This is a genomic window from Labrys sp. 22185 (genome assembly GCF_052045555.1).
GTDB lineage: Bacteria > Pseudomonadota > Alphaproteobacteria > Rhizobiales > Labraceae > Labrys > Labrys neptuniae.
Genome location: NZ_JBQEPH010000002.1, coordinates 562,968 through 620,175, shown reverse-complemented (window position 1 = coordinate 620,175; position 57,208 = coordinate 562,968). Strand labels below are relative to the sequence as shown.

The window sequence follows — 57,208 nt, the reverse complement described above, 5'->3', positions numbered from 1 at the left end:
GGCGCTTTGCCGCCGGCATGTCGCGCCTGACCCTCGATATCGTCGACTATCCCGGCGAATGGCTGCTCGACCTGCCGCTGCTCAACATGAGCTATGCCGAGTGGTCGGCGCAGACGATCGCCGCCAGCCGCGAGGGATCGCGCCTGGCCATTGCCGGCCCCTGGCACGAAATGCTGGCCAGGCTCGATCCGGCGGCTCCCGAAAACGAGGCCCTGGCGCGCGAGGCTGCCGCGCTGTTCACCGCCTATCTCAAGGCCGGACGCGACGAGCGTTTCGCCCTCTCGACCCTGCCGCCGGGACGCTTCCTGCTGCCGGGCGATCTGGAAGGGTCGCCGGCCCTGACCTTCGCGCCGCTCGATCTCTCCAAGGCAGGAGATATCAGGTCCGGCTCCTTGCATGCCATGATGGAGCGGCGCTTCGAGGCTTATAAGCACAAGATCGTGCGTCCCTTCTTCACGCATCACTTTGCCCGGCTCGACCGCCAGATCGTGCTGGTCGACGCACTGTCCGCCCTCAATGCCGGCCCCCAGGCTGTGCATGATCTAGAAACCGCGCTGACTTCGGTGCTGTCGGCCTTTCGCGTGGGCGCGAACAGCTGGTGGTCGGCGATCTTCCGGCCGCGTATCCAGAAGATCCTGTTCGCCGCGACCAAGGCCGATCATCTGCATCACGCCAGCCATGACCGTCTCGAGGCGATCCTGCGCAAGATGGCGGATGGGGCCATCGGGCGCGCGGCCTTTTCGGGCGCCAGCGTGGATGTGGTGGCGCTCGCCTCCATCCGCGCCACCAGGGAGGCCAGCGTCAAGCAGGGGCGCGAGAACCTGCCTTGCATCATCGGTACGCCCATGGCCGGCGAGCGCTCGGGGGACGAGGTCTTCGATGGTGAGGCCGAGATCGCCGTGTTCCCGGGCGAACTGCCCGAAGATCCCAATGCCGTGTTCTCGGGTTCCGGCTTCAACGGCCTCGAAAACCTCCGGGAAGGCGGTGTCGACTACCGTTTCATCCGCTTCCGTCCGCCCAGACTGGAAGACGGGCAGATCTTTCCCCATATTCGCCTGGACCGGGCGCTCGAATTCCTGATCGGCGACAAACTGGCGTGAGCGAATGAATACGGAACCCCGCAAGCCGCGTGCCTTCCGCCTCGACGATCCCAATGTGGTGATGGCCGATACGCCGGTGGCGGCGGCGATGCGGCGCGGCCATGTGGTGGTGACGCCTGAACCGGAGGCCTTCGAGCAAGAGGCTGCCGAAGTCGCGCCGCAGCGGCCGCGCCGTTCGCGCTGGGGCACCTTGTTCTGGTCGGCCGTGGGCGGACTGGTCTCTCTCGCCGTCGGCCTGTCGCTGACCAAGCTGATCGACGACCTCTTTTCCTATGCCGGCTGGCTCGGCTGGCTCGGCGCCGCCCTGACGGGGTTGGCGGTGCTGGCTTTCGCTGTCATTGCCATCCGGGAAGTCATCGGCCTGATGCGGCTGTCGCGCATCGAGCATCTGCACGACAGGGCATTGCTGGCCATTGCCAAGGATGACCGCGATGCAGCGCGCGGTCTGTCGCGCGATCTCGTCAAGCTCTATGCCGCCAACCCGCGCATGGCCAGGGCCCGCGCGGCGGTGGAGGCGGCCGTCGGCGATATCGTCGACGGCGCCGATCTGATCAGGGTCACCGAGCGCGAACTGATGGGACCGCTCGATGCCGAAGCCCAGCGGATCATCGCCGATGCGGCCAAGCGGGTGTCGCTGGTCACCGCCGTCAGCCCTCGTGCTTTGGTCGACATGTTTTTCGTGGGTGCTGAGACGTTGCGGGTGATCCGACGGCTCGCGACCCTTTATGGCGGCCGGCCGGGCGGCCTCGGCATGATGCGCCTGCTGCGCCATGCCCTCGGCAATCTCGCCATCACCGGTGGCATGGCCGCCGGTGATTCCCTGATCAGCCAGGCGCTTGGCCATGGCCTGGCTTCGCGTATATCGGCCAAATTGGGGGAAGGCGTCCTGAACGGCATCCTGACGGCCCGCCTTGGACTTGCGGCCATGATGGCGAGCAGGCCGATGCCCTTCGATGCCTTGCCCAGGCCGGGCGTGACGGACGTCGCCGGAGGCCTCATTCTAAAGAGCAAGGAGGACACGGCCGGCTAAGCCATGTGCACAACTTTATCGTTTTCAACGAATCGGTGACAACGAAGAGCATTGTCGTGACGCGTCACTGCGACTATAGACCTCTCGCCCAGTAGCGGAGTGTTGGGATTCTTACATGACTTCATTGAGTGTAGATACCAATTATCGGCCGACTGACGACGAGCCTTTCATGAACGAGCGTCAGCGGGACTATTTCCGGCGCAAGCTCAATGCCTGGAAGCTCGACATCCTGCGCGAAGCGCAGGATACCATCGCCAATCTGCAGGCCGAGAACGAGAACCACCCCGATCTAGCCGATCGTGCCTCTTCGGAAACGGATCGTGCCATCGAACTGCGAGCCCGGGATCGCCAGCGTAAGCTGATCTCGAAGATCGACGCGGCCCTTGCCCGCATCGATGACGGCTCCTACGGTTATTGCGAAGAAACGGGCGAACCGATCTCTCTCAAGCGTCTCGACGCCAGGCCGATCGCGACCTTGTCGCTGGAAGCCCAGGAGCGGCACGAGCGCCGTGAGCGCGTCTATCGCGACGACTAGAGCATTTGCGGCTTGGTGAAGCCCACCGGGATACGCAGAGGCTTGTCGGAGCGAGGAGGTGGAGCAGGGAAGCGTTTTTAAAGAATGCGCCAGGCTCTGGAGATTTTTGACGACTGCCGGCCTTCTCAGCCCCATCAGGAGATGGAGTTGAGAAGGCCGGCATTTTTGTTTTCGGCGGGTGCCGCGGATCGGCGCTCCCCAGAGCGTTTTGCGATTTGGCGGAATCATCGGGTCTCGCGGAGACGCAGCGAAACAGGGCGTCAGTGCAGGACGCGCTCATGTTCGAACGTATGGCCCTGGGCGTTTTCATGCGCCATGGCGCCGCCTTGACTTTCGGCAGCGGCTCGGCTGCATATGCGGCCATGATCCTATCCCGCCACCTCCCATTGCTGCGGCAATGTCTGGCTGCCTTGCTGGCCCTTGGGCTGCTGCTCAACGGCATGGGCGGTTCGCTCGCCAGCGAGGAGGGCCGGGGAGGCGCGGCAACCGTCGTCATCGCCGGGACGGTGGTCACCATCTGCCAGTTCGGCGATGCGGATGCCGGCGGCAAGGCCCATGGTGGCCATTCCTGTGACCAGTGTGCACTTCGCCTGGCGCCGGCTCTGCCGCAGGTCCAGGCGGTCGCCAGCGTCATCCGCTTTCCGCAGGTCGTCAGGTTCCGCCCCTCGCAGGGCTTTTTCGCGGCGACCAGGCAGGATCGCAGGCCCGTCTGGCCGCGCGGACCGCCGATAGGCTGAACGGTTCACCGCCTTCACCCTTCCTCCTCTGCAGCCTGTGCAAGGCTGCTCGATTCCGTTCAGGTTTTCCCATGAAACTCGTTCCGTTCTTCGGCACCCGGATTTTCGGTGTTCTGGCGCTCGCCTCCACGCTCGCCTCCGGGGCCCTGGCCCATGACTACAAGGCCGGCACGCTCCAGATCGCCCATCCCTGGACCCGTGCCACCCCGCAGGGAGCGCCGGTCGCCGGCGGCTACACCATCTTCGAGAACACCGGTGACCAACCCGACAAGCTGGTCGGCGGCAGCTTCTCGGCCGCAGCCGGCTTCTCGATCCATCAGATGTCGAACAAGGATGGCGTCATGAAGATGTCGCCCGTCGAAGGCGGGCTGGAAATTCCGGCCCATAGCAAGGTTGAACTCAGCCCGTCAGCCTTCCATCTGATGTTCACCGGGCTCAAGCAGCAGCTCAAGCCCAACCAGTCCATCGACGGCACGTTGGTGTTCGAGAAGGCCGGCACGGTGCCGGTGAAGTTCAAGGTCGAAGCCATTGGCGCCAAGCAGCCGGCCGAAGCCGACCACAGCAACCATTGAGGCGGGAGGTGTTCATGACCCTCAAATCCAGTCGTCTCCAACTGGTGGTTCTCGTGGCGCTGCTCGCCGTGCTGGCGGCCGCGGGCGTGCTGGCCCTGCAAAGCATGGGCGGCAAACCGACGGCCCAGTCCAGCTTCATCGGTGGTGATTTCAGCCTGACCAATCAGGACGGCAAGCCGGTGACACAGGCCACTTTCCTGGGCAAGCCCACCGCTTATTTCTTCGGCTACACCAATTGTCCCGATGCCTGCCCGACGACCTTGACCGACATGACGGACAGATTGAAGGCGCTGGGTCCGGATGGGGACAAGTTCAACGTCGTCTTCGTTTCCGTGGACCCGGCCCGCGATACGCCGCAACTGCTCAAGACCTATCTGGAGAGCTTCGATCCGCGCATCACCGCCGCCACCGGCACGCCCGAGCAGGTGGCCGACATCATCAAGAAGTTCCGCGTCTACGCCAAGAAGGTCGGGGAAGGGGACGGTTATACCTTCGATCATTCGACGGCCGTCTACATGATGAACGCCAAGGGCGAACTGGTGACGCTGATCGACTATCAAGCGCCCCGTGAGGAGGCGCTGGACAAGATGCGCCGCGCGCTCGCCTCGTGAGCAGGATTGTCTGGTTCGGCCTGGCCGCGGCACTCGGTGGTGTCGCGGTCGGGACTTTCATTGCCTTGTGCTCGGTCGGCGAGGTTGCTCCGCCCCCGTCGCCTGCCCAGGCGATTGCCGATATCCGCCCGCCGGAAGCGACCTTCGCCCCGGTGTTCGAACCCTGCGCCCACTGCCACCAGATCGGCCGCGGGGCCCGTTCGGTTACCGGACCGATCCTGCAGGGGCTCGCGGGCCGCAAGGCCGGCACGCTGCCGGGCTATCCCTTCTCGCCGGCCATGCAGGCGAGCGGGTTGACCTGGGACGCCGCCACCCTCGATGGCTTCATCGCGGCACCGCAGGCGGTGGTGCCGGGCACCCGGATGATCTATGCCGGAATGGACGATGCCGATCGGCGCAGGGCTCTGGTCGAGTTCATTCTGAAAGCCGGCTCGGGCTCCTGAGGGTCCAATCCGTAAATCGATTCACCAAATGGTTGCATTTGAACCAGCCCCTTGCGCGATGGGCGTGCAGACGCCATCATCATAGGCGGGGCTGGTCGTCCCTTGTCGGGATTCTCCCCCAAGATCAAGACGCTGCAGGCGTACGTTCAGTCTGAGGAGAGTACCCATGACCGTTGCACAGATCCTGAAGGGCAAGGGCCGCGACATCGTCACTCTGTCGCCGGACGCAACCATTGCCGACGCTTCCCGGACGCTCGCCGAAAAGCGCATCGGCGCGGTGTTGATCACCAACAAGAACGGCAGCATCGCCGGCATCCTGTCTGAGCGCGATATCGTGCGCGCGCTCGCCAAGGCCTCGGCCGAGGGGTTCGACCATCCCGTATCCAAGCATATGACGGCCAAGGTCGAGACCGTTCATGAGCAGGATACCATTCCCCACATCATGGAAAGGATGACGGCCGGCAAGTTCCGTCACATGCCGGTGGTCGAAAATGGCCTGCCGGTCGGCATCGTCTCGATCGGTGACGTGGTGAAGTTCCGCCTGGCCGAAATGGAGGCGGAAGCCAAGGCGATGCGTGAATATATTACGGCCTGATCTTAAAGTAGTTTATGAGCGGACGCCGTGGCGGATTGCGCGGCACGATGGAACGAAAAGTCCGGTCAAAGAGCGTTCGGTGTGGACGCGCTTTGCTCCGAAAGCGTCAGGCGATCTTTTTGGGCAGGAGAGGCTGGGTCAGGCTCTCCCGCATGATCTCGCTCAGCCGGTCCGTGGCCGCATTGTGCTGAGCCTGCGTGCGATGCAGCAGCAGCGGCAGTGTCGGCAATCGCGCCGGCAGGCCGCTTTCCTCGCCAAGCACGGCAAGATGGCTCGGCAGGCCGATCTCGGTGCGCAGGGTCACGCCCAGTCCGCTTGAGATCGCCGCCCAGAGACCGGCGAGACTGGTGCTGGTCACCGCGATGCGCCAGGCAATGCCGGCGCGGTCGAGCACCTCGGTTGCGACGCTGCGGAACAGGCAAGGGGCCTCGAACATCACCAGCGGCAAAGGTTCATCCCGCTTCGTCAGCCGGTCGCCGAAGCGCTGCCCGGACAGGCCATCACGAAGGCCGATCCAACGCATGGCGATATCGGCGAGATGCTCGCCGGCCATGGCGGCTGGAGCCTGCCTCGTCTGGTCTCCCCAGGCGATGGCGAGGTCGAGCTCGGCACTGGCGATGCGTTTCAGCAGATCGGCATTGCGGGCAAGGCGGGTTTCGATGCGCGTCCTCGGATGGGCCCGCGCGAAACGGCCGAGGATTTGCGGCAGCAGCGTCTCTCCCAGATCTTCCTGCACGCCGAAGCGCACATAGCCGGCAAGATCTGCTCCGCTCAGGGCCGAGACCGCCTCGTCATTGAGGGCGAGCAGGCGGCGCGCATAGGTCAGCAGCGTTTCACCCGCCTCGGTGAGCGCCAGGCCGCGGCCGGCCCGGCGGAACAAGGCGGTGCCCGCTTGTTCTTCCAGCTTCTTGAGCTGGGCGCTGACCGCGGAAGTGGACCGGCTGAGATGGTCCGCGGCGCGGGCATAGCTGCCCAGTTCGATGCCTGTAACGAAGCTGCGCAGGACATCGATGTCGAAATTGACCAGCCGCATGAAAATTGTCCCGATTTTCAGGATGTATCATCAAATATTTCCTGATTTTCAGGATTAATATGCAATGACATGATGGAGGGGTCAAGGCAGCAGGCCTTGGCGTTGAGGACATCCGTCATGCCTTTCGCCCGCATTTCACTCCGCAAGGGAAAATCCCCTGATTATCTCCGCACGCTGTCGGACAATCTGCACCGCGCCCTGGTCGAAGCCTTCGAGGTTCCGCAGGCCGACCGTTTCCAGATCATCGAACAGCTCGATCCGCAGGCACTGGTCTACGACCGCGGCTATTTCAGCGGTGAGCGTTCCGGCGATTTCGTGCTGATCGCCATCACGGCGGGGCGTCCGCGTAGCACGACGGTGAAGCAGCAATTCTACCGGCGTGTGGTGGAGTTGCTGGCACAGGCGCCGGGCCTTAGGCCCGACGATGTCATGATCGTCGTCACCACCACCGAGCGCGACGGCTGGTCCTTCAGCAACGGCCTCACCCAGATGGTGGAAGAGGTGCCGGCATGAGCGGGCCGGGGCTTCCAGACGAGATGACCGTGATCCGGGCCGGCGAGGCGATAGAGACTGCACCGGCGGGTATCGCGTCCGCGCCCTTCCGGGTGCAGCATCTGATCGCGGGTGTGCGGGATGGCGAGCCCACGGCCATGCGCGCCCTGCTGGATCCGGGCGTACGCACGCATTGGCACTGTCATCCCCGCGGACAGTTGCTGCTGGCGGTGAGCGGCAGTGGCCTTGCGCAGCGGCGCAATGGCCCGATCATCGAACTCGACCCCGGCGATGCGGTCTGGTTCGCGCCCGGCGAGTTGCATTGGCATGGCGCGGGCGAAGCCGATGCCTTCGTCTATGTCAGCGTCCAGGCCGTGCAGGATGGCCGCGCCGTGCAGTGGCACGAACCGGTGTGAGGAGTTTCAAATGGAAGCGATGCATTATGCCATCACCTTGCCGGCCGATTATGACATGGCGATCATCCGCGCCCGGGTGGCCAGCAAGGGCCCGCTGCTCGACAATTTTCCGGGGCTGGGACTCAAGGCCTATCTGATCCGGGAAAAAGGTGTTCACGGCGCGGCCGTCAACCAATATGCCCCCTTCTATCTGTGGGCCGCGCCTGAAGGCATGGGCCACTTCCTGTGGGAAGGCGGGGGCTTTGCCGGCCTCGTCTCCGCCTTCGGCCGTCCGTCGGTACGGCGCTGGGCCGGGGTCTCGTGTCTGTCCGGCCCGGAATCCCTGTCAGAGGCACGTTTTGCGACGCTTCGAGAGCAGGGGATGGAGGCCGAGATCGATCCGGCCGGCGACATTGCGCAAGCGCGCGAGCGCTTGGCGCTCGAAGCGGCCAGGGATGGGAGCTGCCTGGCGACCCTCGCGGTCGACCCCACGGATTGGACGCTGGTGGTCTTTCAACTGTGGGTGTACGAGCCGCCTGAAGAGGCAGGAACCGTCTATCAACTGCTGCATCTGTCCCGTCCCGGCGTCGACGGGTTGATCGCACCCTGATGACGACGACCGTCCTCCAGGCGCGTTGAGATCCAGAGGCTTGTGCGGGATGGAAGCGCTATGCCAGCGCTTCCATGGTCTCCTTGATGTCGTCTAGGGACTTCAAGGCGGCTTCGGCACCCATGTCGATCGCCTCGGCGGCGCGATGGAAGTCGAAGGGCGAGATGCGGCCGAGGCGCGGCCCGATCGAGACATCGGGCGGGTCGCCGGCCAGCCGCGAGCGGGAGATGCGGTCCTGGGTGATGTTGAAGGCCTCCATCATCACCGTGTGGATGCCGGGCGAGTTGCGGCGTTGGCGCGTTTCGCGCGATCTGGCGAAACCGAAGCGACGCCGGACCATCGAGGTGGCGGCACCGAAACCATTGCGCTTGGGCACGGGTGGGTCGTCCATTTCCATCGAGGTGGCCCCGAATGTATGGATGACGCCGCCGCGGCCTGTCAGTTCGCCATTGAGATTGACGGCGATTACCGCCCGGGCGCCGAGGGCGCGCGCGGCGGAGACAGGCACGGGATTGACCAGTGCACCATCCATCAGCCAGCGCCCGCCGATGCGGACGGGCTCGAAAATGCCGGGCAGGGCATAGGAGGCGCGCATGGCGGTGACCAGATTGCCGCGCGTCAGCCAGATTTCGTGGCCCGGCCCGATTTCGGTGGCGATCGCGACGAAGGGAATGCGCAGACTTTCGATCTGCACGCCGTCCAGGCCGTTCTGCAGGAGAAGGGCCAGCTTGGTGCCGGACATCAAGCCGCTGCCGCCGAAATTCAGATCGAGAAAATTGAGGACCCGGCGCTTGGTGAGACTTCGAGCCCAGTCCTCGATGTCGTCGAGCCTGCCGGCAATGTAGCAGCCGCCGACCACCGCTCCGATCGACGTGCCCGCGATCACGTCGACGTCGTAGCCTGCTTCCACCAGCACGCGGATCACGCCGATATGGGCGAATCCCCGTGCAGCACCGCCACCGAGGGCAAGCCCCAGAACAGGGCGCGGCGGCTTGACGATTTCACTCTGTGGGGGCGGAGACAATTCCGCCACGTTACCCTGACCTCGCCACGGCAAACTCTGAAACATGATGCATTCCTGACCGAAGAAATACGCCACTGGAACCAATAAGGATATGGGGACTCCAGCGAGACCGAACAGGATGGAGTCCTGAATGGCGCTACAATAGCACGTGATCGGGGGATTGGCCCTGTATCATAAGGTCTACGACTTGCTCCGAATCAGGCATTTTCGGTAAGTCAACCGCATGGATGAGATGGACGATCCGCCGGAAGGCGATGGAGTCAGGACGGTCAATCTGCGCGCCGAGCTCGAGCAGCGCTACCTTGCCTATGCACTCTCGACAATCACGCAACGAGCCTTGCCGGATGCGCGCGACGGCTTGAAGCCGGTGCATCGGCGCATCCTGCATGCCATGCGCCTGCTGCGTCTGGATCCCGACCAGGCCTTCAAGAAATGCGCCCGCGTGGTGGGCGATGTCATCGGTAAGTTCCACCCGCATGGCGACCAGGCCGTCTACGATGCGCTGGTGCGCCTGGCGCAGGATTTCGCCCAGCGTTATCCGCTGGTGGATGGGCAGGGCAATTTCGGCAATATCGACGGGGACAATGCCGCCGCCTACCGATATACCGAAGCGCGCCTGACCGAAGTCGCCACCCTGATCCTGGAAGGGATCAACGAGGACGCGGTGGACTTCCGCGCCACCTATAATGGTGAGGACGAGGAGCCGGTGGTGATGCCCGGCGCCTTCCCCAACCTGCTCGCTAACGGCGTGCAGGGCATCGCGGTGGGCATGGCGACCTCGATTCCTCCACACAATGCCTATGAGCTCTGCCAGGCGGCCCTGCATCTGATCGACAATCCCCAGGCCTCGACTGCCGATCTGCTGCAATTCGTCAAGGGGCCGGATTTTCCCACCGGCGGCATCTGCGTGGAAAGTGCCGGCTCGATGCAGGAAAGCTACCGCACGGGCCGCGGCGGCTTTCGCGTGCGGGCACGTTGGCACAAGGAGGATCTGGGGCGCGGAACCTGGGTGATCGTGATCACCGAGATTCCCTGGCTGGTGCAGAAGGGCCGCCTGATCGAAAAGCTTGCCGAGCTCCTCGAGGAGCGCAAGCTGCCGCTAGTCGGCGACGTACGCGATGAATCGGCCGAGGATGTGCGCATCGTCATCGAGCCGAAGTCGCGCAATGTCGACGAAGCCGTGCTGATGGAATCGCTGTTCAAGCTCTCCGAGCTCGAAAGCCGGATTTCCCTCAACATGAACGTGCTGGTCGATGGCCAGGTGCCGCGCGTGCTCTCGCTGGGCGAAGCGCTGCAGCAATGGCTGAGCCATCGCCGTGACGTGCTGATCCGGCGCTCCAAGTTCCGCCTCGCCGCCGTGGAAAGGCGCATGGAGGTCCTGGCCGGCTATATCATCGCCTACCTCAATCTCGACGAGGTGATCCGCATCATCCGCTACGAGGATGAGCCGAAGGACGAATTGATCAAGGCCTTCGACCTGACCGACGTGCAGGCCGAGGCGATCCTCAACATGCGCCTGCGCAATCTGCGCAAGCTCGAGGAGATGGAACTCAAGCGCGAACACGACGATCTCGCCAAGGAGAAGGCCGGCATCGAGAAGCTGCTCGCCTCCGAGGCGCTGCAATGGAAGACGGTGGGCTGGCAGGTCAGCGAAGTCGCCAAGAAGTTCGGCCCGGACACGCCGCTTGGCAAGCGCCGTACCGACATCGATGCCTCGAAGGCAGGCACCATCGATCTGTCGGCGGTGGCCGAGGCGATGGTCGAGCGCGAGCCGATCACCGTGATCGTTTCCGAAAAAGGCTGGATCCGGGCCCAGAAGGGCCATCTCAGTGATCTCTCGGGCCTCAGCTTCAAGGCCGACGACCGGCTCAAGCTCGGCTTCCAGTCCGAGACGACGGCCCGGCTCCTCATCCTCGCCACCAATGGCAAGGTCTACACGCTGGAGGCTTCCAAGCTCCCGGGGGGCCGCAGCATGGGTGAGCCGATCCGCCTGATGGTCGATATCGACGAGGGGGCCGACGTGGTCGACGTGTTCGCCTATCAGGGCGGGCGACGGTTGCTGATTGCGGCGACCGACGGACGCGGCTTCCTGGTGCCCGAGGACGATATCCTGGCCAATACCCGCAAGGGCAAGTCGGTGCTGAATGTCGATGCGCCGGCGGAAGCCAAGCTGATCGTGCCCGCCATCGGCGACACGGTCGCCGTGATCGGCGAGAATCGCAAGATGCTGGTCTTCCCATTGCACCAGATCACCGAGATGTCGCGGGGCAGGGGCGTCCGGTTGCAGAAATACAAGGACGGCGGACTTTCCGACGTGCGTGTGTTCGACAAGGCGCAGGGACTGACCTGGAGTGATTCCTCGGACCGGACCTGGACCGTCACCGACCTCGTCGAATGGACTGGCAATCGCGCCGATGCCGGGCGCCTGCCACCCAAGGGCTTCCCCAAGAACAATCGGTTCACGGGCAAGTAGCAGTGGGGCGGCTGCTTCTGGAGCGCTTCGCGATTTGACGGGATCACGTCACGTCGCCAGGACGGACATTCGAGCGCCGGACACTCAGTCCAGCAGCGATGTCACGCGATCGAGAAAGCTCTCGATGTCGTCCGGGCTCGTGTCGATGGACATCGGCCTGTCGGCGCTGGGCCAAAGGCATCCGCGAGTCAGGTAGACCCCTTGTTGCTCCAGCACGTCGCTCAAGCGCATCTGGACGGCGTTCCAATGCCCGATACAGCCGACGACGGTGCCCGGCCCGGCAAAGACCGAGCCATGCAGGGCCGAACCATATTCGCCGATGAGGGCGCTGGCCTGCGACAACGTTGCAATCTGGTCGGACAGGTTCAGTTCCTCGGGACGGATGACCTCGAAACCACGTCGCCTGGCCTGCTGCTCAAAGAAGTCCCGCTGCCTGAAAGGCCGATTGGCCGAGGGGCCGGGACCGCCTCGTGAAAGGCAGAGGCGCCGGTGGGCCGGCGCCGAAGCCGGTACCAGCGACCGGTAGAATTCACGCAGATAGGGGTGGAAAGTATATTCGCCGGAGAAGCAGAATGTCGGTACCACCGCGCGTGCGAAGAGCAGGCGCTCCCGTCCCGGTGTGTAACGCAGGATTGCTTCCCGAGGCACGTTGCAGGCCGACAGCAGCAAATCCTCGACCCAGGAAGGCGTGTCATGGGGCAGGGGGATGACCCACTCGTCGCGGAGCGATGCCAGGGACTGGCTGGCAATGGATACCCGCGGCAGGAATTCGACCAGCCAATGGCCCCAGATGGCGCATCCCGGACCAGCCACGACGAGAGCGGGGCGGTCTATGAGTCTTGCCGCTGTCCCACTGAAACGCGAGGCAAAATTCGCGTCGGCGCGGGCCATGGACAAGGCGACGTTGGTCGACAGATTGGCATCGTCGATGACCTGGCCGCCATGGACGAGGATGCCGGGACGCCAGACCTCGACGTCGCGCAGCAGGAAGCAACCGATCGGGTCGACCGTAGCCCGCGGCTTTTTCCAATGCAGAGCGTGGACCCAATCGTTCTTGCCGCCTTCGCCCAGCATATGCGCGGGACGGGCCGCCGCCGCTTCCTGGGAAGAGCGAAATTCGAGAAAGCCGTTCCATGCCTGCGCGGCTGCCTCGTCGGGAAGCGAAACGGTCAGGACGGATATCGGAACCGTGGCAAGGCTCATGATGCGCTGCCCTCACGGCAAGGAAGTGGCTTTGAATGAGGAACTCACGGCGGAGGACATGGGATCCCTTTCCGCAAGGACAATCAACCCGATCTGAATGCATGCTGAACAAAGGGTTAAAAAATAGCGACTTTCTGCCGCTGTCATTGCCACAATTACGCCCGCGGTTTCCGGGATTGTCGTAGCCATCTTGCCTTGCATTGCCCTGCAGGGCGCAACCCCGGGCGTTCTTCCGGGATGTGTGGTTCTCGACATGACGATTGCAAGAAAAGCACTTTTACCCGTCCTTGCCCTCCTGGTGATCGGGGGGACGGCCCAGGCCCAGGAGTGGAGCTATCCTCCGGACGACGGCTATTATCAGGACGATGGCGTCTCCCGTCCGCGCCAGTGGCGGGATCCCCAGCCGACCTACCGGGCGGATCGGAACTTCGAGGAGCCTTACGACTATCAAGAGGATCCCTATGGCTATTATGGCGACCAGGATGGCGATGTGACGCCAGGCCGGCGCCCGCAGCGCCAGGCCTCGATCGATCCGAACAGCATCTCGCCCAATCTCGATTCCGGTACCAAGGACGATGGGCAGGCCATGCTGGCGCAGTCTCCGATCCCGCGCACGGTGGTGCCGTTCTCGGGCTACAGCCCCGGCACCATCGTGATCTCGACCAAGGAGAAGCGGCTCTATCTCGTGCAGGACGACGGCACGGCGCTCCGGTATGGCATTGGCGTCGGCAAACAGGGCTTCACTTGGAAAGGTACTGAAACCATCAGCCGCAAGGCCGAGTGGCCGAGCTGGACGCCGCCCAAGGAAATGATCGCCCGCCGTCCCGAACTGCCCGATCATATGGAGGGCGGGCTCAACAATCCACTGGGCGCGCGTGCGCTCTATCTGGGATCCACGCTCTACCGCATCCACGGCACGAATGAGCCGAATACCATCGGCCGGGCGGTGTCCTCCGGTTGCATTCGCATGGCCAATCCGGATGTGATGGATCTCTACCAGCGGGTGGGGGTCGGCACCACGGTGGTGGTGCTCTGACGCCTTGTTTGGACGTGTCACGGCGATGCCCGAGGTCACCGTCGGGTCGCCCGACCTGCCAGACAACCGCAGAGGATGCCGGCGAATCCGCCCCGACGTGCCTGCCCTCTCGTGGTTTGCTACGATCCGATCATGACGATACCGAATCTGATCACCATCCTGCGTTTTTGCCTGGTGCCGCTGGCGGTGCTGTGCATCACCTCGGGGGCATGGGGCTGGGCGTTCGTCACCTTCCTGGTTGCCGGCGTTTCCGATGGCGTCGATGGCTTCATCGCCAAGCGCTTCGACATGCGCAGTGAATTGGGGGCCGTGCTCGACCCGCTGGCGGACAAGGCCCTGCTGGTTTCGATCTTCGTCACGCTGGGGATCGTCGGTGTGGTGCCCGCCTGGCTGGTTATCCTCGCCGTCTTCCGCGATTTCATGATCATCGGCGCCGTGCTGGTGTCCTGGGTCATGAGCCAGCCGGTACAGATCGCGCCGCTGATGCTTTCCAAGCTCAACACCGCGGTACAGATCGCTTTTGTGGCGCTCGTGCTGTTCGCCAAGGGCACTGGATGGCCTTTTCCTTTCCTGATCGAAGTGGGTTCCATCCTGGTCACGCTCTTGACCATTGCCTCGGCTGCCGCCTATCTGCGCCAGTGGCTCAACCATATGGCCGGATGAATATTCCGGCCGCGGAAGGCCATCCGCCATCTCAGCCGTCCCGGACGAGGCTTGCTTGGCCGGGGAGAACGGTGTGGATCGAGCTTCAGGAGCGAATGGATGAGCCTCCAACGGCAGGTATTCTTCTGGCTCGGTGCGCTGGCCCTGTTCATCGCGCTGATCTGGCTGCTCCAGGGCATGGTATGGCCCTTTGTCGCCGGCCTGGCGATCGCCTATTTCCTCGATCCCGTCGCCGACAGGCTTGAGAGGCTGGGACTGCCCCGTTGGGCAGCCGCCTCCCTGATTCTGCTCGGCTTCATCTTCCTCATCGTGCTGGCGATCCTCCTACTGGTGCCGATGCTGGGCGAGCAGTTCAACGGCTTGCGCGAGAGGCTGCCGAGCATCGTGGCCTCCATGCAGCGGATTCTGGGCGAACTCAACCAGACTTGGCTCGGCGGCTTGCTTACCGAACGGCTGCAGGACATCCAGAAGTCGCTCGGCGACTATGTCGGGCAGGGGGCCCAGGTCCTTGCCACCTTCGTCTCCTCGCTCTGGTCGGGCAGCCAGGCTGTCATCGGGGTGGTCAGCATCCTGATCGTTACGCCGGTGGTGGCTTTCTACATCCTGCTCGACTGGGATCATATGGTGGCGCGTGTCGACAGCTGGCTGCCGCGTGACCATGCCGACGCCATCCGCGGCATCTTCCGCGACATCGATGCCGCCATCGCCGGCTTCGTGCGCGGCCAGGCGACGGTCTGCTTCCTGCTCGGTCTGTTCTACGGCTCCTGCCTGACCTTTCTCGGTGTCAGCTTCGGCTTCCTCATCGGGCTGTGCACCGGTCTGGCCTCCTTTATCCCTTATGTCGGTTCCATCCTTGGTTTCGTGGTCAGCGTCAGCGTGGCACTGGTCCAGGTCTGGCCAGATTGGCATTTGCCGGTCTATGCCGCTCTGGTCTTCGTGGCAGGGCAGATTCTCGAAGGCTATGTGCTCTCGCCACGCTTGGTCGGCGGTTCGGTCGGGCTGCATCCGGTCTGGCTGATGTTCGCCCTGCTGGCCGCCGGCAGCCTGTTCGGCTTCATCGGCCTGCTGGTTGCCGTGCCTGTGGCGGCGGCGATCGGCGTCCTGGTGCGCTTTGCCCTGTCGCGCTACCTCGCCAGCCAGTATTATACCGGCCATGTCGGCCAGGCTCAGGCTGCGGTGCTGCCATCGGACCCTTCGTCGTGACCCTTCCCCGCCAATTGGCGCTCGATCTGCCGCTGCGGGCCTCGTTCGCCCGCGAGGATTTCCTGGTCTCGCCGTCCAATGAGGCCGCCTATGCCTTCATCGAACGTTGGCCGGACTGGCCGTCGCGTCGTGCCCTGCTGATCGGCCCGAGGGGCTCGGGCAAGAGCCATCTGGCGGCGATCTGGTCCGAAGCCGCAGGCGCGGTCACGCTGACGGGCGAGACGCTGCGGGACGACAATGTCCCCGTGCTGGTCTCACATAAGGCGGTGGTGATCGAAGATGCCGGGCGTGGCATCGACGAGACGGCGCTTTTCCATCTGCTCAACCTCGCCGGCGAGGCGGGCGCCTCCCTGCTGATCACCGCTCACGACCCCCCGGAGCGCTGGGGTCTTGTGCTTCCCGACCTCATCTCGCGCCTGCGGGCCATGACGGCCCTGACCATCGCCACGCCGGACGACGATCTCTTCCGCATGCTGCTGGTGAAGCTCTTCCTCGACCGGCAGCTCATCGTCGATTCCAGCCTGGTCGACTTCCTCGTCCGACGCATCGAGCGCTCCTTCGCCGCAGCACGCCAGGTGGTTGCCGTGCTCGATCGCGAAGGCCTGTCACGCGGCCGCCGGATCACGCGGGCACTCGCGGCCGAACTTCTGAAGGAAGTGCTGGCGTCGCCATTCGACGAGGAATGATCGCGATCAGGTCCCGCTACGCTCCTCCGACCGGGCCCAATTCATTGAGCAGCCAGCGACGGTTCCACAGGCGACGGGGCGAAGTTTTGCGAATTTTCCCCAGCGCGGCCATTTTATGTGACAGCATTGTCATATAGGCGGCCTAAGCAGGCTTCCCCATGGCGGACGGCGATTCCGACCGGCGGGATTGGGAACGGCAGCCCGGGACATAGCGAGCGGCATTGACGACCATGACCAGCACGGCACAGACGGTGGAGAGCGCGATGCAAGGCGATGAGATACGGGAGGTCGCACGTGACGTGGCTCCCTCTCAAGACTCGATCGCGCTGCGCGTCAGCCCGGATCGCTTCATCAATCGCGAGATTTCCTGGCTGCAATTCAATCGCCGCGTGTTGGAAGAAGCGTCCAACAAGAGCCATCCCCTGCTCGAGCAGTTGCGATTCCTGTCGATCTCGGCCAGCAATCTCGACGAGTTCTTCATGGTGCGCGTCGCCGGCCTGATCGGCCAGGTGCGCGAGGACGTCACGGCGCGCAGTCCCGACGGCCTGTCGCCGGCCGAACAGCTCGTCAAGATCGGCGAGGCCGTGTCCAAGCTCGCCACCGACCAGCAGAAACGCTGGACCGAATTGCGCGACGACCTGCTGCTCGAGGGCATCGTGATCACCGAGCCGCGCGACCTTTCCAAGGCCGAGCGCGCGTGGCTGGACGATTATTTCCTCAGCTACATCTTCCCGATCCTCACCCCGCTCGCCGTCGATCCGGCCCACCCGTTCCCGTTCATTCCCAATCTCGGCTTCACCATCGCCCTGCAGCTCAAGCGCATGAGCGACGGGCGCATGCTGAACGCCCTGATCCGTGCGCCCCACAAGGTCGAGCGCTTCATCCGCCTGCCGGACTTCGCCGAAACCGGGGCGGCCCGCTACATCACGCTGGAAAATCTGGCGGTGCTGTTCATCGCCAAACTGTTCCCCGGCTATACCGTGAAGGGGCAGGGCTCCTTCCGGGTCATCCGCGATTCCGATCTCGAAGTCGAGGAAGAGGCGGAAGACCTGGTGCTGCTGTTCGAGACGGCGCTCAAGCAGCGCCGGCGCGGCGTGGTGATCCGCCTCGAGATCGAGGCCGGCATGCCCGACAGCATCCGCCAATTCGTGACAGAGGAACTCGACGTCGCCGACGACGCGGTATTTCGCGTCGAGGGCATGCTCGCCCTCAACGAATTGTCGCAACTCGTCGGGCTCGATCGTCCGGACCTCAAATTCAAGCCCTATTCGCCACGCTCGCCTGAGCGTATCCGCGATCATGGGGCCGATGCCTTCGCCGCCATCCGGCAGAAGGACATCCTGGTGCACCACCCCTACGAATCTTTCGATGTCGTGGTGCAGTTCCTCAACCAGGCAGCGCGCGACCCGAACGTGGTCGCCATCAAGCAGACGCTGTACAGAACCTCCTCCAACAGTCCGATCGTCAAGGCGTTGGCCGAGGCCGCCGAGGCCGGCAAATCGGTGACGGCTCTGGTGGAACTGAAGGCACGCTTCGACGAGGAAGCCAACATACGCTGGGCCCGCGATCTCGAACGCGCCGGCGTGCAGGTGGTATTCGGCTTCATCGAGCTGAAGACCCACGCCAAGCTCTCGCTGGTGGTGCGGCGCGAGATGGGCCAGCTCGTTTCCTATTGCCATGTCGGCACCGGCAACTACCATCCCATCACCGCGCGGATCTACACGGATCTGTCCTTCTTCACCGCCGATCCTGTGATCGCGCGAGACGTCTCGCGCATCTTCAACTTCATCACAGGCTATGCCGAGCCGGCGGCGCTGGAGCGCATGGCGGTTTCGCCCGTCTCGCTCAAGCAGCGCATCCTCGACCACATCAATGCCGAGATTGAGCACGCCAAGGCTGGCCGGCCGGGCGCCATCTGGTGCAAATGCAACTCGCTGGTCGACACCATGATCATCGATGCGCTCTATGCAGCCAGCCAGGCGGGTGTGCAGGTCGATCTGGTGGTGCGCGGCATCTGCTGCCTCAGGCCGGGCGTTCCCGGCCTGTCGGAGAACATCCGCGTCAAGTCGATCGTCGGCCGCTTCCTCGAGCATGGCCGCATCTATGCGTTTGGCAATGGCCATGGCCTGCCGCACCAGAAGGCAGCCGTCTACATCTCCTCGGCCGATCTGATGGAACGCAATCTCGACCGCCGCGTCGAAGCGCTCTGCCCCATCCTCAACCCGACGGTGCACGAGCAGGTGCTCGATCAGATCATGATCGCCAATCTTATCGACAATCAACAGAGCTGGAGCATCTTGCCCGACGGAACTGCGGAACGCATAGTCCCGCAGCCCGACGAAGAGCCCTTCAACGCCCACAAATATTTCATGACCAATCCCAGCCTATCGGGACGAGGCAAATCTCTTGAACACAACTCTCCCCGAACGCTCCTCAGCCGCAGACGCTGACACGCTGCCCCATGTCCAGGCCGCCGACCTGGCGGGGCCGAGCCCGGGACAGCCCGGTTTCGCGCAGGGGCGCATCTGCCAGGGGCCGCCGATCGCGACGATCGATATCGGCTCGAACTCGGTTCGTCTGGTGGTCTATGAGGGGCTGACGCGCGCGCCGACGGCCGTCTTCAACGAGAAGGTGCTGTGCGGCCTCGGCCGTGGCGTGATGACCACCAAGCGCCTCGATCCCGCGGCCGTCGCCAAGGCCTATGCGGCGCTCATCCGCTTCCGCGCCCTATGCGACACCATGGGCGTGAAGGACCTCTACGTCCTGGCGACGGCGGCGGCGCGCGATGCCGAGGACGGCGAGGAGTTCATCGCCCGCGCCACGGCGATCTGCCGCTCGGAGATCGAGGTCCTGTCGGGCAAGCGGGAAGCGCGCCTGTCGGCCTATGGCGTGATCTCGGGGTTCCATATGCCGGACGGCGTGGTCGGCGATATGGGCGGTGGTTCGCTCGAACTGATCGAGGTGCACGGCCATCGTGCCGGGGCGGGCATGACGACACCGCTCGGCGGGCTTGCCTTGCAGGATACGTCCGGCCAGTCGGTGCGCAAGGCGTCGAAGATCGCCCAGGAAAAGCTCGCCAAGGCGGACCCGCTGAAACATCTGAAGGACCGCACCTTCTATGCGGTCGGCGGTACCTGGCGTTCGCTTGCCAAGCTGCACATGATGCAGCTCGGCTATCCCCTGCACATCATGCATGGCTACAGCGTGCCGGCGCGGGAGATGCTCGATTTCTGCAAGCTGATCATGCGGGTCGACAACACCACTTTGATCGGCAAGGACACGGTTTCGACCGGGCGCCTGCCGCTGCTCGCCTATGGCGCGGCGGTGATGAGCGAGGTCATCAAGGCCGGCAAGCCGCGCGATGTGGTGATCTCGGCCCAGGGCGTGCGTGAAGGCCTGCTCTATTCGCTGCTCGACGAGGAGAGCCGCAAGCTCGATCCCCTGATCACCGCAGCCAGCGAACTCAACATCCTGCGTTCGCGCTCGCCGCGGCACGGCGAGGAACTGGTGCGCTGGGGCGACCGCTTCATGGCATCGACCCACCTCGACGAGACGGCCGACGAGAAACGCCAGCGCCATGCGGCCTGCCTGGTGGCCGATATCGGCTGGCGCGCCCACCCCGATTATCGTGGCGAGCAGAGCCTCAACATCATTGCCCACGCCGCCTTTGTCGGCGTCGATCATCGTGGTCGCGCCTATATGGCGGTAGCGAATTATTTCCGCCATGTCGGCCTGAACGAGGAGGAACTGTCTCCCCGCATCCGTGAGATCGCCACCGCGCGCATTCTCGACCGGGCGCGCATCCTCGGGGGGCTGATGCGAGTAGGCTACATCCTGTCCGCCTCGATGCCGGGCGTGCTACCGCGCGCGCCGCTCTATGTCAGTCATGGCAAACTGCTGCTCGATGTGCCCCGCGACCTGGAGGGGCTGGTGGGCGAACGCCTCAACGCCCGCATGAAGGCGCTCGGGCGCCTGATCGGTCGCGAGGCCGTGATCCGGATCATCGACCCGGCGGAGACTGTCACGGTCGCGGCGGAATAGGGGAGACAGGTTGGCAAAGGCCCCACCCCGCTGTCTGCAGCCAGTGGGGGGGCCTCTGCCGGGATGAAGGACCGGAACGTTCAGGCCCCGTAGCGGTTCAACCCGAGGTCCGAGACGTCGATCTCCGGCTTCTTGCCGCTGACGATATCGGCCATCACACGGCCGGAGCCGCAGGCCATGGTCCAGCCCAATGTGCCATGGCCGGTGTTGAGCAGCAGGTTCTTGTAACGCGTGCGGCCGATCACGGGGGTGCCGTCCGGAGTCATCGGACGCAGGCCCGACCAGAAGCTCGCGGCGGCGAGATTGCCCGAGCCGCCAAAGAGATCGCTGACCGACTGGGCCAGCGTGTCGCGGCGGGCCGGCGGCAGGTCCTTGCTGAAGCCCGAAATTTCGGCCATGCCACCGACACGGATGCGATCGCCGAGCCGGGTGATCGCGATCTTGTAGGTCTCGTCCATGATGGTGGAGACCGGCGCCCGGCTCTCGTCGACGATCGGAATGGTGAGCGAATAGCCCTTGACCGGGTAGACCGGCACCTTGAGGCCGAGCGGCGCGACGAAACCGGGTGTGTAGCTACCGAAAGCCGCAATGTAGGCGTCGGCTTTCTCGACGCCTGTGCTGGTCTCGACGCCTTCGATCTTGTCGCCGGCGAAGACGAGCCGCTTGACCTCGACGCCGTAGCGAAAGCGCACGCCGAGCGTTTCGGCTAGGCCCGCCAACGCGCCGGTGAATTTGTAGCAATCACCGGTTTCGTCATTGGGCAGCCGCAGGCCGCCGCGGATCAGGGAGCGAACATGGGCAAGAGCCGGTTCGGCGCCGATGCAGCCATCCGCATCGAGGACCTCGAAGGGGACACCATCGCGCTTGAGCACCTCGACATCCTTGCCGATGCCGTCGAGCTGCTTCTGGGTACGGAAGAGCTGCAGCGTACCCTGCATGCGCTCGTCATAGCGGATGCCGGTGGCGGCCCTCAGTTCGATCAGCTTGTCTCGGCTATATTCGGCCAGGCGCACCATGCGGCTCTTATTGATGGCATAGCGCTCGGAGGTGCAGTTGAGCAGCATGTGCCAGACCCAGGCGACCATCGCCGGATCGGGACGGGGGCGCAGGATCAGCGGGGCATGCTTCATCAACAGCCACTTGATCGCCTTTTGCGGGATGCCGGGAGCCGCCCAAGGCGAGGCATAGCCGGGGGAAACCTCGCCGGCATTGGCGAAACTGGTCTCGAGAGCTGGGCCGGGCTGGCGATCCAGCACGACGACTTCATGTCCGGCCTTCGCCAGATAATAGGCGGAGGTCACTCCGATCACGCCGCTGCCGAGAACCGCGACCTTCATTTTATGCTCATACTCCTGCTTGCGATGCGTCCAAAGGTCCGGCGCATCGAACGATTCGCCCAGCCTTCACCCGGCTCATAGCGCAAGTCAATTACAGCCAGCTATCGGCTAATTGCCGCGACCTTGCCGCGTTCGATCGCCAGCGCCAGCTTGCCGTGCTTGAGGGCGAGCGCCTTCTCGCCGAACAGTTCGCGGCGCCAGCCATGCAGGGCGGGGACATCGGCTGTGTCGCTGTCTGCGATCATGTCGAGATCGTCGGTGGTGGCGATCACCTTGGCGGCGACGCCCTGGCTTTCAGCCACCATCTTCAGCAGCACCTTGAGCAGTTCCACCGTCGCGCCGGCGCCATTGCTGGCGATCCGCGGCGGTGCCTGGCGTGGCAGGCTCGCTGGGTCTCGAGCCAGACCGGCCTTCACCGCTTCGATCAGGTCGAGGCCGGGGCGGGAGCGTTCCCATCCCTTCGGAATCATGCGGATACCGGCCAGCTTCTCCGGCGTGTCCGGGGCCTGCAGAGCGACTTCGGTGATGGCGTCGTCCTTGAGCACGCGCGAACGCGGCACGTTCTTCGACTGGGCCTCGCGCTCGCGCCAAGCTGCCACCTCGACCAGCACGGCAAGATCGCGCGGCTTGCGCACGCGTCCGCTTACCCGCCGCCAGGCGTCCTCAGGGGCCTGCCGATAGGTATCGGGCGAAGTCAGGACAGACATTTCGTCGCCGACCCAATGGCTCCTCTTTCTTTTCTCGAGCGACGCCGCAAGCTTGAGATAGACGTCGCGCAAATGGGTGACGTCCGAGACGGCGTAATTGATCTGGGCCTGGGTGAGGGGGCGCTTCGACCAGTCGGTGAAACGGGACGACTTGTCGATATGGGCGTTGGTGATGCGCTGGACCAATTGGTCATAGGCAATGGAGTCGCCATAGCCCAGCACCATGGCGGCGACCTGCGTGTCGAACAGCGGCGCGGGAATGAAGCCGGCGAGATGCCAGACGATCTCGATGTCCTGCCGGGCGGCGTGGAAGACCTTCAGCACCTTCTCGTTGCGCAGCAGCTCGAACAGGGGAGCGAGGTCTAGCCCCTCGGCCAGGGCGTCGATGACCACAGCCTCCTCGCGGCTGGCAACCTGCACGACGCAGAGCTTGGGCCAAAAGGTGGTCTCACGCAGGAACTCGGTATCGACGGTAACGAACTCATGTGCGGCGAGGCGAGAGCAGGCTGCGGCGAGGTCCGGGGTTGTGGTGATGATGGCGACTGGGGAACTGGAGGATTGTGGCATGAATATGCTTATCGGGCACACGGCGCCACAAGGCAAGGATTTCGGCCTTAAATGCATGTTCAGGGCCTTGTTTGGCCCGGACAAGTCAAGCTGCTCCTTGACGGCGGCGGTGGCGTTGGGGTCTATGACCTCAAACTCCAGAGCAAGGCGCGTTTCGGCGAAAACGCACTTATACTCTGGCACCTTGGTTTGACGCGTCTTTGCGATTCTCGGTGATACCGTCCGATCGCAAAACACTTTGTCCGGAAAGACACGCCTATGCACCGTTATCGCTCTCACACCTGTGCTGATCTTCGCCTCGACCATGTCGGGCAGGACGTGCGGCTTTCCGGCTGGTGCCACCGCATCCGCGACCATGGTGGCCTGCTGTTCATCGACCTGCGCGACCATTACGGCCTGACCCAGTGCGTGGTCGATCCGGATTCGCCGGCCTTCAAGGTGGCGGAGACCCTGCGCTCGGAATGGGTCGTGCGCGTGGACGGCAAGCTGCGCAAGCGCCCCGAAGGCACCGAGAACCACGAGATGCCCACGGGCCTGGTGGAAGTCTACGTCACCGAGATCGAGGTGCTGGGACAGGCAGCCGAACTGCCGCTGCCCGTGTTCGGTGACCAGGACTATCCTGAAGAGACGCGCCTGAAATACCGCTTCCTGGATCTGAGGCGCGAGCGCATCCACAACAACATCATGCTGCGCGGCAAGGTGGTGGATGGCATGCGTACGCGCATGAAGGCGGCTGGCTTCAACGAGTTCCAGACGCCGATCCTGACGGCCTCCTCGCCGGAAGGCGCGCGCGACTTCCTGGTGCCCTCGCGTATCCATCCCGGCAAGTTCTACGCTCTGCCGCAGGCGCCTCAGCAATATAAGCAGCTGTTGATGATGGCGGGCTTCGACCGCTACTTCCAGATCGCTCCCTGCTTCCGCGACGAGGACCCGCGCGCCGACCGCCTGCCGGGCGAGTTCTACCAGCTCGACCTCGAAATGAGTTTCGTCACCCAGGAAGACGTCTTCGCTGCCGTCGAGCCGGTGATCACCGGCATCTTCGAGGAGTTCGGCAAGGGCAAGAGCGTCACCAAGGGCTGGCCGCGCATTCCCTATGCGGAGGCGCTGCGCAAATATGGTTCCGACAAGCCGGACCTGCGCAACCCGCTGATCATGCAGGAGGTTTCCGAGCATTTCCGCGGCTCGAACTTCAAGGTCTTCGCGCGCATGCTCGAAGATCCGGCCAATCAGGTCTGGGCCATCCCCGGACCGGGCGGTGGCCAGCGCACCTTCGCCGACCGCATGAATTCCTGGGCGCAGAGCGAAGGGCAGCCGGGCCTGGGCTACATCCTGTTCTTCGACAAGGCGACCGACGAGACGACGAAGCAGGCCGATCCCAATGCCGAAGGCATCGGGGCGCGCGGACCGATCGCCAACAATATCGGCCCGGAACGGGCCGAGGCGATCCGGCTGCAGCTCGGCCTGAAGGCCGGCGATGCCGCCTTCTTCGTCGCGGGCGATCCGAACAAGTTCTACAAGTTTGCCGGCGCCGCCCGCACCAAGGTGGGCACCGACCTCAAGCTGGTGGACGAGAGCCGTTTCGAGCTCGCCTGGATCGTCGACTTCCCGATGTTCGAATGGAACGAGGACGAGAAAAAGGTCGATTTCTCGCACAACCCCTTCTCCATGCCGCAGGGCGGCCTCGATGCGCTCAACACCCAGGACCCGCTGACGCTGAAGGCCTATCAGTACGATATCGCCTGCAACGGCTTCGAAATTGCCTCCGGCGGCATCCGCAACCACAAGCCGGAAGCGATGGTGAAGGCCTTCGAGATTGCCGGCTATGGCGAGGAGACGGTGATCGAGCGCTTCGGCGGCATGTACCGGGCTTTCCAGTATGGCGCTCCGCCGCATGGCGGCATGGCGGCCGGCGTCGATCGCATCGTCATGCTGCTGGCAGGTGAGCAGAACCTGCGCGAGATCTCACTGTTCCCGATGAACCAGCGCGCCGAAGACATCCTGATGGGTGCCCCCTCGGAAGCGACGCCCAAGCAGTTGCGCGAACTTCATATTCGTCTGAACGTCCAGGAAAAATAACAGTCTCGGGGCTGGCGGCCGTAATGGCATGCGCTAAAACGGAGAAAGCCGGGGCCGCGCAAGGCCCCGGGCCAGAGCGTTTTACGATTTGAGGGGACTACCGAGAATCGCAACGACGCATTGAAACAAGGCGTTAGAGCAAAGCAGCGTTCGACGAATGCGCCTTGCCCTAGCCAACAGGACGGGAAACGCAATGTCAGATGTCCAGGCCGGCTCGGCAGCCCCCACGAACTCCTCGACCATGTCCGAGGATCTGCGGACCGGGGCACTGATCTACCACCGCTATCCCAAGCCGGGAAAACTGGAGATCCAGGCGACCAAGCCGCTCGGCAACCAGCGCGACCTCGCCCTGGCCTATTCTCCCGGCGTGGCGGCGGCCTGCGAGGCCATCCACGCCGATCCGCTCGAGGCCGCCAACCTGACGGCCCGCTCCAATCTCGTCGCCGTGGTCTCCAACGGCACCGCCGTGCTCGGCCTCGGCGATATCGGCCCGCTCGCCTCCAAGCCGGTAATGGAAGGCAAGGCCGTCCTGTTCAAGAAGTTCGCGGGCATCGACGTCTTCGACATCGAGATCGCCTCCAAGTCGATCGAGGAGATCGTCACCGTGGTCGCGGCGCTCGAGCCGACTTTCGGAGGCATCAACCTGGAAGACATCAAGGCGCCCGAGTGCTTCGAGGTCGAGCGCCTCCTGCGCGAGCGCATGGAGATCCCGGTCTTCCACGACGACCAGCATGGCACGGCCATCATCGTCGGCGCCGCCGTCCGCAACGGCCTCGAATTGGCCGGCAAGTCGATAGCCGACGTCAAGATCGTGGCGTCGGGGGCCGGCGCGGCGGCACTTGCCTGCCTCAACCTCCTGGTCTCGCTGGGCGCCAAGCGCGAGAACATCTTCATCTCCGACATCAAGGGCGTGGTCTATAAGGGCCGCACCGAGCTGATGGACCCCTGGAAAGACGTCTACGCCCAGGAGACCGAAGCGCGCACCCTCAACGACATCATCGAGGGAGCCGATATCTTCCTCGGCCTCTCCGCGGGCGGCGTGCTCAAGCCGGAGATGATCGCGCGCATGGCACATAATCCGCTGATCATGGCGCTCGCCAATCCATTTCCGGAGATCATGCCGGAACTGGCCAAGGCGACCCGCCCGGATGCCATGATCTGTACCGGCCGTTCGGACTTCCCGAACCAGGTCAACAACGTCCTGTGCTTTCCCTACATCTTCCGTGGCGCCCTGGATTGTGGGGCCACCACCATCAACGAGGAGATGAAGCACGCGGCCGTCGAGGCGATTGCGGCGCTCGCCCGTGAGACGCCGTCGGATGTGGTCGCCCGTGCCTATGGTGGCGAAAGCCGCCGCTTCGGCGCCGATTCCCTCATTCCTTCGCCCTTCGATCCGCGCCTGATCCTGCGCATCGCTCCTGCCGTCGCGCGGGCCGCCCAGGAAACCGGCGTCGCGACCCGCCCGATCACCGACCTGGAAGCCTATGCCGAGAGCCTGACTCGCTTCGTCTTCCGCTCCGGCTTCGTGATGAAGCCGCTGTTCGCTGCCGCCAAGGCCGATCCCAAACGCGTGGTCTATGCCGAAGGCGAGGACGAGCGCGTGCTGCGTGCCGCCCAGGTGGTACTGGAAGAGGGGCTCGCCCGGCCCATCCTGATCGGGCGTCCCTCCGTGATCGAGACCCGTATCCAGCGTTTCGGCCTGACGATCAAGCCGGGGCATGATTTCGAGGTGATCGATCCGGCCGACGATCCGCGCTACAAGGATTACTGGTCGCTCTACCACCACCTGGCCGGGCGCGGCGGCGTCACCCAGGATACGGCCCGCACCATCGTGCGCTCGAATACATCGGTGATCGCCGCCCTGGCCCTGCATCGCGGCGATGCCGATGCGATGATCTGCGGGCTCGAAGGGGCCTATATGCGCCATCTGCGCTATGTCCGGCAGATCATCGGCCTAGCGCCCGGTGTGCGCGACTATTCGGCTCTTTCCCTGGTGCTGACCGCCAAGGGCGCCTTCTTCATTTGCGACACCCAGGTCAAGCCCGACCCCTGCGCGGAAGAGATCGCGGAGATGGCCATCCTGGCCGCCGAGCATGTCCGCCGCTTCGGCATCGACCCGAAGATCGCGCTGCTGTCGCATTCCGATTTCGGTTCCTACGACACCGACGCGGCCCGCAAGATGCGCAGGGCCCTGGAACTCCTGGTCGAGCAGCGTCCCGATCTGGAGGCGGACGGCGAGATGCAGGCGGATACGGCGCTGTCGGAAAGCTTGCGTGACCTCAAGCTGAGTTCCTCGCGGCTCCGGGGCGAGGCGAATGTGCTGGTGATGCCCAACCTCGATGCGGCCAACATCGCCTTCCAGCTTACCCGCATGCTGGCGGATGCCTTGCCCGTCGGTCCGATCCTGATCGGCGCCGCCAAGCCGGCCCATATCCTCAACCGTGCCGTGACCGTGCGCGGCGTGGTCAACATGACGGCGGTGGCCGTGGCAGAGGCGCAGGCCGCACAAGGCTGAAACCGAAGCGCCGGGATCGAAACAGCTCCCGGCGTCCCGCTTCAGGCCAGCATCTGGCCGAGGCCGCGTATGGTGTTCCAGTTGCGCGCAGTGCCGACGCCGAGCCGCTTGGTGGAAAGGGCGCCGGCAAGGCGACTTTCGCTCGGGCGCCCGGCGAAGGCGATCCAGAGATCGCCGCCGACCAGGGCAAGACGTTCGCCTCTATCGCAATAGCGTTCCAGCTTGACCAGGATGTCCTCGCCGAGCGGGGCTCGCATCAGGCGGGCGATGACAAGGCCGCCGTCGCGTTCGGCCTCGGCCGGGAATGGGTTGCCGGCAACGGTGCTCCGCCAGTTCTCGGCGCTGCGCACGATGATGTCGACATGTTTGCCGTAATGGCCGAGGAAGCCGGCCTCCAACCGGGCTTCGAGGACGGCGATGTCCTGTTCGGGCGCCTCGAAGACGAGATTGCCGGTCGAGGCCAGAGTGCGGGGACGATCAAAGCCGCATCCGGTGGCGATCGCGCGCAATTCCTCCATCACGACCCGCCGCTGTGGCGTCAGTACGATGCTGTAGAGGAGGGCGAGATAGCCGGCCATGGCGAAGGGCTCGTCGGGATGGTCCGGTGCGGGCCATGACGACCCGCCGGCTCACAAAGGCGATCAGGACGCGGCGACGGGCTGGAAGCGCGTTTCGATGGACTCCACATCCGCCCGGGTGGGCAGCTTGGCTTCGTTGCCGAGAAACTGAATCGCGTGGGTGGAGGCGCCGCGCGCGAAGCGGAAATGCTCCTCCCAGCGCGACAGCGGGCGGCTGAGATAGGAGTACATATAGGCGCCATGGAAGATGTCGCCGGCGCCGTTGGTATCCACCACCGAGGCCTTCGGCACGTTGAGGGCCGGCAGGCGCTGGACCTTGCCGCTCTCGTCATACCACAGCATGCCGCGCTCGCCGGCGGTCACCCCGGCGATCTTGCAGCCCTTGCCCTTGAGATAGTCGAGCATCTCGGTCTCGGTCAGGTTCATCTGCTCGCACAGGCGCTCGGCCACCACGGCGACATCGACATAGTTGAGCAATTCGTCGGTGTTGGAGCGCAGGCCGCCGCCATCGAGCGAAACCAGGCGCCCGAGCTTGCGGAATTCCTTGGCATAGTAGAGCGCGGCATCGGCCAGATGCCCGTCGAGATGCAGGGCGCGGCAATTGCCCAGATTAAGATGCGGATAGGGATGCAGGTAGTCGTCGTCACGCGCACGCACGATGGCGCGCTTGCCATCCTTGGGCATGATGAAGGAGAGCGAGGAGCGCTTGACCTTGCGAGGGTGGACGGAGATGCCGTATTTCGCCGCCATGTCCATGAACATGCGGCCGAGCCAGTCGTTCGAATTGGTGGTGATCAGGTCGGGGATCACGCCAAGCTTGGCGCAGCAGAAAGCGGCCGTCGTGGCGTTGCCGCCGAAAGCCACGGCATAGTCCTTGGCAACCGACTTTTCATCGCCGCGCGGCATGTCATCCGCAACGAAGGTCACGTCGATATAGGCATGGCCGATGAAGAGCGCTTCCATCGCTTGTCGCTCCAAACAAACTAGATCCTACAGCGTTTTGCGATTTGCGGGGCGCCAAGAATCGCAAAGACGCGCCTGGGTAACTGCCTCTAGAGCAAAGAGCGTTTCCGCTCAAACGCGCTTTGCTTCAGGATATCCCGCTTAATCGTCATGGCGCCCCGGCGCAAGCGGCCTTTTCGCACCTGCGAGAGAAGGAACGTTCATCGCCCGCCCGATCCCTTCGGAAAGGCACCGGTACACGGAAGGGAACTTGTCTTCGCCGTAGAAGTTTGTATGTCGGTGACATGCGTCATTTCGGTTGAGTCGGCAGTGAAATGCTCCGGCTTTGGCAGAAAGCGATGGCATCTGAAGCACGAGCTGTCCTTACGTAGTCATTCATCTCCGGTTCATGGTGTGCATGATGTAAGAATCGGGCTTTGCTCTCGGTTGTATCTGTATATGATCGATACGGATCGGCATCCACGGAGGATCTCCCATGAAGAAGCTTTTGATCGTAGCAGCTGCAGGGCTTTTGCTCGCGGGCTGCTCGGAATATTCGCGCGGTGACCGCGCGCTCGGTGGCGCTGCCATCGGTGCCGGCGGCGGTGCGCTGATCGGTGGCCTGGCCACCCGTTCGGCCGGCGGCGCCATCGTCGGCGGCGTGCTCGGCGGTGCTGCCGGTGCCATCGTCGGTGCCGAAACCACGCCGCGTGCTTGCACTCGTCGTTACTATGATTACTACGGCAACGTGCGGTATCGCCGCGTGCAGTGCCCGTAAGGGGTGAGATCCCTCGGAGAAAAGCGCGTTTTCACGAAAACGTACTTTGCTCTAGCTCCTCGTTTGGACGCGTCTTTGCGATGCTTGACGATTTCGTCAGATCGAAGAACGCTTTGAGGATCGCCATCTGACGCAAGTCACACCCACGCAGCCCGCTGCGTGGGTTTTTTCATGGAAAGGCCCGCCTTGTCGTTCTCCGATCTGACCTTGCCGGGTTTGAGCGTGTTGGCGTGGGCCTATTTCTATTCCGAATGGGCGGTTCGCCTCGTCATGATCGTGGTGGTGCCGTTCCGGCGCAATTCGGATGCGGCGCGCAGCTGGCTGCTGCTGGTGATGTTCCTGCCCTGGCCGGCCCTGCTGCTCTACCTCCTGATCGGGCGGGCCACCTATCCGCGCTGGCGGCGCAAGCGTTTCGAACGCCTTCCTGACATCCTGAGCCTGTCCGCCGAAAAGGTTCGCGAACTGACCGAAGTTTCACGCGAGCGGCTGCCGCGGCGCTTCACCCGTGCAGCGGTGCTGATCGAAAGAGTGGGCAAGCTGCCGGTCGTCGATGGCGCGAGAGTGGATTTCCTCGGCGATTATTCGCGGATGATCGATCGGCTGGTCTCCGATATCGACGCTGCCCAGCATCATGTCCACTTGCTGTTCTACATCTTCGCGGACGACGAAGTGGGGCAGAAGGTGATGCAAGCCCTCGGTCGTGCCCAGGCGCGTGGCGTGAAATGCCGCGTGCTCATCGATGCGATCGGCTCTCGACCATGGGCACGCAGCGTGCTGACGACGCTTGCCGATTACGGTGTCGAGGCCCATCCCATCCTTCCGGTCACTTTCTTTCGGCGCAAGTCGGCGCGGGCGGACCTGCGCAACCACCGCAAGATTGCGGTGATGGACGGGCGGGTGGGCTATGCAGGGTCTCAGAACATCATTGCGGCCCGCACGGTGCTCGACATCTCGAACCAGGAACTGATGTTGCGCCTGGAAGGGCCGGTGGTGCTGGAATTGCAGGCCGTCTTCATCGCCGACTGGTTCCTGGAGACGGAGGAAGCGTTGCCGCTCGACAGCGTGATGTCGCCGACGCCCGCCTGCGGTACCCTGGCGATGCAGGTCCTGCCGAGCGGGCCGGACTATCGGGTGGGAGGGATCGAAAGCCTGATCGTCACCGCCATCCATTCGGCCCTACAGCGTGTGGTGATCGTCACGCCCTATTTCATTCCCAGCGAGGCCGTTCACAAGGCGATGCAGATCGCCGTGCTGCGCGGCGTCGCCGTGCATCTGGTTGTTCCCAAGATTTCGGATCACCGCCTCGTGCGTTTCGCCCAGCAGTCCTATTATGGCGGATTGCTGGCTGCCGGCGTGAGCATCCACCTTTTTCGCGACAAGTTCCTGCATGCCAAGAATGTCTCGGTGGACACCGACGTCGCCCTAATCGGCTCGAGCAACATGGATATGCGTTCCTTCGTGCTGAACTCGGAGGTCACGGTGGTGATCTACGACCGCGAGGTCACGCTGCAATTGCGACGCATGCAGGATGACTACATCGCGGGCAGCGACCGGATGGAACTGGACAGATGGCGCCGACGCCCCTGGATCCGCAAGGTCGCCGAAAATCTGGCGCGGCTGGTCAGCCCGCTTCTGTAGCCGGGCGGCCGGAAGCGCCGCGTGGGGCACAGACCGGCGCCAGCAACGCAATGATCACGGTGAACACCGCTGCGACGTAGAAGATGCCGGCAAGCGTCGACACATGGGCAACGGTTCCGAGCAAGGGCGGCGCCGCCAGCAGGCCGGCATAACCCATGGTCGACACCGTTGCGATCTGCACTTCCGGGCGCGGCATGGCCCCGGCGGTGCTGAACAGGACCGGCACCACATTCGCAAAGCCGATGCCGGCCAAGCCGTAGCCGAGGATGGCGACATAGACATTGCCCGAAAGCGGTCCCATCAGGAGCCCGATCAAGGCGAGCAGACAGCCGCCTCGCACCAGATGAACGCCATCGACGTGACGGCGGATGGGATCGCCCAGGAAACGCACGCTTGCCATCGCCCCGGCGAAGACGGCATAGCCGACATTGGCCAATTCCTGGCCGGCTCCCAATTGTTCGCGCAGGAAGACGGCGGCCCAGTCCAGCACCACGCCCTCTCCGCTGAAGGCGAGCGCGGCCATCAGGCCGACCACGACCGCGAGGAAAGCCGGGCGCAGGGAAGGTGATTTGCCGGTGCCGGCGTCGGCAGTTGCAGCGACCTTGCCGGGAGCGAGGCCTCTCTGCCCCCAGGCAAAGATGACGGCCAGTGCCACCGTCACGATGAGCGCCTGGGAAGCGCCGTCGGTCCAGCGGAGCATCAGGGTGGCGATGCCAGCCCCGGTCAATCCGCCCAGACTCCACATGCCGTGGAACGACGACATATAGGGGCGGCCGACCTGCTTCTCGATCCTGGCGGCATCGGCATTCATCGCCACATCCATGCAGCCGCCGCTGGCGCCGAACAGGAAAACGATGCCGGAGAGCAGCCAGACGTCCGGCATGAGGGGAATGGCGGGCAGCAGGGCCAGGAAAATCACGCCGCTCAGCCGGATGAGAGCCGCGGTGCCGAGGCGCTGGATGATCCAGCCGCTGCCGGCCATGGCGAGCACGGCCCCGGCCCCGAGCATCAGCAGGACGATGCTCAGCACGATGGGATCGAGCCCCAGCCGCTCCTTGGCGAGAGGGATCTGCGTAGCCCAGACACCATAGAGAGCGCCATTGACGTAGAAAGTCGACGCCGTCGGGTGCCAGACCCGCCAGCCGGGCCGATAAGAGGATGTTTCAGACAAGATGGATCTCCACGCCACTTTCGCTGTAGCGCTGCAGAATGGTGTTCGAGCTCGCATTCTCGGTGACCATGCGATCGAGGCGAGCGAAGGGCATGACCTGATAGGTCGAGCGTGTGTCGAGCTTCTCGGCAGTGACCAAAGCCATCGTCGAGCGTGAGGCGGCGACCATGGCGCGCTTGAGATGGGCGTCGTCATGATCGACCACGGTCACGCCCTCGATCAGGTCGACGGCGCAGGCGCCCAGGAAACACAGATCGGGCTTGAGATAGGCGACCTGCTCCAGCGCGCCGGCGCCGCTGGCGCTGCGCGACTGGGTGTCGACCTGCCCGCCGATCAGCACCAGCTTGCCGATGCCGCGATCGAGCGCGGCGACGGCGATGTCGGGCGAGGGGGTGATCACGGTGAGGCCGGCCTCGACCGGAAGCTGGCGTGCCAGCATCAAATTGCTGGTGCTCTGGTCGAGCAGGACGACCATTCCCGGTTCGACGAAACGCAGGGCATAGGCCGCCAATTGCTTCTTCTGCGCCTCGTTGCTGATCAGGCGCCGATCAAATCGGTGTGAGGCGCGGGACTTGCGCAGGGCACCGCCATGCACGCGCTCGATCAGGCCGGCATCGGCAAGTTCCTTGAGGTCGCGGCGAATGGTGTCCTCCGACACCGCGAAATCCAGTGCCGCCTGGACAGAGGCGATGCGGCCGTCCTGTTCGATGCGCTGCAGGAGAAGACGCTGCCGCTCGGCAGGGATGAGGCCGGCATCGAGAAGGATGGAAGTTTCCATGGCAGGCTGGATCCGATGAACAGGCCGCTTATGTCCCTTGAGCGGGGGGAATGCAAGTATGAAAACGCACAAAGGCGCATAAACATGCGCACTCACGCATCGTGCCGGCTGTCGTACGCGTTACTCGCTTACCCTTGAGGATGACTCTGCCAGATGACCGGCTATAGTCGAGACGGAGAGTGATTCATGGTTGCACAATCCGGCGGGAAGCCTGCCGACGCGCCGAGCAACGAGCCGGACAAGCCTGGGCAGTCTGAGCAGTCGATGGGCGGGCTGCTGTTGCAGCTCAACATGATGGCCCGCGCCTTCGTTTCCTCGCCCCATCGCAACCAGTTGCTCCTGCTTCTCGTCGGGGTCGTCCTGGTGATTGCGGTCACCGGCTATTTCCAGATCCTGCTGAACGCCTGGAATCAACCCTTTTACGATGCCCTGGCCCGCAAGGACCTGGCACAGTTCCTCCAGCAACTCCTGGTCTTCATTGCGATTGCGGGTGGACTGCTGATCCTTAACGTCACCCAGACTTGGCTGAGCTGGATGGTCAAGCTCAAGTTGCGACAGGGGCTGGTGGAGGATCTCATCGGGCAGTGGATGCGGCCCCGCCGCGCGTTTCGTCTCGCCAATTCGAGCAAGATCGGCGTCAATCCGGATCAGCGCCTGCACGAGGACGCCCGCCACCTGACCGAATTGTCGACTGATCTCGGCATCGGACTCTTGTCAGCCTCGATCTATCTGGCGAGCTTCATCACGGTGCTGTGGAGTCTCTCCAGCGGTTTTGTCTTCAACGTCGAAGGCTACAGCTTCGCCATTCCCGGCTACATGGTCTGGGCCGCCTTGTTTTACGCCGTCACGGCTTCGCTGCTCTCGTGGCATGTCGGCGGTCCTCTGATCGGATTGAATGCGGATCGCTATGCGCGGGAGGCGGAATTCCGCTTTTCGCTGGTGCGGGTCAGCGAGCATGTCGATGCCATATCGCTGAACAACGGCGAAAAGGACGAGGAGCGCCAGCTCAATCTCGATCTCAAGGCTGTCCTGCAGGCAATGCGGCGGCTGGTAACGGCGACCGCCAGGCTCGCCTGGGTGACCTCCGGCTATGGCTGGTTCACCCAGGTCGCGCCGTTCCTGGTCGCCGCACCGATCTATTTTGCCGGGAACCTGACGTTCGGCGGCCTTATGGTGGCCGTTGGAGCCTTCAATCAGGTGCAATCGCAATTGCGCTGGTTCGTCGACAATTTCAACACCATTGCCGATTGGCGGGCCACGCTCTTGCGCGTGGCAAATTTCCGCTATGCCGTCACCAATATCGATATTCAACAAACGGAAGCCAGCCATATCGAGTTCACCGAGACCGACAATGACGGCATCCGCCTCGATGATCTGGTGATCGAAGCTTCGAGCGGGCACAGCCGCCTCAACGAAGACCATGTCCAGATCCAACCCGGCGAGCGGGTCTTGATCGTCAGCGAGGCCGGGGCGAACAAGACTCTGCTCTTTCGCACTCTGGCCGGTCTGTGGCCTTTCGGCTCAGGTCAGGTCAGCATTCCCAAGGGCGGGCAGGTCACCTTCATGCCGCGTCGTCCCTATCTGCCCCAGGGCACGTTGCGGCAGATCCTGTCCTATCCGCAGCCGGTGGCCAAGTTCGAGCAGGCTGATTTTGAACACGCTCTGTCCGCCGTGGGGCTTGGTCATCTGGCCGATGACCTCGACCGCAATGTGCGCTGGGACAAGGACCTCGCCGACGAGGAACAGCAGACGGTGGCTTTTGCCCGCCTCGCTCTGCAGCAGCCGACCTGGATCGTCATCGACGAAGCCCTGGAAGGTCTGGATGAGGGAACACGCGACAAGGTTTTCGCCATTTTCGAAAAGGATCTTGGCAAATCCACCATCGTCCATATCGGCCGGCCCGGCTCCAAGGCCAGCTTCTTTCCACGTACTCTTCGGCTTCTCAACGACAGGACACAAGCGGACCGCGCATCAGAGAAACCGGATCGGGATGAGGCGGACGAATCCAAGGGAAGTGTATAAAAAAGACCATACTTTTCAAATAAGTGTTCGCTTCTGTTGAAGCGTCTATCTAAAGATCGATCAGGCAGCCCTCATGGCTTGCAACGGGTGAAAGTCGGGACGATGGCAAAGGACAAGGCCGGCAAGAAGAAGCTCTCCAAGGGCGACAAGAAGATCGTGGCGGAGAAGGTGGACAAGGGCATGGCCAAGACTGAACCGGCTGGGCTCTACAAGGCCGCCGATCTCGTCAACCTGCCCGACGAGGAACTGCTGGAAGCCGTGCAGCGCCAGACCTTCCGTTTCTTCTGGGAGGGAGCGGAGCCGGTGAGCGGCATGGCCCGCGACCGTACCACCCGCACGATGGATACGCCCAACGACCTGGTGGCGATCGGCGGGACGGGTTTCGGCATCATGGCCATGATCGTGGCGATGGAACGAGGCTGGATCACCCACGCCGAGGGCCTGGAACGGCTGACCAGGATCATCGACGTCATCGAGCCGACCACCTGTTTCCATGGCGCCTATTCGCATTTCATGCATGGCGAGACCGGCAAGGTCTGGCCCTTCAGCCGCAAGGATGATGGCGGCGACCTGGTCGAAACCGCTTTCCTGTTCCAGGGCCTGCTCTGCGCCCGCGAATATTTCGATGCCGACACCCCCGCCGAGACCAGATTGCGCCAGCGCATCACCGGGCTATGGGGCGAGATCGAATGGAACTGGTATACGCAGGGGCGCCACGCGCTCTATTGGCACTGGAGCCCCAATAACGGCTTCGTGCTCGATCACGACATCCATGGCTGGAACGAGTGCCTGATCGCCTATGTGATGGCGGTATCGGCGCCGCGCTATCCCATCGATCCCGCCGCCTATCATCGTGGCTTCGCGGCCAGCAAGGATTTCGGGGCGCCGCGCAGCTATTACGACATCGAACTGCCGCTGGGCCCTGATCGCGGCGGGCCGCTGTTCTGGGCGCATTATTCCTTCCTGGGACTCGATCCTCGCGGCCTGAGGGACCGCTACGCCGATTACTGGCAGCAGAACGTGGCCCATACGATGATCAACCATCGCCATTGCGTACTCAATCCGCATGGCCACAAGGGCTATGGCCCCGATTGCTGGGGGCTGACGGCGAGCGATGATCCTGACGGCTATGCCGCCCATCAGCCGAGCGAAGACAATGGCGTGATCAGCCCGACGGCCGCCTTGTCGAGCTTTCCCTATGCGCCCAGGGAAGCCATGGCGGCGCTACGCCACTTCCTCGCCAAATATGGCGACAAGGTCTGGGGGCGCTTCGGCTTCGTCGATGCCTTCAGCGAGGAGCGGGGCTGGTTCGCCGACACCTTCCTGTCGATCGACCAGGGCCCCATCATCGTGATGATCGAGAACTATCGCACCGGCCTGATCTGGAACCTGTTCATGCGCATTCCGGAGATCCAGGCCGGTCTGCGTAAGCTCGGCTTCGAAAGCCCCCATCTCACGGCAGATGCGGGAGCCTGAACGCGGCAGCGTCAGCCAAGCGCAGGTGAGGTTTGTCATTGCCGGGCTTGACCCGGCAATCCAGCTTCTTTTTGCCGTGGTTTCTGGATAGCCGGGTCAAGCCCGGCTATGACAAATCGGGCGTTACCCATTCAGGGAACTGCATTATTTCTAATCTCGCAGCCGCCCGACATTGCGCACCAGCACGGCCGCCAGAATGATCAGGCCGGTCAGGATATCCTGCATGTAGTTGGGCACGCCGAGGATGGTGAGGCCATTCGCCACCACGGCGATGATCACAGCACCCAGCAGAGTGCCGAGGGCGTTGGCGTCGCCGCCACGAAAAGCCGTCATGCCGAGAAAGGCGGCGGCATAGGCCTGGAGCAGGAAGCCATTGCCGCCGGTCGGATGGGCGCTGCCCAGCCTCGCCACCAATAGGAGGCCGACAAGCCCGGCGAACAGCGTGCAGATCGCAAAGCCGAGCACCGTGCTGCGCACGATCGGAACGCCGGTGAGGCGAGCCGCTTCACGGTTGCCGCCAATGGCCGCCATGCGCCGGCCGGGCTCGGTGAAATCCAGCAGGATGACGCAGATGGCCGTCATGGCGATAGCCCACAGCGTCAGTACCGGCACGCCTGCCAGCGTGCCGCGCCCGAGGTCGCGGAAGGCCGGTGGAATATTGCCGAACAGCGTGGCGCCGTCGCTGATCCAGAAGGTGAAGCCGCCGACCACCGTGCCGATGGCGAGGGTGGCGATGAAGCTCGGCACCCTCAGGCGCGAGACGAGATAGCCGCTGACGCAGCCGACGACCGCCGACGACACCAGCGTGGCAAGAATGGTGGCCGGAATGCCCCAGCCTTGCGCGAACAGGCTGACGGCCAGGATTCCGGCCCAGGACACCACTGCCCCGACCGAGAGGTCGAATTCCGACAGCACCATCACGCAGGTCGCGCCGAGAGCCACGATGGCGAGCAGCGAGGATTGCTGGGTGATGTTGATCAGATTGGAGGCCTGGGCGAAGGAACCCGGCGAAAGGGCCGAGAAAACCCCGACGATGACGAAAAGGCCGAGAAGCGTGCCGTAGCGGGCGGTAAAGTTCAAGCTGTCCTCCGGGAGTCCCGATGCGGTCTGGCCGTGCGAAAGGTCGCCGCGAGCACCTGCTGGCGGGTCAAGCCGGCGGCCGGAGCGTCCAGTGCGATCTCGCCCTTGGCCATCACCACGATGCGCCCGGCCAGCGCGAACAGTTCCTCGATGTCGCTGGTGGCGAACAGGATCAGCGTGCCGTCGCCGGCGAGCTCGCGGCAAAGGGCGTGGATCTCGGCCTTGGAACGGACGTCGACGCCCCGCGTCGGTTCGTCCAGCAGGAAGAGGCGCAGACCCGGCCTGAACCATCGCCCGATCAAGATCTTTTGCTGATTGCCGCCGGAGAGAGTGGCGATGCGGTCGGCGAGGCGGCCGTAGCGGACGGCAAGCCGATCCAGCATCGCGCTGGCCTTGCGTCGCAAGGTCGGCCAGGACAGGAGGGGCAGGCCGGCCACGGCCCGACCATCGGAAAGATGGGGGAGGGTGGCATTGTCCAGGATGGAGTGGTTGATCACCAGGCCGCTGCCGCGGCGGTCCTCCGGCGCAAACGCGACTCTTGCCCGAAGCCGGGAGGGGATGCCGGCCGGCGGCAAGGGCCGCCCGGCCAGAGATAGCCTGCCGCTCGCCCGCGGCATCGCGCCCCAGAGCGCCTTCAACAGGCTGGAGCGCCCGCTGCCGACGATGCCGTACAAGCCGATGATTTCGCCACCATGGGCGCTCAATTGCAGGGAGCCGTGCCGGGGCGAGGGGGAAAAGCCGTCGAGCTCGAGCAGCTTTTCGGCTCGCCTGGCCGGAGGCGGAAGGGCGTCGCGGAGTTGGGCGTCACCGGCCATCATCGCCACGACGGCGTCGGGCGTAGTTTCGGTGATCAGGCCTTGGCCGACGGTGACGCCGTTGCGCAATACCGTATAGTCCTGCGCGAGCTCGAAGACCTCCTCCATGCGGTGGGAGACGAAGATCACGGCGCATCCCGCCTGCGCGAGAGTGACGACCACCTTTCTCAGGATCGCGGCTTCGCTTTCGCTCAAGGAGGCCGTGGGCTCGTCCAGCACCAGGATGCGCGCCTCGTCCATCAAGGCCCGCAAGATCTCGACCAGCTGGCACTGGCCCACCGAGAGATGGCGTACCGGGACGTCCAGCGGCAGGGCGATGCCGAGCCTGTCGCGGACAGCCGCCAGGCGGCGTTGCATGGCCTGCCGGTCGATCAGGCCGAAACGGCGCGGGTAGCGCCGGCCGACAAAGGCGTTCTCGGCCGCGGTGAAACCCGGTACCAGGTTGAGTTCCTGATGCACGAAGCGCAGACCCGCGGCCTCCGCCGCCCTGGGATCACGCGGAGCATGGAGCGCGCCGTCGAGCTGCATCGCACCACCATCGGGCTGATACACGCCCGACAGGCATTTGAGCAGGCTCGACTTACCGGCACCGTTCTCGCCCAGCAGGGCATGGATGCGTCCCGGCTTGACGCTGAGGTCGACGCCATCGAGGGCATGTACGCCGCCGAAATGTTTCTTCAGGCCGGTGATCTCGAGCCGCGGAACAGCGCGGCCGGAGGGCTGGCTCATTGCGGACACGTCACGCCCAGGCTTGCCCGGTCGACGACCTTGGCCTCGACCTGGATTTCCTGTTTGCTGACGGGCTTGCCCTCCAGCACATTGGCGATTTCGGTCACGGCGCTATGGGCGATCCCCGGAAAGTCCTGGCGCACGGTCGCGACCAGGTCGGTGCATTGCTTGATCAGGTCGACGGCCTGCGGATTGCCGTCGATGCCGGCGATCACCATCCTGGAATCGGGCGCATCGCTCTGCTGGGCGAGGAGAGCCCCGATCGCCGGCTCGTCCCAGGCGGCCCAGACGCCGTCGATCTTGGTGCCGTGCTGGCGGATGAAGGTTTCCATGGCCAGGCGTGAATCGTCGATCGGTCCGGGGACCTTCACATAATGCTCGGCGATCACCTTGATGCCCGGATTGGCGGCCAGCGCCTTGTCGAGGGCGAGTTCGCGCTGATGCACGCCGGGATGGGCCGAATAGTAGAACTTGACGATATTGCCCTTGCCGCCCAGCTGCTTGAACAGCTTGTCCGACAGGATGGTGCCGAGGGCGAAATTGTCGGTGGCGATGCTGGCGGTCACACCGGGCGCCAGGGCGCCGTCGAGGGCGAAGACGGGAATCTTCTTGGCGGCCGCGGCGGCGACCTGGTCGGCGATCTGCTTGGGATCGACGCTGACCAGGACGACGGCTTTCACGCCGGCATTGGTAACGTCCTCGACCCGGCTTGCCAGCTGCTGAAGGTCACCGCGGGTATCGACGACATTGACGTTCCAGCCCTTGCCGGCGGCATCCTTCTTGAAGGTTTCGACGATCTCGTTGGTCGCGACCGAGCTGATATAGGGCGTCAATACGGCGATATCCTCGGCCTGGGCCGCGTTCGCGACGACGCTGGCCAAGGTCATGGCCAAGATAGAAACACCGATCTTCACGTGGATCCCCCGATAGCTTCGACCCGGGTCGGATCTCCCGGGCAGTTTCTTTGCGTTGCTATGGCATAGTCCGCGGCAGTTCGCGCGCGAAATCCGATGCAGCACGATAGCTGTGATAGCGCCGTTCCGCGGCTTCCGCGCGAGAAGGATGAGGCTCGACCGTGACACTGCCCGTCAATTGCTGCACCGGCTCGAAGCCAAGCCTGGGGGCGAGCATGCGATAAATGCCGAGCGCCGGCATCTCCTGGCTGGCAGCCGGCGCAATCACGGGCCGGTTCAGCACTTCGGCGAGGAAGCGTTGCTGCAACGGGCTGCGGGCGCCACCGCCGATCACCGTCAACGGCTGGCGCGGCAGGCCGGCGGCTTCCAGATTGTGGCGGATGGCAAAGGCGATACCTTCGAGCACGGCCCGGCACAGAGCACCCGGCCCGTGACCGCGATCAAGGCCGAGGAAAGCACCGCGAACCGCGCGATCCTCGAAGGGCGAACGCTCGCCGAAGAGATAAGGCAGGAACAGCGGATGGGAGGCGGCGCCACCAGCCGAGGCGTGATCGAGCAGCGTCTCCACCGGCAGGGATGTGATCTCGCTCAGCCAATCGAGCGCCGCGCCCGCGCACAGGAAGGGCGTGATGACGATCGCGCGGCTGCCCTCGACGGGATCGGCCAGAGTATAGCTGTCGCGCGGCGGGCGGGCATCGGCAATGTCCATGGTGCCGGCGACCCAGCCGGTCGTGCCGATATAGGCATAGGCCGTGTTGGGTGCATCGGCGAAGGCACCCCAGGTTGCGGCCGCGCCATCGCCGGCGCCATTGTAGACTGGGATGTCACGTGGCAGGCCGAGGGCGACGGCGCTTTCAGCGGCAAGCGGGCCGACGATTGCGTCTGCAGCCAGGATTTTCGGCATTTGCGCGGCTTTGACGCCGGCTGCCGCCAGCAGGGTTTCATCCCAGGCGCTGCTGACGATGTTGTAGAGCCCGGTCGTCGTTGCAGTGGTGGGATCGATGACGCTACGCCCGGTGAGACGCTTGATCACGGCATCCTTGGCCCCGAAGAGAAAGCCGGTGACGGCGTCGAGCGGCGGGCCTGGAAGGAAGCGCTTGAGCCGCATCAGCTTGAGGATAGGATGGGCAGGATCGAGATGATTGCCGGTGCGCTGGCCGTAATCTCCGGGAAGCCGGTCGCGCAGGGCCGCCACTTCATGCTGGTCGAGCCGGCGATCGGAATAGAGTATCGCCGGGCCAATGGGCTCGCCCGTCGGGGAAAGGGCGATGAGGTTCTGCATCGAACCGGCCAGGCCGATCGCGCAGACATCGGACCGAAGAGGCAGCTCGCTCACCGCCGCCTGAGCGGCGGTCCACCATTGGCGCGCATCCTGCTCGACGGACCCGTCCGAGAGGGTCTGCGTGGTCAGAGGCCGTGTCGCCGAGGCCACGGCCGTGCCGGTGCGGTCGTACAGCACCGCCTTGAGCGCGGTGGAGCCCACATCGAGAATGAGAAGCTTGTCGCCCACGTCTTGCTTCCAAGGGCTGCGGAGGCATCGCAAAGGGCGATGCGCTCCGTAATGCCGGCTTTTGGGAAATGCCTCAGGCTTCGTCGATCTGGAGGAAGGCCACGCAGGTCGGCGTGCCGATCTGGATCTCGGTGCCGGTCGGGGTCAACTCGCCACTCTCCTTGTTGACGGCGAAGACGACGAGCTTGTCGCTGTTCTGGCTGGCCGCCACCAGGAAATTGCCCGAAGGGTCGATGGCGAAATGGCGGGGAAACTGCCCGCCGCAGGGCACGTTGTGCTCCAGCACCATGCCGCCTTCGCTGTCGAGGGCGATGACGCCGATCGTGTCGTGGCCGCGATTGCCGACATAGAGATAGGCGCCATCGGCCGAAATCGCGATTTCCGAGCAGAAGCTGCCCGATCCGGCTGATTCAGGCAGTGCCGAAATCGTGCTGACCAAGGTGAGCTTGGCCTGGTCCGCCTCGAAGGCGAAGGAGGATACGGTGGAGTCGAGCTCGTTGGCGACATAGAGTAGATTGCCGCGCGGATGGAAGACGAAATGGCGCGGACCGGCCCCGGCTGGGACGGAGGCGGCTCCGGCGCGGGTGATCGCACCGGTCTGGGCATCGAAGCGATAGACCACCAGCAGGTCGAGCCCGAGATCGGCAACCACGATATAGCGGTTATCGGGCGTGACGCGGACGCAATGGGGGTGAGGGCGCTCCTGGCGCTCCGGATCCGGTCCCGTGCCGGCATGGGTGGCGTCGCTGACGGCTGCTTTCAGCCCGCCATCCTCGCGGATCGGCAACACCGCGATGGCCTTGTTGGGCAGTTCGCCTTCCGCGGTCAGGCTGTAATTGGCGACGAGCAGGAAATTGGCGTTGCGGTCATGGCTGTTAAAGGCGGCGATGCTGCCCAGGGTCGGCTGCTTGTTGATATAGCTCAGCGTGCCGTCCGCGGGGTCGATGGCATAGGCCGAAACCGTGCCCTCGTTCCAGCCGAACACCTCGCTGTTGACATGCAGCACCTTGCGTTTGGCGTCGACGCCGATCCAGGTTGGGTTGTCGATACCCTCGATCAGTCCGACAGGTGTGATGGCACCGGTTGCCTGGTCGAAGGAGAAAGCGGAAATGCCCTTGGCGTTGTGGGTTGGGTAATATGGCGTTGGGCGCGTGGGGCCGCCGACATAAAGAAAAGTGCGCTGTCCGGACATAATCCCGCCTTGTCAGACTCAGAAACTCGATGCGGCGCCGACCATATGGGACAGGGATGGCCCGGGCAACCGGGCCCGGTCAGATTATACTCCCAAGGCGATGCGCGACGATTTGCGACGACCTTCGATTTGAATAATTCATACAAATGCAGCTATCAATCGGGAAGGGGCGCCGGTCCATTCAGGCAGGCGCGTCCCCAAGCAAAGCCGAGCACATGCAAAAGAGCCGGTTCGCCGGCGATCGACGACGGAGAGTGAAATGTCCCTACCCCTACAGGGCAAGACAGCCCTTGTCACCGCGGCCGCCCAGGGGATCGGCCGCGCCTCGGCGATAGCGCTGGCCCGCGCCGGCGCACAGGTGGTCGCCACCGACATTGCCGAAGACAAGCTGGCCGATCTCGCCGGGGTTGAAGGCATCGCCGTCGAACGGCTGGACGTGCTGTCGCCGGAGGCGATCGCCGCCTTTGCCGAACGTCATGGACCCCAGGCCGACATTCTCTTCAACTGCGCCGGCGTCGTCCATGCCGGCACCATTCTCGATTGCACGGAAAAGGACTGGAATTTCGCCTTCGATCTCAACGTCACGGCGATGTTCCGCATGATCAGGGCCTTCCTGCCGCATATGCTGCAGCGCGGCGATGGCAGCATCATCAACATGTCTTCGGTGGCTTCGTCGGTGAAGGGAATCCCCAACCGTTTTGCCTACCAGGCCTCGAAGTCCGCAGTGGTCGGCATCACCAAATCGGTGGCGGCGGACTATGTGAGCAAGGGCATACGCTGCAACGCCATCGCCCCCGGGACAGTCGAAAGCCCCTCCCTGCGCGAAAGGCTGGAGGCAACCGGCGACTATGAGGCGGCGCGTGCCGCTTTCGTCGCGCGCCAGCCGATCGGCCGAATCGGTCAGCCCGAGGAGATTGCCGATCTCGTCGTCTACCTCGCCGGTGCTACCTATACGACGGGACAGATCCACATCATTGACGGCGGCTGGACCGGTTGACGGGCGGGGCCTGGTGCCCCGTCGAATGCGAACGGCAGCCCCCGCATTGCAGGCTCTGGTCATTCACATCGCTGGCGCGGGAAATGATTTGAACCACATTTGTCCACGGTGATGCGTGTTTCAGGGCTTGCCGGGCGGTAGTATGTGACAATTTGATCTGCCATAGCTCCACTTCGTCATCAAATCGTCATCAAAACGGGCGCGTCGGTCCGGTGACATTGCTCGGAGTAAAGACGTGGAAACAGGCAGTAGACCCGCACCGGCAGTGCCCGCACCGACCTTGCCGGCCCCGGCTGCCAATCGGGAAATCGAACTCAAGCTGCTGGCCCCCGCCGACAGCTTTGATTCTCTCGCTGCGGTTCCCGTCATTGCCCAGCATGCCCGCAATCGCGGCGTCTTTCGCAATTTCGAGAACGCCTATTACGATACGCCCGATCGCCAGCTCTATCGCAACAAGATCGCCCTCAGGGTACGTAAGAGCGGCAAGAGCTTTATCCAGACGCTCAAACGCCCGGCCGACGGCACCAATCCCCTGGCACGCCATGAATGGGAAGTGCCCGTACCGAGCCTGGAGCCGGATCTGGCCCTCTTGCCGCCCGAAGCTCTGGAGATCGGCATGGACGACGTCGGCAACGGCGTGCTCGAGGCCGTCTTCGTCACCAAGTTCCGCCGGCGTATCCAGGCGCTCGACCTGCCGGCCGCCAAACTGGAACTTGCCTTCGATCAGGGTGAGATTCGGGCCGGTGAGCGCCGCGAGGCCATCAGCGAGCTCGAACTGGAGCTGAAGGGTGGAGACGCGGGTGCCCTCTATGACGTCGCCCTGGCCCTGCTTGACGTCGCGCCCCTTCGCGTAGGTACGCTGGCCAAGGCCGATCGTGGCTATAAGCTCGCCTATGATCCGCCGGCCGAGGGCGTGCGGGCTGCCAAGGGCAGCATCGGCGCCGCCGACAATGTCGACGAGATCGTCGCCAAGCTGCTCGGTGACTGCCAGCGCCACATGGTCGCCAATCAGGCCGTGGTGGAGGAGGGCAGGACGCCGGAAGGTGTGCACCAGATGCGGGTGGCGTTGCGGCGCATGCGCACCGCCATTTCGATTCTCCAGCGCCAGATCGGCTCACCGACGCTCGCGCTGCTGGCGGTGGAGGCCAAGTGGCTGGCGTCGACGCTCGGGCCCGTGCGCAATTGGGACGTGCTGGTGGTGGATACCATTCCCGGCATCGAGACACATTGCCCCGACGAGAAGGCCTTTGCGGCGATGCGGGCTCATGTCGAGCCGCGGCGGCTGCATGGCTATCAGCATCTGCGCGAACTGTTCGCCGGTGCCCGCTACAACCGTTTCCTGCTGACGCTCGGGCGCACCGTCGAAAGGCGCGCCTGGCGCAATGATATCGCCAGCGGCTCGCTTGGCATCCTGGCGGAGACCGCCGAGCAATTCGCTCGCCAGGCGCTGGAACGGCTGCATCGCCGTGCCCTGAAAGGGGGAAAGCATTTCAGGCGGCTTGAGCCGGTGGCTCAACATGAGTTGCGGCTCGTGCTCAAGAAGCTGCGTTACGGTGCCGAGTTCTTCCGGGGTGTCTTTGACACCAAGGAAGAGGCGCAGCGTTATCTTGCCCGGCTGGCTGATCTCCAGGAAGGGCTCGGTCTGGCCAATGATGCGGCGACGACGGGCGGTCTGCTGGCCGTGCTCACGGATGAAGCGCAGGATGCCGCCCTGCATCGTGGCGCCGGCCTGGTCACCGGCTGGCAGGCTCGCGACAAGGAAGTCGCTGCCGGTTCGCTGCACAAGCTCTGGAAGCGTTTTGCCCAGGGCGCGCCCTTCTGGCTGGCGTGACGGCCGATCGCGGGTTGTCACTGGCCTCAATCTGCGGCACACCGTCTGGGTTGCCAAATCTTGGCCGAGTCTTGGCGGTAGCCCTTGCCGCCCAGTCCCGGTCGAAGCTTGCCTGAGGCCACCATGAGCCGCACCGCCTATGTGAACGGGGTCTATGTGCCGCTGCGCGACGCCTGCGTGCATGTCGAGGATCGTGGCTTCCAGTTTGCCGACGGGGTCTATGAGGTCTGCGAGGTTTTCGGCGGCCGGCTCATCGACGAGACCCGGCATCTTGCCCGGCTCAAGCGGTCCCTCTCGGAGCTGGGCATCGGCATGCCTGTCGGGGAGGGGGCGCTCAAGGTGATCCTGCGCGAGACCGTCCGGCGCAACCGTGTCCGCGATGGCTTGGTCTATCTCCAGGTCACGCGCGGAGCGGCCAGACGCGATTTCGTGTTTCCGGCGGCTGATACGCCGCCTACTTTGGTGGTGACCGCCCGCTCCGTCGACCGCAGCAAGGCCGAGGCGGGTGCTGCCAACGGCATTTCGGTAATCAGCCTGCCGGATAATCGCTGGGAACGGGTCGACATCAAGTCCACGGGCCTTTTGCCCAATGCGCTGGCACGGCAACGGGCCAAGGAGCGCGGCGCCAAGGAGGCCTGGTTCGTCGACAAGGACGGCTATGTCACCGAGGGGGCGGCCAGCAATGCCTGGATCATCACCCGCGAAAATACGCTGCTGACCCGCCCGGCCGAGAGCGGCATTCTGCGGGGCGTGACCCGAACCACGCTGTTGGACCTCGCCCGGCGCGATAATCTGCTGATCAGCGAACGGCCCTTCACGCTGGCGGAAGCCAAGGCCGCGAAGGAAGCCTTCGTGACCGCGGCGACGGCATTGATCATGCCGGTCGTGCGTATTGACGATACGGTGATCGGTGACGGTAAGCCGGGGGCTCTCACCACGCGTTTGCGCGCACGGTTCCATGAGGTGGCCGAGCGTTCACTTTAGTTTATGGTATACCATTGTTGCTTGACAGATGATGGCTTGGGGCCCATCTGCGATCATTCCGACAGATTGGGCGGAATGACGCGTGGCGATTGCAAACTTTTGCTTGCGCGACGCAGCATCCCCGTCGACTATGTAGGATGATTGCATGAAAGGCAGGCGCGTCAGCGTTGGCTGATTTTGCTTGTGAATGTCCGCGGACCAACCGCGGTCAAGGAGTTTCGGGGGTATTATGGCGGCGGAGCGCACCCAAAATCTACAGGACACGTTTCTCAACAATGTCCGCAAGAACAAGATCCCGCTCACGATCTTCCTGGTGAATGGTGTGAAGTTGCAAGGCGTTGTGACCTGGTTTGACAATTTTTGCGTGCTTTTGCGCCGCGACGGTCATTCCCAGCTGGTCTACAAGCACGCGATTTCGACGATCATGCCGGGCCATCCCGTCCAACTCTTCGAAGGCGGTGAGATCGAGGGCGCGGACAAGCTTTGATTCTTGCCGTACCGGCGGTGGCGGGGGCAACCCCGCCCGAAAGTTGACGTTTGACAGCAAATACTCTCAAGGATCCGGCGCATCGCATCGATGCGCATGAGCTGGAAGTTGCTTCCGGCACAAGAACTTATGTCGTCGCCCCGGTGCTGTCGCGCCGGAGCGAGAACGACCTCGTGCGATCACCCGAAGCCAAGCTCGAAGAGGCCGTCGGCCTTGCCGGCGCCATCGATCTCAATGTGGTCGGTGCCGTCGTGGTCGCGCTCGGCGAAATCAGGCCCTCGACCTATATCGGCAAAGGCAAGGTCGAGGAGATCAAGGTGGTCGTCGAGGCTGAGGATATCACCCTCGTGCTGATGGATTGCGCCCTGTCGCCCGTGCAGCAGCGCAATCTGGAAAAGGCCTGGGGCGCCAAGGTGATCGACCGCACCGGCCTCATCCTCGAAATCTTCGGCCGGCGCGCGCGCACCAAGGAAGGTACGCTGCAGGTCGAGCTCGCCCATCTCAACTATCAGAAGGGTCGCCTGGTTCGGTCCTGGACCCATCTCGAACGCCAGCGCGGCGGCGGCGGCTTCCTCGGCGGTCCGGGTGAAACCCAGATCGAATCCGACAGGCGCCTGCTGCAGGATCGCATCGTGAAGCTGGAGCGCGAGCTCGAGCAGGTGAAACGCACCCGTTCCCTGCATCGCATCAGCCGGCGCAAGGTGCCTTATCCGATCGTGGCGCTCGTCGGCTATACCAATGCCGGCAAGTCGACCCTGTTCAACCGGCTGACCCGCGCCGAGGTGCTGGCCGAGGACATGCTGTTCGCCACGCTGGATCCGACGCTACGGGCACTCAAGCTGCCGCATGGCACCAAGGCTATCCTGTCCGATACGGTGGGGTTCATCTCCGAATTGCCGACCATGCTGGTGGCGGCCTTCCGCGCCACGCTGGAAGAGGTGCTGGAGGCGGATGTCATCCTGCATGTGCGCGACATCTCCCATGGCGATACCGAAGCCCAGGCGGGCGATGTGCGCTCCATCCTGCACAGCCTCGGCATCGAGGAGGGGACCAGGCAGACGGTGATCGAGGTCTGGAACAAGGTCGATCTCATCGAAGAACCGGCGCGCGAGGCGCTGCTGACGGCCTCCCGGCGAGAAGGCGGGAATCGGCCCGTGGTGGTCTCGGCCGTGACCGGGGAAGGGTTGCCGGCGCTGCTCGACCGGGTCGAGGCGGTTGTTGCCGCCGGACGACTGACGCTCGCCATCGACATCCCTCCCGCGGATGGAGCAGGCCTTGCCTGGCTGCATGCCAATACCGACGTGCTGGCCCGCGAGACCGACGAGGATGGCGTCACCCATGTCTCCGTTCGCGTGGCACCGGAACGCGCCGACCAGGTCAGGCGGCGGTTCGGAATCGCCGCCGTTGAGTGAGCTGAGCGCGCATTACACTGATCCGCGCCTGGCGGCTCTCTACGACATGCAGAACCCTTGGGGACCGGACAGCGACTTCTACCTCGCCTTGGCAGGTAGACCGGCGCTCGCCATCCTCGATATCGGATGCGGAACCGGGATGATGGCGACAGCCTTTGCCCGGCAGGGGCATGCAGTCACCGCTGTCGACCCGGCCGCAGCCATGCTGGACGTGGCACGGTCGCGTCCGCAGGGGCAACTGGTGCGGTGGGTTCACGGACTGGTCGGAGAGGTCCAGGGAAGTTTCGACCTCGCCGTGATGACCGGGCACGCGTTCCAGGTTCTGCTCGACGACGAGACCACGCTGGCCTTCCTGCGGGCCGTGAAACAAAGGCTGTCGCCGGGCGGGCGCTTCGCGTTCGAGACGCGCAATCCCGACGCGCGGATCTGGGAAGAATGGGCGAAGCCGCTGGTGGGGAGTTCCGTGGCGGGGGCCACCGAAACGGCGCATGTCGATATCGAGAAACAGGGCGAGCTGGTATCTTTTCGTTCCATCTATCGCTTCGATGATGGAACGGAAGTCTCCAGCCGCAGCACCTTGCGCTTCGCGTCCCAGGCGACGATTTCTGCCCTTGCCGAGAAGGCCGGATTTTCTCGCCAGATCTGGTACGGCGATTGGGATCGTCAGCCCGTAGAGGCGGGTAGCCGGGAGCTCATACTGGTTGCGGGTTTTGCCTAGTCCGAACCTGCCTTCAACATGGGCCAGGCCGCAATGTCTGTGGACCGGTGATAGTGCAATGGCAATCGGATCCATCCCAATGCACGCTGTGCGACACCCATGAGGGACGCCGGCCGCAGGCATCGATCGGCGGCGAGCAGGAAGGGCAGACGAAGGCCCCCGAGTTGTTCATGATGATGTCACCCGCCCCGTCTGCAGGCGTGGCGGTGATACCGAAATCTCCGTTGCGATAGAGAAAGACCTTCATCTGCCCGCGGCCGTCCAGTCCCTTCCAGCCATAGATTGCCCGGGGTGTTTCCAGATCGGTTTCGACGGCAAGAAGCTTGCCGCCGGAGCCGGCCGCCTTCTGCAGGCTGGCAAAGTCACGGATTTCTCGCAAGGTGGTGATCCAGCCCCTCGTCATGGCGACGTTCGCTTCGGGCTGTCCGGGATCGCGAGGGGGCCACGGCGCCAGCTCCGACGAGAGCGCCGGTAGAGCCAGGCAGATCGTCAGAATGATGACTCCCGCCGAACCCGTGACCGGTCTCGACATCGAAGGCCCTCCACACGGCGTGCGACGACAGCACGACTATGGCGCTCGGCGGGGTCGAGCGTCAAATCGAGAGGCGAACTGGTGCCAGTCGGCGTTGCCCTGGCTGTCCGTCTGGCGCAACGGACCCTGCTTCCTTGGGACTTGGAGCGCTGGGCTTCAGAACCAACTGGTTCGGGCGGGCTCCGGCGTCGTGACGAGACCGACGACAGCGCCCGTGGTTGCTCCGATGGCACCACCGACCAGCGCGCCGGTGGTCGGCTGGCGAGCGACGAGACTGCCGACGATGGCGCCGCTAGTGCCGCCGATCAGGGCGCCGTTGAAGGCTCGCCCGGCCGGGCTCGAACTGCAGGAGGCCGTGCTGACGGCAAGGCCGGTGATCAGGATCAGACCCGGAAGTCTCTTCATGGTTGAGCATCCTTACGCTACGCTACGATGAATGGCTCATTTACTGAAAATTAACTTTTGGTCTTGAATCGGACGGAAGCAAGGCCCAGTCAGACAAGATTTGGCCCAATATATTAATTGCGATTCGCTCTGATAGTGTTCAAGGTCGTTTTACTGATCGAAATGACGTCGATCGAGAGGAAAACGAGCGTTTTTCCTGATCTTCGGGGAGATCACCAGGCGGCCGGCATTCTCGCGACATGGTTAATCTTGGGGCCCGTTCGAGATTGCCCTTTCGGCACGGGCGGTCGCTACGGCGCCGGGGCGGTGGGTGCGGGCAATCCCAGCTTCTGGCGCAGAGCCTTCAGTACCCCGTCCCCCATGGCCGCCTGACCAAGCGCATTGGGATGGAAGGAGCCGCTGAGGGTGGCGGCCAGCACTGGCTGGGCGCGACCGTTCATGTGCGGATCGCCGCCACTGCCCGCCAGCGTACGCATGGTATTGGCGGCAAGAAAGGCATCGTTCGGTGTGACAAACCAGCGTTGCCGCGGGCGATAGGCCTGCCAGGCCGGCGGCGAAAACGGCGTCCAGCGTTGTCCGGTTGGATTGCTGATCGGAAAGCGAAGCCCGTCCGGGGCATTGCTGCCGTCCGCCATGCCAGGCTGACACAAGGCGTGGCCCTTGAAGGCTGCAGCGAAGTCGCTGACCACCTGCCATCCGACCAGGGTCGGGATCTTGGCGTTGAGACCGTCGACGAAGGTGACCGATTCCGGGCCCGTGGTCGGCTTGTTGATCCGGAAGATCTCGTGAAGATCCATTCCGGCCGTTCCGGCTTCGCCGCTGGGGGCATGCGGACAGGTGCCGCTACCCGTGTGCAGCATTTGCGGGTAGCCGGTCTGGATGACCTGGGAGGCCGTCAGGCCCAGGAGCCGTTCGAAGGCCTGGGCCAGGACGCGATAGCGCTCGGCCAGCGAACTCTCCGCTGCCGTGGCATCCTGAAAGGTGATGGGACCAGCCCCCTTGATCCAAAGCCTTTCGGCGGTTCGTCGAAGCGACAGGAAATTGCTGCTGGCGGCCAGGGCCTCGCCGGCTATGACCCGGGAAAAGCCGATATCGTTCCCGCCGATGCTGAGCAGGAGGATGTCGGGTTTGCGCTTGAAGGCAGCGCAGCGCTTGAGATCTATGTCCCAGGAAAAATGCGCCGGCGGCGAGAAGCGATTATAGCCCGTGAGGGGCAGGGGACAGAGGTCACGCAAGGCCCGCATGACCTGCGGTGAGGCATCGTACTGCCCGGCTTTGCCCGGCCTGTCCTTGGGGACGTCGTCGCGGGCGACCCAGTAGCCGAGCAGGCCCTCGAAGACTTCGGCGCCGGTGCAGCCATAGCCCAGATAGGTCACGCTCGCATGTGGCGCTTCCAGTGCGAGCGCCAGGGCCGCCTTGAGCTGGTGCGAATAGAGCGAGCGATGGCATTGCTGGTTGATCCACAGGGCACCGATCCCGAAGCTCTTGTCGAAATTGTGCTTGTAGCGGAGGGGGTAGAGGCGCAGCCTGCCACGCCATCCCGATTCACCCGGCAGATGCGACGATTCCTGGAAATTGTTGACGTCGGTGCCGAGCACCGCGGCCTTGTCGGGGTTCCCCTCGCCGGAGGCGAAGGAATCACCCATGCCGAGGATGGTGATCGGTCGGATCGTCTGGTCCGGCGCTTCGGCCAGGGCCGAGCCGTCAGCCTTGACGGACAGGGTGAAGGCGGTGCCGATGGGGATGTCGGTCAGGCGTATCTGCGCGGTGTCGCAAGCTGCCGTAGCGGCCACCGAGCCATTGACCAGCCATTGGCACTGGCGACCCGCAGGGGCTTCGGTGATGCTTGCGAGGATGTCGCTCTTGCGGGCGCCGACATAGTCCTCGCCATTGGCCAGCTTGCAGCCCCAATGCCCGCGATTGGTGGCGCTGAAGCAAGTGCTGCGGGCAAGGGCCGAGGCCCAGCCGAAACGCCAGATCGTCGCGGGATCGCCGAAAGCCTTGCCGAGTTGCCTGGCATCGGCGCGCTTTTCCAGCTCGACCTCGAGCGCCATCACGGGCTGGTTCTGGCGATCGGCCAAGGGCAGGCCGGCGTAGAGGCCGGCGAGGGCACGGAAATGGTCCTCATTGCGAAACAGGGGAAAGCGATTGGCAACTTCCCACTGGATGGCCGGTGCGGCTTCGGCCGCTCCTGCAGCCATCGCAAGGCCGAAAACGACGGCGCACAGGCTTGCTCGGCTCCCGGCATGCCGCGCGCCTGATCGCTCCGTCCTGACAACGCCCATACGTGACATGGCAGCCCCCCGCATGCGATCGTTTCTCCACGGTACGGGGATGGGCGTGATGGCGCCGTTATCGCGGATGGCAGCACAGACGTCAGCGAGATCCGATAAACCGAAATAGCGCGTCGACGGTTGCTTGCACCGGTTGACGGGTGTCGATCTCGAAATCGGCCGAACGGCGCAGGAGCGGCTCGACCGCCATGATCAGTTCGGCGACCTTGCGACGCTCTTCCTCGGCATGGCCATAGCCCCAACCCGTTCGGGCGGCGAGCCGCGCCATGATGGTGGGAAGGGGAGCGGAGAGCAGGACGATGGCGTCGATCAAGGGAAAGACCTCAGCCATATTCTCGGCACAGCCGCTGACGAAGAAAGGCCCGGGGGGTGATCGCGACAGCAGGCCCTCGACCTTGTCGAGTTGCCAGACCCAGTCCTCGCCCTGGCCGGGTGTCAGGTTATCTCCCGGGGCGGCCGGAACCCAATGCGACCATTCCGGCGTATCGAGGTCATGGGCTTGGTGGCCACGGGCGAGCAATTCGCGGATCACGGACGTCTTGCCGGTTCCGGACATGCCGGTGATCAGGATGCGTTTCATCGCTGTCTTGCTCCGAAAACAATCCGACGGGCCGGCTCATGACCATTGGTATAACTGTCACGTCGGGCTCGACGCGACAACGGCGGTAACAGCAATAAAAATGGCCGGACGAGCCGGCCATTTTCAAGAGTGGGGTATCTTGGTCTCTTGCGGGCATGCCCGTTACATCATGCCCGTCGCTTTGGCCAGCATGAGGGCGACGATGCCGCCGATCACCGGGCCGACGACCGGCACCCAGGAATAGCCCCAGTCCGAACCGCCCTTGCCGGCGATCGGCAGCACGGCGTGAGCAATGCGCGGGCCGAGGTCACGGGCAGGATTGATGGCATAGCCGGTGGGACCACCGAGCGAGACGCCGATGCCCCAGACCACCATGCCGACGATGAAAGGCGCGAGATAGCCCGGCGTCGCCACGCCCTTCGAACCGATGGCGGCGACGACGAAGAGCAGGGCGAAGCCGCCGATGATTTCCGTCACGAGATTGGCGCCGTAGTTGCGGATGGCGGGGCCGGTGCAGAACACCGCGAGCTTGAGGCCCTGGTCTTCGGTTTCACCCCAGTGCAGCAGATGCGCGAGCCACACCAGGATGGCTCCGATGAAGGCGCCGATGAACTGGGCCGCGATGAACGGGACGACATTGCTCCAATCGCCGGTCGCGGTCGCAAAGGCCAGGGTCACCGCCGGATTGAGATGACCCGGGGCACCCGCTGCGACGGCGACGAGCACGCCGCAGAGCACCGCGAAAGCCCAGCCGGCGGTGATGACGATCCAGCCCGAATTCTGGCCCTTGTTCTTGGCCAGCAATACGTTGGCCACGACACCGTCCCCGAACAGGATGAGCGTGGCCGTGCCCATCAGCTCACCAACAAACCCAACTGCCATGTTTTTCTTCCCTGTGTTGTGGGGCCGTCACCCCCCGGGTGCGGCCCTGCTTGGTTCGTGATGGTCAGACGGCCCAGTCGAGCGAGCGGCTGACGGCCTTGTTCCAGGCGCTGAAGAGCTTGCTGCGCTGCTCTTCCTTCATCATCGGGTGCCAGCGCTTGTCGACGCCCCAGTTTTCCGAGATGTCCTTGGTGGAGTTCCAGTAGCCCGTCGCCAGGCCGGCCGCGTAGGCCGAGCCAAGGGCGGTGGTCTCGATGACCTTGGGGCGCACCACGGGAACGTTGAGGATGTCGGACTGGAACTGCATCAGCAGCTCGTTGACGACCATGCCGCCGTCGGTCCGCAATTCCTTGATCTGCACGCCCGAATCCTTGGTCATGGCATCGAGCACTTCGCGGGTCTGATAGGCGGTCGCCTCCAGGGCGGCACGCGCGATGTGGCCCTTGTTGGCGAAGCGCGTCAGGCCGGCGATCACGCCGCGGGCGCTTTCCTTCCAGTGCGGCGCGTAGAGGCCGGAGAAGGCCGGCACGAAATAGACGTCGCCATTGTCCTTCACGGTATTGGCGAGGGCCTCGATCTCCGGCGCGGTCTTCACCAGATTGAGGTTGTCGCGCAGCCATTGCACCAGCGCGCCGGCAATGGCGATCGAGCCTTCCAGGGCGTAGATGGGTTTGTTGTCGCCGAGCTTGTAGCCGAGCGTGGTCAGCAGGCCGGCCGTGGAGTGGAAGGGCTTGTCGCCGGTGTTCATCAGCATGAAGCAACCGGTGCCGTAGGTGTTCTTGGCTTCGCCCGGCTGCAGGCAGGCCTGGCCGAACAGGGCTGCCTGCTGGTCGCCGAGAATACCGGCCACCGGAACGTCAGCCAGCACGCCCGTGCAGGTACCATAGACTTCGCTGGAAGAGCGGATCTGCGGCAGGCAGGCGCGCGGAATATCGAACAGGTTGAGAATGTCGGCATCCCAGTCCAGCGTCTCCAGGTCCATCATCTGGGTACGCGAGGCGTTGGTGACGTCGGTCAGGTGCAGGCCGCCCTTGGTACCGCCGGTCAGGTTCCACACCAGCCAGGTGTCGAGATTGCCGAAGAGAAGGTCACCGGCCTCGGCTGCCTTCTGGGCGCCGGGAACATTGTCGAGCAGCCAGCGCAGCTTCAGGCCGGAGAAATAGGTGGCCAGAGGCAGGCCGGTCTTGGCGCGCAGGCGATCCTGGCCGCCTTCCTTGGCGAATTTGGCCACGAGCTTGTCGGTGCGGGTGTCCATCCAGACCAGGGCGTTGTGCACGGCTGCGCCGGTCTTGCGGTTCCACAGCACCGCCGTCTCGCGCTGGTTGGTGATGCCCACCGAAGTGAGGTTGGCCGTGGTCAGTCCCTTTTTCTTCAGCGCACCGGCAATCACGCTCTGGGTGTTACGCCAGATCTCGGCGGGATCATGCTCGACCCAGCCGGGCTTGGGATAGATCTGCTCGTGTTCCTTCTGGTCGACGGAGATGATTTCACCGCGCCGGTCGAAGATGATGAAGCGGGTACTGGTCGTGCCTTGGTCGATGGACCCGACATATTTGGTCATGCTTTCCTCCTCGATATGTTCTTGCAGTCCGGTTGGATCTGGGAACGAGTTCAGTGGGGAACGGGCGCCTTCTGCCTGGCGGCGAGATAAGCGGAGATGTCACCGGCCGCCTCGGGCGGCAGATGCAGGCCGAGCTTGGAGCGGCGCCAGAGGATGTCCTCGGCGGTCACGGCCCATTCCTGGTCGACGAGATAGTCGATCTCGGCAGCGGTGAGGCCCATGCCGAAATCCCGGCCGAGATCGGCCATGCCGTTGGCACTGTCCAGGAACTCGAAGGCGCGCGTACCGTAAGCCTTGGCCAGGCGCCGGGCGAGGGCGGGGGACAGGAAGGGTTTGCGCGCCATCAGCGAGCGGATGAAGGCATCGAGATCGGCATTGGGCATGTCACCGCCCGGCAGGGGGGCATCGGCGGTCCAGGGCTTCCCCTTGGCGCCCAAGGTCTTCTCGATATGCTCGAGGATCGATTCCGACAGGCGGCGATAGGTGGTGATCTTGCCGCCGAAGATGTTGATCAGCGGCGCGCCGTCGATCAACTCTTCCTTGATGACATAGTCGCGGGTGGCTGCCTGGGCGGCGGTGGCGTGATCGTCATAGAGAGGCCGCACGCCCGAATAGGTCCAGACGATGTCGGCTGGCTTGATTTCCTTGGCGAAATACTCGCTTGCCGCCTTGCACAGATACTCCGTCTCGCCGGACGTGATCGCGACCTTGGCCGGATCATCCTTGTAGTCCTGGTCGGTCGTGCCGATCAGGGTGAATTCATCTTCATAGGGAATGGCGAAGATGATGCGCCCGTCCGGGTTCTGGAAGATGTAGCAGCGGTCGTGGTCGAAGAGCTTGGGCACGATGATGTGGCTGCCCTGGACCAGGCGCACCTGGTTCGGCTCCTTGTGCGCGACGACATCCGCCAGCACGGTGTCGACCCAGGGACCGGCGGCGTTGACGAGGAGACGGGCCGTGACCTCGTTCTCCGTGCCATTGATCTGGTCCCGCAGCCGGATGTGCCACAGGCCGGCGTCGCGGCGCGCCGAGACGACCTTGCAACGAGTGCGGACGATGGCGCCGCGGTCGGCGGCATCGCGGGCATTGAGGGCCACGAAGCGGGCATCGTTCACCCAGCAGTCGGAATATTCGAAAGCTTTCGAGAAGATCGGCTTCAGCGATTTGCCGGCTTCGTCGCGCCGCAGATCGAGCGTCCGGGTGGGCGGCAACTTCTTG

51 protein-coding genes (2 of these 51 only partly in view) are annotated in these 57,208 nt (G+C 64.0%); 30 read left to right on the top strand and 21 right to left on the bottom strand.

The features are described 5' to 3' along the window. The 8 genes from ACTJKX_RS07495 to ACTJKX_RS07460 all read left to right on the top strand — a co-directional run. Positions 1-1,100, top strand: the 3' portion of a protein-coding gene (locus tag ACTJKX_RS07495) for a YcjX family protein (RefSeq protein WP_415085238.1). The gene continues 376 nt to the left of window position 1, outside the view; 1,100 of the gene's 1,476 nt are visible here — the last part of the coding sequence; its start codon lies off the left edge, out of view; its stop codon occupies positions 1,098-1,100. A 4-nt stretch (positions 1,101-1,104) separates the two neighbouring features. Further along, a complete protein-coding gene (locus ACTJKX_RS07490) occupies positions 1,105-2,130 on the top strand; it encodes a YcjF family protein (RefSeq protein WP_394309303.1) in 1,026 nt (341 codons plus the stop codon). A gap of 115 nt (positions 2,131-2,245) precedes the next feature. Next, on the top strand, positions 2,246-2,665 hold the full coding sequence (gene dksA, locus ACTJKX_RS07485; protein WP_105862881.1) for an RNA polymerase-binding protein DksA: 420 nt from the start codon (positions 2,246-2,248) through the stop codon (positions 2,663-2,665). A 278-nt stretch (positions 2,666-2,943) separates the two neighbouring features. Then, on the top strand, positions 2,944-3,402 hold the full coding sequence (locus ACTJKX_RS07480) for a hypothetical protein (protein WP_394309301.1): 459 nt from the start codon (positions 2,944-2,946) through the stop codon (positions 3,400-3,402). A 71-nt stretch (positions 3,403-3,473) separates the two neighbouring features. After that, positions 3,474-3,974 (top strand): copper chaperone PCu(A)C, encoded by a 501-nt coding sequence (locus ACTJKX_RS07475; RefSeq protein ID WP_440724861.1) that lies wholly within the window; start codon positions 3,474-3,476, stop codon positions 3,972-3,974. 14 nt (positions 3,975-3,988) lie between these two features. Then, a complete protein-coding gene (locus tag ACTJKX_RS07470; protein WP_311938038.1) occupies positions 3,989-4,585 on the top strand; it encodes an SCO family protein in 597 nt (198 codons plus the stop codon). After that, the gene (locus ACTJKX_RS07465; protein ID WP_440724860.1) at positions 4,582-5,028 is read left to right on the top strand and encodes a c-type cytochrome; all 447 of its coding nucleotides are present in this window, start codon (positions 4,582-4,584) and stop codon (positions 5,026-5,028) included. Before ACTJKX_RS07470 ends, ACTJKX_RS07465 begins: the two co-directional genes overlap by 4 nt. A 166-nt stretch (positions 5,029-5,194) precedes the next feature. Further along, entirely contained in the window at positions 5,195-5,623 is a 429-nt protein-coding gene (locus ACTJKX_RS07460; protein WP_311938041.1) for a CBS domain-containing protein, read from the top strand. Between the two features lie 106 nt (positions 5,624-5,729). Here ACTJKX_RS07460 and ACTJKX_RS07455 read toward each other — a convergent pair whose 3' ends face one another. Continuing rightward, positions 5,730-6,656 carry a LysR substrate-binding domain-containing protein gene (locus ACTJKX_RS07455; protein ID WP_394309295.1) on the bottom strand — a complete coding sequence of 309 codons (927 nt, stop codon included), beginning with the start codon at positions 6,654-6,656 and terminating at the stop codon, positions 5,730-5,732. A gap of 117 nt (positions 6,657-6,773) precedes the next feature. Between ACTJKX_RS07455 and ACTJKX_RS07450 the strand changes: the two genes are divergently transcribed. From ACTJKX_RS07450 to ACTJKX_RS07440, 3 genes are read left to right on the top strand one after another with little or no spacing between them, the layout of a single operon-like run. Next, entirely contained in the window at positions 6,774-7,169 is a 396-nt protein-coding gene (locus ACTJKX_RS07450; RefSeq protein ID WP_394309293.1) for a tautomerase family protein, read from the top strand. Further along, positions 7,166-7,564 carry a cupin domain-containing protein gene (locus ACTJKX_RS07445; protein ID WP_394309291.1) on the top strand — a complete coding sequence of 133 codons (399 nt, stop codon included), beginning with the start codon at positions 7,166-7,168 and terminating at the stop codon, positions 7,562-7,564. Before ACTJKX_RS07450 ends, ACTJKX_RS07445 begins: the two co-directional genes overlap by 4 nt. Positions 7,565-7,574: 10 nt before the next feature. Then, complete coding sequence (locus tag ACTJKX_RS07440) at positions 7,575-8,153, top strand: DUF4865 family protein (RefSeq protein WP_440724859.1); 579 nt, start codon at positions 7,575-7,577, stop codon at positions 8,151-8,153. A 58-nt stretch (positions 8,154-8,211) separates the two neighbouring features. Here ACTJKX_RS07440 and ACTJKX_RS07435 read toward each other — a convergent pair whose 3' ends face one another. After that, positions 8,212-9,222 carry a patatin-like phospholipase family protein gene (locus tag ACTJKX_RS07435; protein ID WP_394309287.1) on the bottom strand — a complete coding sequence of 337 codons (1,011 nt, stop codon included), beginning with the start codon at positions 9,220-9,222 and terminating at the stop codon, positions 8,212-8,214. A 178-nt stretch (positions 9,223-9,400) separates the two neighbouring features. Here ACTJKX_RS07435 and parC point away from each other — a divergent pair, with 178 nt between their 5' ends. After that, positions 9,401-11,650 (top strand): DNA topoisomerase IV subunit A, encoded by a 2,250-nt coding sequence (gene parC, locus ACTJKX_RS07430; RefSeq protein ID WP_394309285.1) that lies wholly within the window; start codon positions 9,401-9,403, stop codon positions 11,648-11,650. Between the two features lie 84 nt (positions 11,651-11,734). Here the strand turns inward: parC and ACTJKX_RS07425 are convergent, their stop codons facing one another. After that, complete coding sequence (locus ACTJKX_RS07425; protein WP_440724858.1) at positions 11,735-12,853, bottom strand: glycosyltransferase family 61 protein; 1,119 nt, start codon at positions 12,851-12,853, stop codon at positions 11,735-11,737. Positions 12,854-13,343: 490 nt separating this feature from the next. Here ACTJKX_RS07425 and ACTJKX_RS07420 point away from each other — a divergent pair, with 490 nt between their 5' ends. The 6 genes from ACTJKX_RS07420 (at position 13,344) to ACTJKX_RS07395 (ending at position 20,482) form a co-directional block, all read left to right on the top strand. Next, positions 13,344-13,889 carry a L,D-transpeptidase gene (locus tag ACTJKX_RS07420; protein ID WP_437178633.1) on the top strand — a complete coding sequence of 182 codons (546 nt, stop codon included), beginning with the start codon at positions 13,344-13,346 and terminating at the stop codon, positions 13,887-13,889. A 132-nt stretch (positions 13,890-14,021) separates the two neighbouring features. Continuing rightward, a complete protein-coding gene (locus ACTJKX_RS07415) occupies positions 14,022-14,552 on the top strand; it encodes a CDP-alcohol phosphatidyltransferase family protein (RefSeq protein ID WP_311938057.1) in 531 nt (176 codons plus the stop codon). Between the two features lie 99 nt (positions 14,553-14,651). Further along, positions 14,652-15,755: an AI-2E family transporter gene (locus ACTJKX_RS07410; protein WP_440724857.1), complete on the top strand. Its 1,104-nt coding sequence runs from the start codon at positions 14,652-14,654 to the stop codon at positions 15,753-15,755. Beyond that, the gene (locus tag ACTJKX_RS07405) at positions 15,752-16,441 is read left to right on the top strand and encodes a hypothetical protein (RefSeq protein ID WP_440724856.1); all 690 of its coding nucleotides are present in this window, start codon (positions 15,752-15,754) and stop codon (positions 16,439-16,441) included. Before ACTJKX_RS07410 ends, ACTJKX_RS07405 begins: the two co-directional genes overlap by 4 nt. 263 nt (positions 16,442-16,704) lie before the next feature. After that, positions 16,705-18,891, top strand: a complete 2,187-nt coding sequence (locus tag ACTJKX_RS07400; protein WP_394309465.1) for an RNA degradosome polyphosphate kinase — start codon at positions 16,705-16,707, stop codon at positions 18,889-18,891. Positions 18,892-18,919: 28 nt separating this feature from the next. Further along, the gene (locus ACTJKX_RS07395) at positions 18,920-20,482 is read left to right on the top strand and encodes a Ppx/GppA family phosphatase (RefSeq protein WP_437178634.1); all 1,563 of its coding nucleotides are present in this window, start codon (positions 18,920-18,922) and stop codon (positions 20,480-20,482) included. A gap of 80 nt (positions 20,483-20,562) precedes the next feature. On the opposite strand, the gene ACTJKX_RS07390 is transcribed toward ACTJKX_RS07395, so the two are convergent. Continuing rightward, complete coding sequence (locus ACTJKX_RS07390) at positions 20,563-21,819, bottom strand: D-amino acid dehydrogenase (RefSeq protein ID WP_440724855.1); 1,257 nt, start codon at positions 21,817-21,819, stop codon at positions 20,563-20,565. Positions 21,820-21,920: 101 nt separating this feature from the next. Then, a complete protein-coding gene (rnd, locus tag ACTJKX_RS07385) occupies positions 21,921-23,093 on the bottom strand; it encodes a ribonuclease D (RefSeq protein ID WP_311938068.1) in 1,173 nt (390 codons plus the stop codon). A 258-nt stretch (positions 23,094-23,351) separates the two neighbouring features. On the opposite strand from rnd, the gene aspS reads away from it, so the two are divergent. Both aspS and ACTJKX_RS07375 read left to right on the top strand, forming a co-directional pair. Then, the gene (gene aspS / locus ACTJKX_RS07380; RefSeq protein WP_367622565.1) at positions 23,352-25,169 is read left to right on the top strand and encodes an aspartate--tRNA ligase; all 1,818 of its coding nucleotides are present in this window, start codon (positions 23,352-23,354) and stop codon (positions 25,167-25,169) included. 193 nt (positions 25,170-25,362) lie between these two features. Next, the gene (locus tag ACTJKX_RS07375) at positions 25,363-27,684 is read left to right on the top strand and encodes an NADP-dependent malic enzyme (protein WP_311938073.1); all 2,322 of its coding nucleotides are present in this window, start codon (positions 25,363-25,365) and stop codon (positions 27,682-27,684) included. A 41-nt stretch (positions 27,685-27,725) separates the two neighbouring features. Here ACTJKX_RS07375 and ACTJKX_RS07370 read toward each other — a convergent pair whose 3' ends face one another. Together ACTJKX_RS07370 and ACTJKX_RS07365 are read right to left on the bottom strand one after the other, a co-directional pair. Beyond that, entirely contained in the window at positions 27,726-28,262 is a 537-nt protein-coding gene (locus tag ACTJKX_RS07370; RefSeq protein WP_394309276.1) for a DUF1697 domain-containing protein, read from the bottom strand. Positions 28,263-28,325: 63 nt separating this feature from the next. Beyond that, a complete protein-coding gene (locus ACTJKX_RS07365; RefSeq protein ID WP_311938077.1) occupies positions 28,326-29,225 on the bottom strand; it encodes a sugar kinase in 900 nt (299 codons plus the stop codon). Between the two features lie 475 nt (positions 29,226-29,700). Between ACTJKX_RS07365 and ACTJKX_RS07360 the strand changes: the two genes are divergently transcribed. Both ACTJKX_RS07360 and cls read left to right on the top strand, forming a co-directional pair. Further along, positions 29,701-29,982, top strand: a complete 282-nt coding sequence (locus ACTJKX_RS07360) for a bacteriocin (RefSeq protein WP_105862901.1) — start codon at positions 29,701-29,703, stop codon at positions 29,980-29,982. Positions 29,983-30,168: 186 nt separating this feature from the next. Beyond that, positions 30,169-31,620, top strand: coding sequence for a cardiolipin synthase (cls, locus tag ACTJKX_RS07355; protein ID WP_311938079.1), 1,452 nt, complete (start codon positions 30,169-30,171; stop codon positions 31,618-31,620). Here cls and ACTJKX_RS07350 read toward each other — a convergent pair. Next, positions 31,604-32,791, bottom strand: coding sequence for an MFS transporter (locus ACTJKX_RS07350; protein WP_440724854.1), 1,188 nt, complete (start codon positions 32,789-32,791; stop codon positions 31,604-31,606). The two genes, cls and ACTJKX_RS07350, sit on opposite strands and share 17 nt — an antisense overlap. After that, positions 32,784-33,569 carry a DeoR/GlpR family DNA-binding transcription regulator gene (locus tag ACTJKX_RS07345; RefSeq protein WP_311938083.1) on the bottom strand — a complete coding sequence of 262 codons (786 nt, stop codon included), beginning with the start codon at positions 33,567-33,569 and terminating at the stop codon, positions 32,784-32,786. The genes ACTJKX_RS07350 and ACTJKX_RS07345 overlap by 8 nt, the downstream gene beginning before the upstream one ends. Positions 33,570-33,755: 186 nt before the next feature. On the opposite strand from ACTJKX_RS07345, the gene ACTJKX_RS07340 reads away from it, so the two are divergent. Both ACTJKX_RS07340 and ACTJKX_RS07335 read left to right on the top strand, forming a co-directional pair. After that, the gene (locus ACTJKX_RS07340; RefSeq protein ID WP_440724853.1) at positions 33,756-35,591 is read left to right on the top strand and encodes an ABC transporter ATP-binding protein/permease; all 1,836 of its coding nucleotides are present in this window, start codon (positions 33,756-33,758) and stop codon (positions 35,589-35,591) included. Positions 35,592-35,693: 102 nt separating this feature from the next. Then, on the top strand, positions 35,694-37,067 hold the full coding sequence (locus ACTJKX_RS07335; protein ID WP_440724852.1) for a glucoamylase family protein: 1,374 nt from the start codon (positions 35,694-35,696) through the stop codon (positions 37,065-37,067). A 150-nt stretch (positions 37,068-37,217) separates the two neighbouring features. Here ACTJKX_RS07335 and ACTJKX_RS07330 read toward each other — a convergent pair whose 3' ends face one another. From ACTJKX_RS07330 to ACTJKX_RS07310, 5 genes are all read right to left on the bottom strand, one after another. Next, positions 37,218-38,147: an ABC transporter permease gene (locus ACTJKX_RS07330; protein ID WP_367622570.1), complete on the bottom strand. Its 930-nt coding sequence runs from the start codon at positions 38,145-38,147 to the stop codon at positions 37,218-37,220. Next, on the bottom strand, positions 38,144-39,691 hold the full coding sequence (locus ACTJKX_RS07325; protein WP_440724851.1) for a sugar ABC transporter ATP-binding protein: 1,548 nt from the start codon (positions 39,689-39,691) through the stop codon (positions 38,144-38,146). The genes ACTJKX_RS07330 and ACTJKX_RS07325 overlap by 4 nt, the downstream gene beginning before the upstream one ends. Continuing rightward, a complete protein-coding gene (locus ACTJKX_RS07320; RefSeq protein WP_367622572.1) occupies positions 39,688-40,578 on the bottom strand; it encodes a sugar ABC transporter substrate-binding protein in 891 nt (296 codons plus the stop codon). Before ACTJKX_RS07320 ends, ACTJKX_RS07325 begins: the two co-directional genes overlap by 4 nt. Before the next feature lie 85 nt (positions 40,579-40,663). After that, positions 40,664-42,115, bottom strand: coding sequence for a xylulokinase (locus tag ACTJKX_RS07315; RefSeq protein WP_440724850.1), 1,452 nt, complete (start codon positions 42,113-42,115; stop codon positions 40,664-40,666). Between the two features lie 73 nt (positions 42,116-42,188). Beyond that, positions 42,189-43,307 carry a lactonase family protein gene (locus ACTJKX_RS07310; protein ID WP_367622574.1) on the bottom strand — a complete coding sequence of 373 codons (1,119 nt, stop codon included), beginning with the start codon at positions 43,305-43,307 and terminating at the stop codon, positions 42,189-42,191. Positions 43,308-43,566: 259 nt separating this feature from the next. Here ACTJKX_RS07310 and ACTJKX_RS07305 point away from each other — a divergent pair, with 259 nt between their 5' ends. The 6 genes from ACTJKX_RS07305 to ACTJKX_RS07280 all read left to right on the top strand — a co-directional run bounded on the left by ACTJKX_RS07305 (position 43,567) and on the right by ACTJKX_RS07280 (position 49,736). Further along, entirely contained in the window at positions 43,567-44,304 is a 738-nt protein-coding gene (locus ACTJKX_RS07305) for an SDR family oxidoreductase (protein ID WP_367622575.1), read from the top strand. Positions 44,305-44,539: 235 nt separating this feature from the next. Next, positions 44,540-46,135, top strand: a complete 1,596-nt coding sequence (locus ACTJKX_RS07300) for a CYTH and CHAD domain-containing protein (RefSeq protein WP_440724849.1) — start codon at positions 44,540-44,542, stop codon at positions 46,133-46,135. 123 nt (positions 46,136-46,258) lie between these two features. After that, positions 46,259-47,119, top strand: a complete 861-nt coding sequence (locus ACTJKX_RS07295) for a D-amino-acid transaminase (protein ID WP_394309255.1) — start codon at positions 46,259-46,261, stop codon at positions 47,117-47,119. 229 nt (positions 47,120-47,348) lie between these two features. Next, positions 47,349-47,606: an RNA chaperone Hfq gene (gene hfq / locus ACTJKX_RS07290; RefSeq protein ID WP_068290859.1), complete on the top strand. Its 258-nt coding sequence runs from the start codon at positions 47,349-47,351 to the stop codon at positions 47,604-47,606. A gap of 50 nt (positions 47,607-47,656) precedes the next feature. Next, positions 47,657-49,018, top strand: a complete 1,362-nt coding sequence (gene hflX, locus ACTJKX_RS07285) for a GTPase HflX (protein ID WP_440724848.1) — start codon at positions 47,657-47,659, stop codon at positions 49,016-49,018. After that, entirely contained in the window at positions 49,011-49,736 is a 726-nt protein-coding gene (locus ACTJKX_RS07280) for a class I SAM-dependent methyltransferase (RefSeq protein WP_440724847.1), read from the top strand. Before hflX ends, ACTJKX_RS07280 begins: the two co-directional genes overlap by 8 nt. Before the next feature lie 13 nt (positions 49,737-49,749). Here ACTJKX_RS07280 and ACTJKX_RS07275 read toward each other — a convergent pair whose 3' ends face one another. The 7 genes from ACTJKX_RS07275 to glpD all read right to left on the bottom strand — a co-directional run. Continuing rightward, positions 49,750-50,268, bottom strand: coding sequence for a hypothetical protein (locus ACTJKX_RS07275; RefSeq protein WP_440724846.1), 519 nt, complete (start codon positions 50,266-50,268; stop codon positions 49,750-49,752). A gap of 156 nt (positions 50,269-50,424) precedes the next feature. Then, the gene (locus tag ACTJKX_RS07270) at positions 50,425-50,673 is read right to left on the bottom strand and encodes a YMGG-like glycine zipper-containing protein (protein ID WP_105862915.1); all 249 of its coding nucleotides are present in this window, start codon (positions 50,671-50,673) and stop codon (positions 50,425-50,427) included. Between the two features lie 290 nt (positions 50,674-50,963). Beyond that, positions 50,964-52,967 carry a hypothetical protein gene (locus ACTJKX_RS07265; protein ID WP_440724845.1) on the bottom strand — a complete coding sequence of 668 codons (2,004 nt, stop codon included), beginning with the start codon at positions 52,965-52,967 and terminating at the stop codon, positions 50,964-50,966. An 82-nt stretch (positions 52,968-53,049) separates the two neighbouring features. After that, on the bottom strand, positions 53,050-53,547 hold the full coding sequence (locus tag ACTJKX_RS07260; protein ID WP_440724844.1) for an AAA family ATPase: 498 nt from the start codon (positions 53,545-53,547) through the stop codon (positions 53,050-53,052). A gap of 162 nt (positions 53,548-53,709) precedes the next feature. Beyond that, positions 53,710-54,429 (bottom strand): MIP/aquaporin family protein, encoded by a 720-nt coding sequence (locus ACTJKX_RS07255; RefSeq protein WP_311938115.1) that lies wholly within the window; start codon positions 54,427-54,429, stop codon positions 53,710-53,712. 64 nt (positions 54,430-54,493) lie between these two features. After that, the gene (glpK, locus tag ACTJKX_RS07250; RefSeq protein ID WP_440724843.1) at positions 54,494-55,990 is read right to left on the bottom strand and encodes a glycerol kinase GlpK; all 1,497 of its coding nucleotides are present in this window, start codon (positions 55,988-55,990) and stop codon (positions 54,494-54,496) included. A gap of 50 nt (positions 55,991-56,040) precedes the next feature. Beyond that, positions 56,041-57,208: the 3' portion of a glycerol-3-phosphate dehydrogenase gene (gene glpD, locus ACTJKX_RS07245; protein WP_440724842.1), read on the bottom strand. Its footprint extends 362 nt past the window's final position; the window shows 1,168 of its 1,530 coding nt (coding positions 363-1,530); its start codon lies beyond the right edge, outside the window — the gene reads right to left on this strand; its stop codon occupies positions 56,041-56,043.

What these genes read in the sequence shown, in the direction of transcription:
- ACTJKX_RS07490 (WP_394309303.1), top strand. Translation starts at nt 1,105, where the DNA reads ATGAATACGGAACCCCGCAAGCCGCGTGCCTTCCGCCTCGACGATCCC.
- dksA (WP_105862881.1), top strand. Translation starts at nt 2,246, where the DNA reads ATGACTTCATTGAGTGTAGATACCAATTATCGGCCGACTGACGACGAG.
- ACTJKX_RS07480 (WP_394309301.1), top strand. Translation starts at nt 2,944, where the DNA reads ATGTTCGAACGTATGGCCCTGGGCGTTTTCATGCGCCATGGCGCCGCC.
- ACTJKX_RS07475 (WP_440724861.1), top strand. Translation starts at nt 3,474, where the DNA reads ATGAAACTCGTTCCGTTCTTCGGCACCCGGATTTTCGGTGTTCTGGCG.
- ACTJKX_RS07470 (WP_311938038.1), top strand. Translation starts at nt 3,989, where the DNA reads ATGACCCTCAAATCCAGTCGTCTCCAACTGGTGGTTCTCGTGGCGCTG.
- ACTJKX_RS07460 (WP_311938041.1), top strand. Translation starts at nt 5,195, where the DNA reads ATGACCGTTGCACAGATCCTGAAGGGCAAGGGCCGCGACATCGTCACT.
- ACTJKX_RS07455 (WP_394309295.1), bottom strand. Translation starts at nt 6,656, where the DNA reads ATGCGGCTGGTCAATTTCGACATCGATGTCCTGCGCAGCTTCGTTACA.
- ACTJKX_RS07450 (WP_394309293.1), top strand. Translation starts at nt 6,774, where the DNA reads ATGCCTTTCGCCCGCATTTCACTCCGCAAGGGAAAATCCCCTGATTAT.
- ACTJKX_RS07445 (WP_394309291.1), top strand. Translation starts at nt 7,166, where the DNA reads ATGAGCGGGCCGGGGCTTCCAGACGAGATGACCGTGATCCGGGCCGGC.
- ACTJKX_RS07440 (WP_440724859.1), top strand. Translation starts at nt 7,575, where the DNA reads ATGGAAGCGATGCATTATGCCATCACCTTGCCGGCCGATTATGACATG.
- ACTJKX_RS07435 (WP_394309287.1), bottom strand. Translation starts at nt 9,222, where the DNA reads ATGTTTCAGAGTTTGCCGTGGCGAGGTCAGGGTAACGTGGCGGAATTG.
- parC (WP_394309285.1), top strand. Translation starts at nt 9,401, where the DNA reads ATGGATGAGATGGACGATCCGCCGGAAGGCGATGGAGTCAGGACGGTC.
- ACTJKX_RS07425 (WP_440724858.1), bottom strand. Translation starts at nt 12,853, where the DNA reads ATGAGCCTTGCCACGGTTCCGATATCCGTCCTGACCGTTTCGCTTCCC.
- ACTJKX_RS07415 (WP_311938057.1), top strand. Translation starts at nt 14,022, where the DNA reads ATGACGATACCGAATCTGATCACCATCCTGCGTTTTTGCCTGGTGCCG.
- ACTJKX_RS07410 (WP_440724857.1), top strand. Translation starts at nt 14,652, where the DNA reads ATGAGCCTCCAACGGCAGGTATTCTTCTGGCTCGGTGCGCTGGCCCTG.
- ACTJKX_RS07400 (WP_394309465.1), top strand. Translation starts at nt 16,705, where the DNA reads ATGCAAGGCGATGAGATACGGGAGGTCGCACGTGACGTGGCTCCCTCT.
- ACTJKX_RS07390 (WP_440724855.1), bottom strand. Translation starts at nt 21,819, where the DNA reads ATGAAGGTCGCGGTTCTCGGCAGCGGCGTGATCGGAGTGACCTCCGCC.
- rnd (WP_311938068.1), bottom strand. Translation starts at nt 23,093, where the DNA reads ATGCCACAATCCTCCAGTTCCCCAGTCGCCATCATCACCACAACCCCG.
- aspS (WP_367622565.1), top strand. Translation starts at nt 23,352, where the DNA reads ATGCACCGTTATCGCTCTCACACCTGTGCTGATCTTCGCCTCGACCAT.
- ACTJKX_RS07375 (WP_311938073.1), top strand. Translation starts at nt 25,363, where the DNA reads ATGTCAGATGTCCAGGCCGGCTCGGCAGCCCCCACGAACTCCTCGACC.
- ACTJKX_RS07370 (WP_394309276.1), bottom strand. Translation starts at nt 28,262, where the DNA reads ATGGCCGGCTATCTCGCCCTCCTCTACAGCATCGTACTGACGCCACAG.
- ACTJKX_RS07365 (WP_311938077.1), bottom strand. Translation starts at nt 29,225, where the DNA reads ATGGAAGCGCTCTTCATCGGCCATGCCTATATCGACGTGACCTTCGTT.
- ACTJKX_RS07360 (WP_105862901.1), top strand. Translation starts at nt 29,701, where the DNA reads ATGAAGAAGCTTTTGATCGTAGCAGCTGCAGGGCTTTTGCTCGCGGGC.
- ACTJKX_RS07345 (WP_311938083.1), bottom strand. Translation starts at nt 33,569, where the DNA reads ATGGAAACTTCCATCCTTCTCGATGCCGGCCTCATCCCTGCCGAGCGG.
- ACTJKX_RS07340 (WP_440724853.1), top strand. Translation starts at nt 33,756, where the DNA reads ATGGTTGCACAATCCGGCGGGAAGCCTGCCGACGCGCCGAGCAACGAG.
- ACTJKX_RS07335 (WP_440724852.1), top strand. Translation starts at nt 35,694, where the DNA reads ATGGCAAAGGACAAGGCCGGCAAGAAGAAGCTCTCCAAGGGCGACAAG.
- ACTJKX_RS07325 (WP_440724851.1), bottom strand. Translation starts at nt 39,691, where the DNA reads ATGAGCCAGCCCTCCGGCCGCGCTGTTCCGCGGCTCGAGATCACCGGC.
- ACTJKX_RS07320 (WP_367622572.1), bottom strand. Translation starts at nt 40,578, where the DNA reads ATGACCTTGGCCAGCGTCGTCGCGAACGCGGCCCAGGCCGAGGATATC.
- ACTJKX_RS07310 (WP_367622574.1), bottom strand. Translation starts at nt 43,307, where the DNA reads ATGTCCGGACAGCGCACTTTTCTTTATGTCGGCGGCCCCACGCGCCCA.
- ACTJKX_RS07305 (WP_367622575.1), top strand. Translation starts at nt 43,567, where the DNA reads ATGTCCCTACCCCTACAGGGCAAGACAGCCCTTGTCACCGCGGCCGCC.
- ACTJKX_RS07295 (WP_394309255.1), top strand. Translation starts at nt 46,259, where the DNA reads ATGAGCCGCACCGCCTATGTGAACGGGGTCTATGTGCCGCTGCGCGAC.
- hfq (WP_068290859.1), top strand. Translation starts at nt 47,349, where the DNA reads ATGGCGGCGGAGCGCACCCAAAATCTACAGGACACGTTTCTCAACAAT.
- ACTJKX_RS07275 (WP_440724846.1), bottom strand. Translation starts at nt 50,268, where the DNA reads ATGTCGAGACCGGTCACGGGTTCGGCGGGAGTCATCATTCTGACGATC.
- ACTJKX_RS07270 (WP_105862915.1), bottom strand. Translation starts at nt 50,673, where the DNA reads ATGAAGAGACTTCCGGGTCTGATCCTGATCACCGGCCTTGCCGTCAGC.
- ACTJKX_RS07265 (WP_440724845.1), bottom strand. Translation starts at nt 52,967, where the DNA reads ATGTCACGTATGGGCGTTGTCAGGACGGAGCGATCAGGCGCGCGGCAT.
- ACTJKX_RS07260 (WP_440724844.1), bottom strand. Translation starts at nt 53,547, where the DNA reads ATGAAACGCATCCTGATCACCGGCATGTCCGGAACCGGCAAGACGTCC.
- ACTJKX_RS07255 (WP_311938115.1), bottom strand. Translation starts at nt 54,429, where the DNA reads ATGGCAGTTGGGTTTGTTGGTGAGCTGATGGGCACGGCCACGCTCATC.
- glpK (WP_440724843.1), bottom strand. Translation starts at nt 55,990, where the DNA reads ATGACCAAATATGTCGGGTCCATCGACCAAGGCACGACCAGTACCCGC.